This is a genomic window from Geodermatophilus sp. SYSU D01106 (assembly GCF_054049995.1).
Genome location: NZ_JBJGYM010000009.1, coordinates 115343 through 172494, shown reverse-complemented (window position 1 = coordinate 172494; position 57152 = coordinate 115343). Strand labels below are relative to the sequence as shown.

Here is a 57152-nt window from a genome sequence, read left to right as displayed (position 1 = left end):
GCCGCGAACTTGAGCTCGACGACGTCGGTCACGTCGACGGCGTGGTCGGCGCGCGGGCTGGCGCCCAGCCACACCTCCGACACCGTCCACGCCTCCAGCCCCTCCTCGCCCAGCAGCTCGGGGAAGGCGAACGGGTTGCGGGCGTCGGGGTAGACGGCGCGCAGCGTCGACTCGCCCACCGTCATGTGGTCGGGGTGGCTGGCGCCGATCCGCTCGTAGTACCGCTCGGGCGAGCTGGTGAGCACCCGCTGCGGCCGCACCTGCCGGATCACCCGGGAGATGTCGCGGCGCAGGTCGAGGGTCAGCTCGAGCCGGCCGTCGGGGTAGCCGAGGAAGCGGACGTCGGTGACGCCGACCGCCTTGGCCGCCGCCGTCTGCTCCTCGCGGCGCAGCGGGCCCATCCGGTCGCGCGGGGTGTCGTCGAAGCCGCCGGCGTCGCCGTCGGTGACGATCAGGTAGGTCACCTCGGTGCCCGCGGCGGCCCAGGTGGCCACCGTCCCGGCGCTGCCGAAGTCGACGTCGTCGGGGTGGGCGAGCACGCAGAGGGCGCGCTCGACGTGCTCGGCGGGCCTGCGGGGCGGCGGTGCGGTCACCGGCGGAGCCTATGCGGGGGCCGCACCGGCCCCCAGTCCGGACAGCTTGTCGGGGTTGAGCACCACGAGGACCTGCTGCACGAGCCCGTCGGCGACGCCCAGCGACACCGCCACGAACGGCCCGCCGTCGGTCCACGCCGCCACGCCCGGCAGGCCGTTGACGTCGGCCAGCTCCATCCGCAGCCCGGGCAGCGCCGCCCCGCCGGAGGCGACCGCGGCCAGGAAGCGGGCCACCTTGTCCCCGCCGGTGATCGGCCGCAGCGCCGCCTTGGACCGCCCGCCGCCGTCCGTGACCAGCACGGCGCCGGGGGCGAGGGCCGCCAGCAGCGCGCCGACGTCGCCCCCGAGGCACGCGGCGAGGAAGCGCTCGGTCACCTCGCGGTGGGCGCGGCGGTCGGCGTCGAACCGGGGGCGCCGGGCCTCGACGTGCTCGCGTGCCCGGTGGGCGAGCTGCCGGACGGCGGCCTCCGAGCGGCCGAGCGCCGCGGCCACCTCGGCCGCCGGCAGGCCGAACACCTCGCGGAGCACGAAGACGGCCCGCTCGGCGGGGGAGAGCGTCTCCAGGACGACGAGCAGCGCCAGCGACACCTGCTCGCCGAGCGCCACCTCGTCGGCCGGGTCGGGCGCCGTGGCGGACCCCGTGGAGGGAAGCGCCCCGCCGGTGAGCAGCGGCTCGGGCAGCCACGGGCCGACGTAGGTCTCGCGGCGGGCCCGGGCGGAGGTCAGCCGGTCGAGCGCCAGGCGGGTCGTCGTCCGCACCAGCCAGGCGCGCGGGTCGGCGACGTCGCCCCGGTCGGCCGCCGACCAGCGCAGCCAGGCGTCCTGCACGGTGTCCTCGGCGTCGGCGACGCTGCCCAGCATCTGGTAGGCGACGCCGAACAGCAGCCGCCGGGCGGCGTCGAACGGCGGCAGCGGGTCGGTCACGTCCCGGCCGGGACGTCGCAGCGATCGCGGAAGCCCTGGCTGTGCAGCCCCATCGCGGCGTTGAACCGCGACCGGCTGTTCTCCACGGCGACCATCATCGTCAGCTCGACCAGCGCCGCCTCGCCCAGCTCGCGTCGCAGCGCCTCCACCATCCCGTCGGTGACGCCGGGCGGCGTGGTGCTCATCGCCTCGGCGTACTCGACGACCCGCCCTTCGCGGTCGGTGAGCGCGTCGCTCGTGCGCCACGAGGGCACGGCGCGCACCTTGGCCGGGTCGACGCCGTCCTGCGTGCTCACCCAGTACCCGAAGTCCACGCACCACGAGCAGCCGATGGTGACCGCCGACGACATGACGGCCAGCGCCTTGAGCGTCGGGTCGAGCCGGTCCCACCGGGCGAGGGCCTGCTCGTGCCGCAGCTCGGTGAGCAGCAGGCGCGGGTGGTGGCCCATCGCGGCGGCGGGCTGCAGGCGCGCGCCGTACCGGCGGCGCGAGTACAGGTCCACGACGCGGGTGAGCAGCGTGCGCGGCGGGTCGAGCGGGATGCGGGCGGTGCGGGTCCCGGTCACGGCGGCGTCCTCTCGTCGGGGCATGCCCTCCGGACGACGCAGCCGGCCGATCCGTGACACCGGCGCTAGAGGCGGCCGCGCCCCTGGCGGAGCAGCATCATCCCGAGCGCGGCGCCGTCGGCACCCAGGGCGTCCTGGAAGCGGGCGATGACCTGCTGCTCGCGGGCGAGCGAGAGCCGGGTGCCGCCGGAGTCCCGGCGCAGCTGCCCGATCTCCTGCGACACGGCGAGGCGGCGCTGCACGAGCCGGATGAGCTCGGCGTCGCAGGCGTCGATCTCCCCGCGCAGCTCGGCGATGCGCTCGTCGGCGGGGGTGCTGGTGGCGTTCATCTCGGTCTCCTGGCGGGGCGGGAGCCTCCGGGCCCGGGAACGAGAGACGCCCCGGGCTCCTCGGGCCCGGGGCGTTCGTCGCGGCGGCTGCTCAGCCAGCGGCTACGGACACCGGAACCCGGTGCCCGTAGTAAAAGCTGACGGTGGCGAGCAGCACGTCGTCGAGTGTGACACACGCCGGTCCCCGTCCCCAGGGGGTCCGACGGCGGCCGGGACCGTCACCCGGTCGAACTACAGTGGTGTGGCTATGAGCAGCGTGCAGCAGGCCCTCCCCGGAACCGCCGCGCTCCAGCGTTCCGCTCCCGGCTCGGCCGGCCGGGAACTGGACCGCATGCTGGCCGGACTCAACGGTCCCCAGCGCCAGGCCGTCGTCCACGAGGGCGGCCCGCTGCTCATCGTGGCCGGCGCCGGATCGGGCAAGACCCGCGTGCTGGCCCACCGCATCGCCTACCTCCTCGGCGCGCGCGGCGTGCAGCCCGGCGAGGTCCTGGCGATCACGTTCACCAACAAGGCCGCCGGTGAGATGAAGGAGCGGGTGGCCCAGCTCGTCGGGCCGCGCGCCCGCGCCATGTGGGTGTCCACGTTCCACTCGATGTGCGTGCGCATCCTGCGCGCCGAGGCGGCCAAGCTCGGCCTCAAGTCGTCGTTCACGATCTACGACCAGGGCGACTCGGTCCGGCTCATGACGATGGTCGCGCGCGACCTCGACCTCGACGCCAAGCGCTACCCCGGCCGCAGCCTCACCGCCCAGGTGTCGAACCTGAAGAACGAGCTCGTCGACGAGGAGTCGTTCGACCCCCAGACGGCGCCGGAGAAGGTGCTCAAGGAGGCCTACACGCTCTACCAGCGGCGGCTGCGCGAGGCGCACGCGCTGGACTTCGACGACCTGATCATGACGACGGTCAACCTGCTGCAGGCCTTCCCCGACGTCGCCGAGCACTACCGGCGCCGGTTCCGGCACGTCCTGGTCGACGAGTACCAGGACACCAACCACGCCCAGTACGTCCTGGTGCGCGAGCTGGTCGGCACGGGGGAGGGGCCGGTCCCGCCCGGCGAGCTGTGCGTCGTCGGTGACGCCGACCAGTCGATCTACGCCTTCCGCGGCGCCACGATCCGCAACATCGACGAGTTCGAGCGCGACTACCCGCAGGCCACCACGATCCTGCTGGAGCAGAACTACCGCTCCACGCAGCGCATCCTCAAGGCCGCGAACACCGTCATCGCGAAGAACACCGGCCGCCGTCCCAAGAACCTGTGGACCGACGCCGGTGACGGCGAGCTGATCGAGGGCTACGTCGCCGAGAACGAGCACGACGAGGCCGCCTGGGTCGCCGAGCAGATCGACGCGCTGGTCGACGAGGGGAAGGCCCGGCCCGCCGACATCGCCGTCTTCTACCGGACCAACAACGCCTCCCGGGTGTTCGAGGAGGTGTTCATCCGCGTCGGCATGCCCTACAAGGTCGTCGGCGGGGTGCGCTTCTACGAGCGCAAGGAGGTCCGCGACGCGCTGGCCTACTTGAAGGTGGTCGCCAACCCGGCCGACGTCGTCAGCCTGCGCCGCGTGATCAACACGCCCAAGCGCGGCATCGGCGACAAGGCGGAGTCCTGCGTCGAGCAGTTCGCCGACCGGGAGCGGATCGCGTTCGCGACGGCGCTGCGCCGGTGCGGGGAGATCACCACCCTGGCGCCGCGCTCGCTCAAGGCGCTGCAGGAGTTCGTGACGCTGCTGGAGGAGTTCGAGCAGCTCGTGGAGACCGGCTCCGGGCCGGCCGCGTTGCTGGAGAGCATCCTCGACCGCACCGGCTACCTCGCCGAGCTCGAGGCCAGCACCGACCCGCAGGACGAGGGCCGCGTCGACAACCTCAACGAGCTCATCTCGGTGGCCGCCGAGTTCGAGGCCACCAACCCCGGCGGCACGGTCACCGACTTCCTCGAGCAGGTCTCGCTGGTGGCCGACGCCGACCAGGTGCCCGTCACCGGCGACGAGGCCGGCGTCGTCACGCTGATGACGCTGCACACCGCCAAGGGCCTGGAGTTCCCGGTCGTCTTCCTCACCGCGCTGGAGGACGGCGTCTTCCCGCACCTGCGCGCGCTCGGCGACCCCAAGGAGCTGGAGGAGGAGCGCCGGCTGGCCTACGTGGGCATCACGCGGGCGCAGCAGCGGCTGTTCCTCTCCCGCGCCACGGTGCGCATTAGCTGGGGCCAGCCGGCCTACAACCCGCCGTCGCGGTTCCTCGACGAGCTGCCGGGCGACACCGTCCACTGGGCGCGCACCGACCCGACGCCGGCGCCGAGCACCGGGTCCGCGCAGCAGCGGGTGGCTGCCACGGGGCTGTCCACCGGCGGCCTGCGGGGCGGTCGCGGCAATCGTGCGGTGATCTCCGTGGAGGTCGGCGACCGGGTCAGCCACGACGCGTTCGGCCTGGGCACCGTCGTCGAGGTCAACGGCGTGGGGGAGAAGGCGCAGGCCACGGTCGACTTCGGCTCCGGCGGCACCAAGCGCCTCGTCCTGCGCTACGCCCCGCTCGTCAAGCTCTAGCGGCGGGCGTCCGCCGCACCTCCTGGGGTGTCCCTCGTCCTCCCGGGGTCCTGCGGGGCCCCGGGGGCGCGGGCAACGCCCCAGGAGCGGCGCAGTGCCGGCGTTCCTGGGGCGTTGCGGGTGCTGCAGGGCCGGCGATCCGCGAGGAACACCGGCAACGGGTCCCGCGGCCGCACGCCCGCGGGGCTCCTGCGGTCCTGGCCACGCTCGTGCGGTGGTGCGAGGCCGCGAGAGCGGCAACGGCACCGCAGGAGTGCCACGGGCAACGACCCAGGAACAGCGGATTGCCGGTGTTCCCGGGGCGTTGCGGGTGCTGCAGGACCGGCGATCCGCGAGGAACGCCGGCACTCCGGGTCAGATGGCGACGCCGCGGTCGGCGAGCCACTCCTCGGGATCGATCGGGCGGCCGGTCATGCCGCCGCGGTGGATCTCGTAGTGCAGGTGCGGCCCGGTCGACTGGCCCTCGTTGCCGACCTTCGCAATCTGGTCGCCGGCGTGCACGATGTCGCCGGCCGAGACGTCGTAGTAGCGCATGTGCCCGTAGATGTGCACGTTGCCGTCGGCGTCCTGGATGTAGACGGCGTTGCCGTAGCCGGACGCGCGCCCGGCACGCAGCACCACGCCGTCGGTGGCCGAGTAGATCGGCGTGCCCAGCGGGGCGGCGAGGTCGAGGCCCCAGTGCATGGAGCCCCAGCGCTGGCAGAAGCAGGTGGTCATCCGGCCCGACGTCGGCAGCACGGTCTCCGGCTCGCGGGCCGCGCGGGAGGCGGCCAGCTCGGACAGCCGGACGGCGGCCTCGGCCTCGGTGATCCCGCGGCGGGCGCCGGCCTCGTCGAGGCCGCCGGAGAAGCCGATGTCGGCGGCGCCCAGGCCGTAGTCGGCGGCGCTCGCGGTGACCGGCTGCGGCTCGTTGCCGGTGAAGGTCGGGACGGCGGCCACGAGCGCACCGGCGACCAGCGCGCCGAGCCACATGCCGCCGCGGCGGCCGGGAGGACGGCGGACGACGAGGCGAGCGGCCGGCTCGGCGGACCGGGCGGGCCCAGCAGCGGGCTCGGCGGCCGGCGCCGCGGTGGCGGGAGCGGCTGCTGGCGCGGCCGGGGCGGGAACGGCAGGAGCGGAGGCGGTCGCGGGGGACACGGCCGGGACGGACGCCGTCCGCGGCGGCGGCACCGCGGCCACCGGGCGCAGGCCCGGGATGCGGCCGGTCGCCTCCAGCTCGGCCGACGCGCGGCCGGCGGCAGGCTCGAGGAGCGCGGTCACGCAGATCCCCTTCGTCTCCGCTCCCGGGACCACGAGGTGCAGCGGTCCGTCGGGGGAGCGACGGCGGTGGAGGCGCCCGGTGGGCGCCCGCCGGTGGGTACCGGCGCCGTGATCGGACCGTAACGTTCCGTCAGTCCGTACCGCGGTAGGCGACGTTGCGTGTCGCCATGTCTCCCGAGGGTGACCGGTCAGGCGACGGCGGCCGGGACGTCCATCGGCGTCGCGACGGGGCGCAGGCCGGCGAGGGTGGCCGCGACCTCGTCGACGACGACCCGGGAGAACGGCAGCGTCATGTGCCCGAGGCCCCGCACGAGCACGTTGCGCGCCCGCAGGTCGGGGTGGTCGCACCGGCCGTTGCGCGTGGGGATGACCAGCTGGTCGAGGTCGCTGTAGACGGCGGTCATCCGAGTGTCCCAGTGCGGCGCGGGCGCGGCGAGCTCCTCGAGCACCGCCGACCCCGGGCGGAGCTGGCGGACCATCGGCGTCGGCAGCAGGTGGGCCAGCACCGACCCGCCGTGCGGGGTGCCCAGCGTCGTCAGCGACTCCACGCGCCGCCCGCCCCCCTGCAGCTGGACGTAGTGGCGGGCGATGAGGCCGCCCAGGCTGTGCCCGACGACGTGCACCCGGTCGTGCCCGGTCTGCGCACAGATCCGCTCGACGTGCTCGCCGAGGTCACGGGCGCCCTCGGCCACGTCGCCGAGGAGCGGGCTGTAGTTCCAGGTGCACACCTGCGCGAAGCCGCGCCGGCGCAGGCCGCGGCGCATCAGGGTGAAGATCGAGCGGTTGTCGACCAGGCCGTGCACCAGCAGCACCGGGATGCGGGCGGCCAGGGGGTCGGCGGCGAACAGGGCCCGGACCGACGGCGACTGCTCGCCCGGGCGGCAGCGGACGTCGGGACGCAGCGCCTCGGTGCGCGTGCCGAGCGGGTACATGAGCACGTGGGCGCCGACCCAGGCCAGCTCGGCGATGCCGCCGGTCACCGTGGCCGGCGTCGCCAGTGCCCGCAGCACGCCCCGTGGCGTCCCGGAGGAGACCTCGCCCGTGTGCGACTCTGGACCGGGCCCCCGATAGCCGGTCGTGCGCATGGACAGGTCCTCCCGTCTGTCGGCCACCGGCCTGGTCCAGGGACCTGGGTCCCGTCGGCGGCCGGAGCGCCACTGCTGTGCTCCGTTCACCTGACGGTAATGCCCGTGTGTGGCCACGGTCACACGACGAGCGCCGCGTCTCGACGAGATCGAGGCCGGATCGCAACACATCTCGACGAAGACGCGATGACACGACCGCGACGATCACAGGGCGACGATCGGATCGCGACGAAGGGGGAACCGTGGCCGGCCGCGACCGCTCCGCCCGTGACGACCGCACGCGCGGCGCCACCGCCCGGCGCGCCGCCTCCGCCGCCGGCCCCGGACGGCGCGGCACCGGCAACCGGCCCGCCGGGGACCGCCGGACGCCGCGCACCCCCGCCGCCCCCGTCCCCGCCGACGGGCTGGTGGTCGGCGACGTCCCGCCGGTCGCCCGCGCCGCCGGTGTCGCGCTCGTGCTGGCCGGCCTGGCCGGGATCGCCGCGCTGTTCCCGACCTACCTCGTCGTCGGCGGGCAGGAGCTCGTCCTCGGCCGCGGCCTCGGCGCCGTCCTCGTGGGCCTGCTCGTCCCGGTGGCGTCGATCGCCGTCGGTGCGGGCCTCGCTGCGGGCCGCGTGCCGCGCCTGGGGCTGGCCTACGCCGGGGTCGGCGGCGCGCTGGCCCTGGGCTCGCTGCTCATCGAGGTCTACCGCGGCAGCAGCTCCACCGTGCGCCCGGGCATCGAGGTGCTCGCGGGGGAGCGGGTGCTCACCAGCTCCGTGACCACCGGCGCCGGCTGGTGGCTCTCGGTCGCCGCGCTCGCCCTGACCGTGCTCGCCGGCGCCCTCGCCGCCGCGTCGTGGGGCCGCACCGTCATGGAGGACCGCGGCGCGCTCGACCCCGCCCGCCCCGGGCTCGCCGGCGCCGCGGTGCTGCTCGGCGTCCTCACCGTGCTGTGCCTGGCGCTGCCCGCCGCCGACGTCCCCGACCGGCTCGTCGACGACCCCTCCACCGGCCTCGAGGTCGTCGTCGAGCAGCAGGGGCCGCAGGCGCTGCTCGAGCGGCCCGGCCTCGCCCTCCTCGGCGGCCTGCTGCTCGCCGGCGCCGTCGTCCTCGCCTCGGTGCTCGCGCCCTCGCTGCGCCCGCGGCTGGCCGCCGTCGGCGGCCTGCTGGCCGTCGCGGTGACCGTGCTCGCCGCCGCCCTCGCGGGCCTGCGCGACGCCGTCACCTCCGACGACCTCGAGTGGACGGTCCCCGGCGCCGGCCTGCTCGCCGCCGGCCTGGGCTACGCGCTGCTCACCGTGCTGGCCTGGCGGCTGCGCCGCGCCGCCGCGTGACCCCGGCCGAGCGGCTGCGCGTCGTCGTCGCCGGCCCGGACGGGCAGGACGACCCGCGGGCGGTCGCGCTCGCGCGGGCGCTGCGCGACGCCGGGGCCGAGGTCGTCCTCACCGGCGTCCCCGCGTCGCCGGACCGGCTGGCCGCCACCGTCGTCCAGGAGGACGCCGACGCCGTCGGCCTCGCCGGCGCGTCCCCCCGGCTGCTCGCCGGGCTGCTCGGCCGGCTGGCCGGCGACGGCGCCGACGACGTGACCGTCTTCGTCCTCGGCGACGACGGCGAGCCGCCCGCCGGCGTCCTCCGGTTCCCCGACGGCACCCCGCCCGACGACGTCGTCGCAGCGCTGCGGCGCGCCTGACCTGCGGGCCCGGCCGGGAGGCCCACCCGGGAGCGTGTGACCCCGCGCACGGCACCCACCGCCGGTTCGGCGGGCCGGTTTCACGGGGGCTACGGTGCCTGTCCGTGGATCTCTTCGAGTACCAGGCGCGTGACCTGCTGGCCTCGCACGGCGTGCCCGTGCTCCCCGGCGGCGTCGCCGAGACACCCGAGCAGGCCGAGGCGATCGCCCGCGAGATCGGGCAGACCGTCGTCGTCAAGGCGCAGGTCAAGACCGGCGGGCGAGGCAAGGCGGGCGGCGTCAAGCTGGCCGACAACGCGGAGGACGCCAAGGCGCGCGCCCAGGACATCCTCGGGCTGGACATCAAGGGGCACGTCACCCACAAGGTGATGGTGGCCCAGGCCAGCGACATCGCCGAGGAGTACTACTTCTCCTACCTGCTCGACCGGTCCAACCGCACCTTCCTGGCCATGGCCAGCGTCGAGGGCGGCATGGAGATCGAGCAGCTCGCCGTCGAGCGCCCCGAGGCCCTCGCCCGGATCCCGGTCGACGCCGGCAAGGGCGTCGACGAGGCCAAGGCCGCCGAGATCGTCGACGCCGCCGGGTTCGCCCCCGAGGTGCGCGACCAGGTGATCGCCATCGCCGTGCAGCTGTGGGAGGTCTTCAGCAAGGAGGACGCCACGCTCGTCGAGGTCAACCCGCTGGCCAAGGCGCCCGACGGCACCGTCCTCGCGCTCGACGCGAAGGTCACCCTCGACGAGAACGCCGCCTTCCGGCACGCCGAGCACGCCGAGCTCGCGGACACCGCCGCCGCCGACCCGCTCGAGGCGCGCGCCAAGGAGAAGGACCTCAACTACGTCAAGCTCGAGGGCGAGGTCGGGATCATCGGCAACGGTGCCGGCCTGGTCATGAGCACCCTCGACGTCGTCGCCTACGCCGGTGAGGAGTTCGGCGGCGTCAAGCCGGCCAACTTCCTCGACATCGGCGGCGGCGCCTCGGCGGAGGTCATGGCCAACGGCCTGGAGATCATCCTCTCCGACCCGGCCGTGAAGAGCGTTTTCGTCAACGTCTTCGGCGGGATCACCGCCTGCGACGCCGTGGCCAACGGCATCGTCTCCGCCCTCGGCATCCTCGGCGACGAGGCGACCAAGCCGCTGGTCGTCCGGCTCGACGGCAACAACGTCGAGGAGGGCCGCCGGATCCTCGCCGAGGCCAACCACCCGCTGGTGACCGTGGTCGACACGATGGACGGCGCCGCGCGCCGGGCCGCCGAGCTCGCCGCCTGATCGCCGTCCCGACTCCCGACAGGACCTGAAGAGATGTCGATCTTCCTCAACGAGAACAGCAAGGTCATCGTCCAGGGCATGACCGGCTCGGAGGGCAGCAAGCACACGCAGCGCATGCTGGCCTCCGGCACCGCGATCGTCGGCGGCGTGAACCCCCGCAAGGCCGGCACCAGCGTCGACTTCGAGGGCGCCAGCGTGCCGGTGTTCGGCGGCGTCGCCGAGGCGATGAAGGAGACCGGCGCCGACGTCAGCGTCATCTTCGTGCCCCCGCCGTTCGCCAAGGCGGCGGTCATCGAGGCGATCGACGCCCAGATCGGGCTCGCCGTCGTCATCACCGAGGGCATCCCGGTGCACGACTCGACCGCCTTCTGGGCGCACGCCCAGGGCAGCTCGACGCGGATCATCGGCCCGAACTGCCCGGGCCTGATCAGCCCCGGGCGCTCGAACGCCGGCATCATCCCGGCCAACATCACCCAGCAGGGCAAGATCGGGCTGGTCAGCAAGTCCGGCACGCTGACCTACCAGATGATGTACGAGCTCCGGGACATCGGTTTCTCCACCGCCATCGGCATCGGCGGCGACCCGGTCATCGGCACCACGCACATCGACGCGCTGCAGGCCTTCCAGGACGACCCGGAGACCGAGGCCATCGTGATGATCGGCGAGATCGGTGGCGACGCCGAGGAGCGCGCGGCCGACTTCATCAAGGCCAACGTCACCAAGCCCGTCGTCGGCTACGTCGCGGGCTTCACCGCCCCCGAGGGCAAGACGATGGGCCACGCCGGCGCGATCGTGTCCGGCTCGGCCGGCACCGCGCAGGCGAAGAAGGAGGCTCTCGAGGCCGCCGGCGTCGGCGTCGGCAAGACGCCGTCGGAGACCGCCCGCCTCATGCGGGAGCTCGTCGGCGCCTGACCGCCATCCCCGCGAACTGCCCCGGCCCCTGTCCAGGAGCCGGGGCAGTTCCGTTCGTCGGGGCCCCGTCGCGGCCCGGTCACGATCCCGCCCCTTCGTGGGGAGGGGTGGGCGTGGCGGGGTTGCAGCCCCGCGACGGCGGGGGAGAGCATCCGCGACGCCGTACCCAGGAACGAGAGAGAGCCGAACCATGACGTCCAGTCAGCCGCCGCAGCAGCCCGGGGGCCCCGGCCAGCCGGGGCCGGGCGGCCAGCCGGGGTACGGGCAGCAGCCGCCGCCGCCGTACGGCGCCCCCCAGGGGCAGCCCGCGTACGGCCAGCAGCCGTACGGGCAGCAGGCGCCCTACGGCCAGCAGTCCCCCTACGGGCAGCAGCCGCCGTACGGCGCGCCCCAGGGGCAGCCCCCGTACGGCCAGCAGCCCCAGGGCCCGTACGGCCAGCAGCCGCCCTACGGCCAGCCGTGGGGGCAGCCCCCGCGCCCGGCGGGCGCAGGCCTCGACCTCAAGCGCCTGAAGGTGGCCGACTACGTCGTCGCCGCCGGTGCGCTGCTGTTCCTCGTCCTGGCGATCCTGCCGTGGATCGACTTCGACGACAGCTACTTCTCCACCGACTACAACGTGAACGGCTTCTCGTTCAGCGGCCTGGTCACCTTCAGCTTCATCCTGCTGCTGGCGGCGGCCGTCTGGGCGCTGCTGCCGGCGGTCACCGAGCTGCGCCTGGGCTTCCCGCGCAGCTGGGTCACCGTGGGGCTGGCCGGGCTCGCGCTGCTGCTCACGCTGATCGCCTGGATCCAGACCTTCGACTGGGAGTTCAGCCTGGTCGGGCTGCTCGCGCTGCTGGTGACCGCCGCGGTCACCGCCGTCGCCGTCCTGCGGCTGATCCCGGAGCTGCGCAACCGCCCGGCGCTCCCCGGTGCCGTCGCCGGGGCCGCCCAGTGGGCCAACCAGCAGGCGCCGGAGTTCGGCCAGCACGGCTCGTCCACCAACCCCGGCCCGCCCGCGTCCTCCGGGCAGCCCCAGCCCTACGGCCAGTCGCAGCCGTACGGGCAGCCGCAGCCCTACGGGCAGCCGCAGCCCTACGGGCAGCCCCAGCCCTACGGCCAGCCGGGGCAGTACGGCCAGCCGGCCCCCTACGGCCAGCCGGGCCAGCAGTGGGGGCAGCCGCAGCCGGGCCAGCAGCACGGCCAGCACGGCGCCCAGCCCGCCACCCCGTCCCCGGCCACCGACCCGGGCCGGCAGCCCGGCGGCTCGAGCGCCTCGGGCCAGGGCCAGCCCTGAGCTGAGCGCGCACGCGAGCACCGCGTCCCCGGACGCACCCGTCCCGACGAGGGCCGGCGGCACCCGCCGCCGGCCCTCGGCGGCGTCCGGGACCCGATCCCGGCGCGTGCGACCGGCGTCCGGCCGCCGCGCTTGCGACAGTGGGGACGTGGTCTCCCTGCTGGCACGCCTGCCCGTCCCCGGCCGGCAGCAGTCGGCCGCACGCGGAGCCGGGCTGGCGGTCGCGGCCACCGCGGCGGTGACGCTGCTCGGCCTCGTCGGCCTGGGCCTCGCGGTCGTCGTCGTCCAGGCGCTGGACCCCACCGGCGGGCTGCCCGTCGGCGGGTCGGTCCGGGTGGCGGGCCGGCTGTGGCTGCTGGCCACCGGCGGCGGACTCGACCTCGGGTCCGGGCCGGTCGTCCTCGCCCCGCTGCTGCTCACCCTCGCCGTCGCCGTCGGCCTGTCCCGCGCGGGACGCGGGGTCACCCGGGTGACCGGGCCGGCGGGGGCCGGCGGGGCCGGTGTCGTCGTGGTGACCGTGGTGGCGGTGCACGCGCTGATCGCCGTGCTGCTGGCGCTCGCCGTCGACGGGCCCGGCGCGCGCACCGACCTGCTGCGCTGCGCGGCCGGTGCGGCGGTCCTCGCGGTGGTGGCGGGCGGCTGGGGCGTGCTGCGGGAGAGCGGCCTGGCGGACGCCGCCCTCGACCGGCTGCCCGGGCCGGTCCGGCCCCTGCTGCCGGCCGTCCTGGCGGGCCTGCTCGCCGCCGGCGGGCTGTGCTGCGCGGTGGTCGCGGTCGCCATGGGCGCCGACGCCGCCGGGTACGCGGCGGTCGAGGAGTCGCTGGGCGGGTCGGCCGCCGGCGTCCTCGGGCTCCTGGCGCTCGGCGCGCTGCTGCTGCCCAACGCCGCCGCCGCGGCCCTCGGCGTCGCCGCCGGGCCGGGCTTCTCCGTCGGCGCGGCGACCGTCGTCTCCGTGCACGGGGTCAGCCTCGGCCCGGTCCCCGCGCTGCCGCTGCTGGCCGCGCTCCCCGACACCCAGGCCGTGCCCCTGCTGGCCTTCGCCTCGCAGGCGGTGCCCGCGCTGGCCGGCCTCGTGGCCGGCACGGTGCTCGGCCGCCGGATGGGCGACGACGACGGCGGCTCGGTCTCCGCGGGCCTGTGGGGCGTCCTCGCCGGGCTGCTGCTGGGGGTCGCCTCCGGGCTGGCCGTCGCGGTCGCCGGCGGCTCGCTGGGCGACGGCGCGCTGGCCGACGTCGGGGCGCCGCCGGTGGCCACCGCGCTGGCCGTCGCGCTGCAGGCCGGCATCGCCGCGGCCCTCGCGGCGGCCGTGGCCCGCTGGCGGTCGCGGGACTGACGCCCCGTCCGGCGGGCAGGAACGGGCCGCCGTCTAGGGTCGGCGGCGTGCCGGCCGCTCCATCCCCCGCGCGGGCGCGGGTCGTGGTGCTGCTGTCGGGCACCGGGTCGCTGTGCGCGGCGCTCCTCGACGCCGCCGACGCCCCCGGCTACCCCGCGGAGGTCGTCGCCGTCGGCGCCGACCGCGACGCCGCCGGCCTCGGGCACGCCCGCCGCCGCGGCCTGCCCACCTTCACCGTCCCGCTGCGCGCATTCCCCGACCGGGCCGCCTGGGACGCCGCGCTGGCCGACGCGATCGCCGCGCACCGCCCCGACTGGGTGGTCTCCGCGGGGTTCATGAAGATCGTCGGTCCCGCCGTGCTGGCGCGCTACGAGGGCCGGCTGGTGAACACCCACCCCGCGCTGCTGCCGGCGTTCCCGGGCGCGCACGCCGTCCGCGACGCCCTGGCCGCCGGCGCGGAGGTCACCGGCAGCACGGTCCACCTCGTCGACGCCGGCGTGGACACCGGCCCGGTGCTGGCGCAGCGCGAGGTGCCGGTGCTGCCCGGCGACGACGAGGACCGACTGCACGAACGGATCAAGGCCGTGGAGCGCACGCTCCTGGTGGAGACGGTGGCGCGACTCGTCACCGGGACGACGGAGGAGAGCGCGCGATGACCGAGAGCCGGACCCCGGTGCGCCGAGCCCTGCTGGGCGTGTACGACAAGACCGGGATCGAGGAGCTCGCCCGCGGGCTGGCCGACGCCGGCGTCGAGCTGGTGAGCACGGGAGCCACCGCCCGCCGCATCGCCGAGGCCGGCATCGCCGTCACCCCGGTCGAGCAGGTCACCGGCTTCCCCGAGTGCCTCGACGGGCGGGTGAAGACCCTGCACCCGGCGGTGCACGCCGGCATCCTCGCCGACCGCCGGAAGCCCGAGCACACAGCGCAGCTCGACGAGCTCGGCATCGCGCCCTTCGACCTCGTCGTGGTCAACCTCTACCCGTTCACCGAGACCGTCGCCTCGGGCGCGACGCCCGACGAGTGCGTCGAGCAGATCGACATCGGCGGCCCGGCGATGGTGCGCGCCGCGGCGAAGAACCACCCGTCGGTGGCCGTCGTCGTCGACCCGGCGCGCTACGGCGACGTGCTCGCCGCCGTCACCGCGGGCGGGTTCACCCTCCCCGAGCGGCAGCGGCTCGCCGCGGCGGCCTTCCGGCACACCGCGAGCTACGACGTCGCCGTCGCCTCCTGGATGGGCAGCGTGCTCGCACCCGACGACGAGTCGGCGTTCCCCGCGTGGGTCGGCGCCTCGTGGGAGCGCGCCGACGTGCTGCGCTACGGCGAGAACCCGCACCAGCAGGCCGCGCTCTACCGCGGCGGGACGCCGGGCCTCGCGCACGCCGAGCAGCTGCACGGCAAGCAGATGTCCTACAACAACTACGTCGACACCGACGCCGCCTGGCGGGCCGCGCAGGACCACAACGACCCCTGCGTCGCGATCATCAAGCACGCCAACCCGTGCGGCATCGCCGTCGGCGCCGACATCGCCTCCGCGCACCGCAAGGCGCACGCCTGCGACCCGGTCTCGGCGTTCGGCGGGGTCATCGCCGCCAACCGCGAGGTCGACCTCGCCATGGCCGAGCAGGTGGCCGGGGTGTTCACCGAGGTCGTCGTCGCGCCGTCGTTCACCGAGGACGCGGTCGGCGTGCTGACCGCGAAGAAGAACATCCGGCTGCTGCGGCTCGACGGCGCCGCGCGGCCCGCGGTGGAGATGCGGCCGGTCAGCGGCGGGCTGCTGCTGCAGACCGCCGACCGGATCGACGCCGCCGGCGACGACCCGACGACGTGGACGCTGGCCTGCGGGGAGCCGCTGGACGCCGCGGGCCTCGACGACCTGGTGTTCGCCTGGCGCTCGGTGCGCGCGGTGAAGAGCAACGCGATCCTGCTCGCCCACGACAAGGCGACCGTCGGCGTCGGCATGGGCCAGGTGAACCGGGTGGACTCCGCCCGCCTGGCGGTCTCGCGGGCCGGGGAGCGGGCCGCCGGGTCGGTGGCCGCCTCCGACGCGTTCTTCCCCTTCGCCGACGGCCTGCAGGTGCTCCTCGACGCGGGCGTGCGCGCGGTGGTGCAGCCGGGCGGGTCGGTGCGGGACGAGGAGGTCGTCGCCGCCGCGAGCGCGGCCGGCGTGCCGCTCTACCTCACCGGGACCCGCCACTTCGCCCACTGATGCCGGGGTCGCGGCCGCACGTCCGGCCCCCGGAGGACGGCGCCGAGGTCACCGACGCCGACCTCTCCTCCGTGGACTGGTGGGGCGCCGAGCTCGAGGGCGTCACGTTCACCCGCTGCCGGTTCCACGACGCCGACCTGACCGAGCTGGTCACCCGGCGCTGCGTGTTCGACTCCTGCGTGCTCACCGGGGTGCGGATGAGCGGCTCGCGGCACCGCGGGTCGGCGTTCCTGTCCTGCCGCTTCGACCGCGCGCGGCTCATCGACGTCACGTGGGACGGCTGCAAGCTCACCGGCTCGCACTTCCCGGGCGCGACGCTGCGGCCGCTGACCAGCACCGACTGCGACTGGAGCTGGACGTCGCTGCGCGGGGCGGACCTGTCGGGCACCGACCTGTCGGGCCAGCGGTTCCGCGAGGCCGACCTGACCGACGCCGACCTGCGCGAGTGCGACCTCACCGGCGCCGACCTCGACCGGGCGCGGATGCAGGGCGCGAAGCTGCGCGGGGCCGACCTGCGCGGCGCGGCCACCGAGGCGTGGCCGTGGCGCGGCCTGGAGCTCACCGGCGTCCGGCTCGACCTGCCTCAGGCCGTCCAGGTGACGCAGTCCCTCGGCGCCAGAGTGGAATAGGGGACCCGCCGTGACACCTGGTCGGCCTACCGGCCGCGGGGCCGGAGGCTCCCGGGCGGGACGTCGTGGCAGGGCTCAGCGCAGGCGGGGGACGGCACCTGGCCGCGGTGTCGGCCGGTAGGCCGACGATGTCACCGGTACTTGGGGCCCTTGAGCATCGCCCAGAGGGCGCCGAGCAGGCCGAGGACGCCGACGGCGCAGCCGAACCAGAAGCCGAGGGCGAACCGGCCGGCGTCCCACTCCTCGCGGGCCAGCGGGACGAGCACCGCCGCGATCGCCAGGGCGCTGACGAACAGCGCCAGCACGCCGAGCGTGCGGTGGGTGCGGGCCGGCAGCCACAGCAGGATGCCCAGCACGAACAGCACCGCGCCGCCGAGCACCACGGCCAGCGGCTGCCAGAAGCCCGACGACGTCAGCTGCGAGAGACCGTCGCCGAGCTCGGTGAACCCGCGCCCGACGAGGTCCCAGCCGCGGTCGGGGGTGTCAGCCAGCCAGCGCAGCAGCACGCTGATGCCGGCGGCGATCCCGGCGAGGATGCACAGCAGCCCGGCGAGCGACGCCGGCCGGCGCACCGCCACCGGCCGGGTCGAGTAGTTGGGCGAGGTGTAGTAGTTCTCGCCCGTCCCGGCGTAGCCGTGCGCCCCGGAGCCGCCGGCCCCCGGCGCCGTCTGCTCCCGCCACCCACCGGCCTGCGCGGCGGGCATCTGCCGGGTCGACGGGTCGGGCTCGCTCATCGGCACTCCTCGCGGGGCGGGCGGGACGGCGCCGGGGAGGCGCCGCCGCGAGCGTAGGGCCGGGAGGGCCCCGCCGGGGACGACTCCGGCACACTGTCGGGGTGCCCGCGACGATCCTCGACGGCAAGGCCACCGCCGCCACGATCCGCCAGGAGCTCACCGCGCGGGTCGAGGCCCTCACCGCGGCCGGGCGCCGGCCGGGCCTGGGCACCCTGCTCGTCGGCGACGACCCGGGCAGCCGCTGGTACGTGAACGCCAAGCACTCGGACTGCGCGCAGGTCGGCATCGCCAGCATCCAGCGCGAGCTGCCGGCCACCGCCACGCTCACCGACGTCCTCGGCGTCGTCGAGGAGCTCAACGCCGACCCGGCCTGCACCGGCTACATCGTGCAGCTCCCGCTGCCCCGCCAGGTCGACGAGTACGCCGTCCTCGAGGCGATGGACCCGGCCAAGGACGCCGACGGGCTGCACCCCACCAACCTCGGCCGCCTGGTGCTCGGCGTCGACGGGCCGCTGCCGTGCACGCCGGTCGGCATCGTCGAGCTGCTCCGCCGGTACGACGTCCCCGTCGCCGGCGCCGAGGTGGTCGTCGTCGGGCGCGGGATCACCGTCGGCCGGCCGCTCGGGCTGCTGCTCACCCGGCGCACCGAGAACGCCACGGTGACCCTCTGCCACACCGGCACCCGCGACCTCGCCGCCCACCTGCGCAGCGCCGACGTCGTCGTCGCCGCGGCCGGCGTGCCCGGGCTGGTCACGGCCGACGTCGTCAAGCCGGGCGCCGCGGTGCTCGACGTCGGGGTCAGCCGGGTCGACGGGAAGATCGCCGGCGACGTGGCGGCGGACGTCGCCGGGGTGGCCGGCCACGTGGCGCCCAACCCCGGCGGCGTCGGCCCGATGACGCGGGCGATGCTGCTGCAGAACGTGGTGCTCGCCGCCGAGCGCGCCGTCGCGGCCGAGGTGCTCACCGCCTGATGAGCCGGCCGCCCCTCTACACGCGCCGGCCGTTCCTGGCCGGGCTGCTGCGCCAGCTGCCGCTGTTCGCGGTCCTGGTCGCGGTCGCGGTGGGGCTGGGCATGGTCGCGCTGGAGCACTGGCGGCGCGGCCTGCTGGTGGTCGGGCTGGCGCTGGTGGGGGCCGCGGTGCTGCGGCTGGTGCTGCCGGTGCGGCGGGTCGGCTTCCTCGCCGTCCGCAGCCGCCCGGTCGACGTCGTCCTCATGGCCGGGGCCGGGGTGGCGGTCACGGTGCTGTCCGTCCTGGTGCCGGGCAGTTGAGCGGACCGGCCCGCGGGCGCGGCCACGGGGGTCCCGGGTCTAGGTTGACGCCCATGGCAGAGCAGCCCAGGAACGGCAAGGTCACCGTCGTCGGTGCCGGCTTCTACGGCTCCACCACCGCCCTTCGACTGGCGGAGTACGACGTCTTCGAGACGGTCGTGCTCACCGACATCGTCGAGGGCAAGCCCGAGGGCCTGGCCCTCGACATCAACCAGTCACGCCCGATCGAGGGCTTCGAGACGCGCGTCGTCGGCGTCGGCGGGGGCTCCTACGAGGGCACCGAGGGCTCCGACGTCGTGGTGGTCACCGCGGGCCTGCCCCGCAAGCCCGGCATGAGCCGCATGGACCTCATCGAGACCAACGCCGGCATCGTCCGCTCGGTCGCCGAGAACATCGCGCGGACCTCGCCGGACGCCGTCGTCATCGTGGTGAGCAACCCGCTCGACGAGATGACCGCCCTCGCCCAGCTCGCCACCGGCTTCCCGAAGGAGCGGGTCATGGGCCAGGCCGGGATGCTCGACACCGCCCGGTTCACCAACAACGTCGCCGAGGAGCTCGGCGTCCCGGTCTCCTCGGTGCGCACCCTGACCCTCGGCTCGCACGGCGACACGATGGTGCCGGTGCCCTCGCGCTGCACCGTCGACGGCAAGCCGCTCGCCGACGTGATGGCCCCCGACCGCGTCGAGCACCTCGTGCAGCGCACCCGCAACGGCGGCGCCGAGGTCGTGGCGCTGCTCAAGACCGGCTCGGCGTACTACGCGCCCTCGGCGGCCGCGGCCCGCATGGCCCGCGCCGTCATCGAGGACTCGGGCGCGGTCATGCCGGTGTGCGCGTGGGTCGACGGCGAGTACGGGATCTCCGGCGTGTACCTCGGCGTCGAGGCGGAGATCGGCCGCGGGGGTGTGCGCCGGGTGGTCGAGGGGGACCTGACCGACAGCGAGCTGGCCGGGCTGCGCGAGGCCGCCGAGGCGGTGCGTGCCAAGCAGGCCGACGTCGCGGACATGTGAGAGCGGCCGCGACCTGACCGACTCCCGGCCCGACGGGCCGGGGCTGCAGAGAGGGAATGTCTGACGTGAGCAAGATCAAGGTCGAGGGCACCGTCGTCGAACTCGACGGCGACGAGATGACCCGGATCATCTGGCAGTTCATCAAGGACCAGCTGATCCTGCCGTACCTCGACGTGAACCTGGAGTACTACGACCTGGGCATCGAGCACCGCGACGCCACCGACGACCAGGTCACGATCGACTCCGCCAACGCGATCAAGAAGCACGGCGTGGGCGTCAAGTGCGCCACCATCACGCCGGACGAGGCGCGGGTCGAGGAGTTCGGCCTCAAGAAGATGTGGCGCTCCCCGAACGGGACGATCCGCAACATCCTCGGCGGCGTGATCTTCCGCGAGCCGATCATCATGCAGAACGTGCCGCGGCTCGTGCCGGGCTGGACCAAGCCGATCATCGTCGGCCGCCACGCCTACGGCGACCAGTACCGCGCCACCGACTTCAAGTTCCCCACCTCGGGGAAGCTGACCGTCACCTTCACCCCGGACGACGGCTCGCAGCCGATCGAGCACGAGGTCTTCCAGGCGCCCGGCGCCGGCGTCTCGCTGTCGATGTACAACCTCGACGACTCGATCCGCGACTTCGCCCGCGCCTCGCTGAACTACGGCCTCTCGCGTGGCTACCCGGTCTACCTGTCCACGAAGAACACGATCCTCAAGGCCTACGACGGCCGGTTCAAGGACATCTTCGAGGAGACCTTCGAGGCCGAGTTCAAGGACCAGTTCCAGGCGGCCGGCATCACCTACGAGCACCGGCTCATCGACGACATGGTCGCCGCGTCGCTCAAGTGGGAGGGCGGCTACGTCTGGGCCTGCAAGAACTACGACGGCGACGTCCAGTCCGACACGGTCGCGCAGGGCTTCGGCTCGCTCGGCCTCATGACCTCGGTGCTGGCCACCCCGGACGGGCGCACGGTCGAGGCCGAGGCCGCCCACGGCACGGTGACCCGCCACTACCGGCAGCACCAGCAGGGCAAGGAGACGTCGACCAACCCGATCGCGTCGATCTTCGCCTGGACCCGGGGCCTCGCCCACCGCGGCAAGCTGGACGGCACCCCCGAGGTCACCCGGTTCGCCGAGACCCTCGAGAAGGTCTGCATCGACACCGTCGAGGGCGGTCAGATGACCAAGGACCTCGCGCTGCTGATCAGCAAGGACCAGCCGTGGCTGACCACCCAGGACTTCCTGGCGGCCATCGACAGCAACCTGCAGAAGGCCATGGCCTGACCCAGCACCCGCGTCCGTCGCCCCCGCGGTGACGGACACACGTCAGTGGCCCTCTCGGCGCGTCCGAGGGGGCCACTGCCGTGTCGTCGTCCTGTGGACGACGGTCGCGCGGACGCCCGGTGGCGGCAGGCTCGCCGGCGTGCCCGTGCCGCCCTCACGCCCGGTCCCGCTGGAGGGACGCGTGTTCCGCGGCTCCACGGCGGTCGACCGCGGCTGGCTCACGCGCAAGCAGCTGCGCAGCAGCGCCTGGCGGCGGCTCCGGCAGGACGTCTACGCCGACGCCCGGCTCCCGGTCACCCACGGGCTGCACGTCGCCGGGGTGGGCCTCGTCCTGCCGCCGGGAGCGGGCTTCGCCCGGCGCAGCGCCGCGCTGCTCTGGGGCGTGCCCGGACTCTCCGGCGCCGACGACCCGGTGGAGGTCGTCGTCCCTCCCGGCACGCGGTGGAACGCGGGCGACGGCGTCCGCGTCCGCGCGCTGCGCTCCGGGCAGGCGCTGGCCGTCCGCCGCGGGCGGCCCTGCACCGGCCGCGTCGACACGGCCGTCGACCTCGTGCGGGACGGGGACCCGGACGAGTGCGTCGTCCTGCTCGACCGGCTGGTCCGCGCGGGGCTCGCCGACCTGCCCGCCGTGCGCGCCGCGGTCGCCGGGCTGCCCCGGTGCCGGGGCAGCGCGCAGGCCCGGGCCGTGGCCGCGCTCGCCGACGGGCTCGCGGAGTCCCCGCAGGAGACGCGGCTGCGCCTGCTGCTGGCCCGTGCGGGGCTCCCGCCGCCCGTGGCCCAGTACGTCGTCCGGGACGCGCAGGGGTTCGTCGCCCGGGTGGACCTCGCCTACCCGGAGCTGCGCCTGGCCATCGAGTACGACGGGCTGTGGCACGGCGGCCGGGCCGCCTTCCTCGCCGACCGGCGGCGGGCCAACCGGATGACGGCGGCCGGCTGGGTGACCCTCTCGGTCACCACCGAGGACATGCGCCACGCCGAGCGCCTCGTCGCGCGGATCCTGGCGCTGCGGGCCCGCCAGGCCGCCGCCGTGGCGCGCTGAGGGGTCAGGCGAGCAGGAGGGTCCAGAACGGGCCGCCGGGGCCGCCGACGACGGCCGCGCCCGCGCTGGTCAGCGAGCAGTCGAGCAGGTCCCCGGCGGCGGAGCCGGCGAGCCAGCCGGCGACGACCGTGCCGCCGTCACGGGTCCCGGCCGCCACCGCGCCGCTGCCCACCGGCACCTCGCCGCCCGCGCGCCGCATCTCCTCGCCGTGCGCCTCGGCCTGCGCGGCCAGGCCGGCGTCGCGGGTCAGCGGGTCGCAGCCGGCGGCCACCCGGGCGACGTCGACCGCCGCCAGCACCGCGGCCGCCCCGCCGGGCACCGCGGCCGCGGTCGCGCCGGGCGCCGGGAGGGCCGCCGGGCCGGGGGAGGGAGCCGGCGCGCTGCTCCGCGACGGCGTCGGCGAGGGAGCCGGCGCCGGCGACGTGGTGCCCGGCGCGGGCACGGCCGGCGCGGCGGGGGCCGCCTGCGGCGCAGGCGCGGCCGCCGACGCGGAGGACGAGCCGGCCGCGGAGGGCGACCCGGCCGGAGGCGCCCCCGCCGACGCGGACGGGGTCCCCGCGGGGGACGACGACGGCTGGTCCGCGGGGGAGTGCGGCGCCTCCGCCGCGGACGACGCGGCGGACGACGGGACGCCTGCCGGAGCGGAGGACGAGGCGGTGCCCGGGGCCGCGGCGGTCCCGGACCGGGACCCGGCCGGCGAGGACGCCGACGCGGACGACGCCGAGCCCGACGAGGACGTAGCCGACGACGAGGACGGGCCCGACGACGCCGAGCCGGCCCCCGCGGACCCCGGCGCGGGCTCGCCGTCGACGCCCATCGTCACCACACCGGTCCGCTGCCCGGCGTCCTCGGCGGTGGTCATGACGGCCGACTCCGACGTCGACAGCGCACCGCGGCCGGCCATCACCAGCGGGACCACCAGCGCGATGCCGGCGACGACCACCGTCACGGCCAGGACGGACAGCGCGCGCCGGCCGAGCAGGACGCGGAACAGCGACGGGAGCAGCCGACGGCCCGCGGCGGCGAGGCGGGCGGACAGCGGGGAAGACCGGCGGTGGCGCACGAGGAGGACGTCCTCACGGGACTCGACAGAAACGGACCGTGACTTCGTCGAGACTAGCCGTAGCGGCCGTTCACCCGGGAGAGGGACGTGACCGAGGTCACACACCTGCCCCCGGGGAGCCCCAGGCGCCGCCCGAGCGGGCCGGGCGGGCAGCATGGACGGCTCACCCCGCCCCCATCTCCGAGGAGCACGCCGCCGTGAGCGACGTCTGGCTCGACATCGTCCTGGTCGTCGTCTTCGTGCTGGTGGGGGGCTTCTTCGCCGGCGCGGAGATCGCCCTGGTGTCGCTGCGGGAGGCCCAGGTCCGCGTGCTGTCCGAGCGGGGCGGCCGCGGCCGTGCGCTGGCCCGCCTGCTCGCCGACCCCAACAGGTTCCTCGCCGCCGTCCAGGTGGGCGTCACCCTCGCGGGCTTCCTGTCCGCCGCCTTCGGCGCGAGCACCCTCGCCGAGCCGTTCAGCGACTGGCTGGTCACCCGCGGCGTAGGGGAGGGCGTGGCCGACCCGCTGGCCCTCGTCCTGGTCACCGTGGCGATCAGCTACCTGTCGCTGGTGGTCGGCGAGCTGACACCCAAGCGCCTGGCGCTGCAGCGCGCCGAGGGCTTCTCGCTGATGGTCGCGCGCCCGCTGAACACCATCGCGCGGCTGTCGCGGCCGGTCATCTGGCTGCTGTCGGCCTCCACGAACGTCCTGGTGCGGCTCCTCGGCGGCGACCCGAGGGCCAGTGGCGAGGCGATCAGCCAGGAGGAGCTGCGCGACCTCGTCGCCGCGCACGAGTCGCTGTCCAGCGACGAACGCCGGCTCATCGACGAGGTGTTCCGCGCCGGCGACCGCGAGGTCCGCGAGGTGATGACCCCGCGCACCGAGGTCGAGTTCCTCGAGGCCTCGACGACGGTCAGCCGCGCCGCGCGCCAGGTGGCCGAGTCCGGCTGGTCGCGATACCCGGTGACCGGCCGCGACCAGGACGACGTCGTCGGCTTCGTGCACGTCCGCGACCTGCTGCTGCCCACCCACCCGGCCGGGCGCGCGGCCACCGTCGGCGACCTGGCCCGCGAGGTGAAGCGGCTGCCCGGCACCGCCGGCGTGCTCACCGCCCTGTCGGAGATGCGCCGGGAGAACCAGCACCTGGCGATCGTGGTGGACGAGTACGGCGGCACCGACGGGATCGTCAGCCTCGAGGACCTCATCGAGGAGGTCATCGGCGAGATCTACGACGAGTACGACGAGGAGGTCGTCGCCGACGCCGACGAGCGTCCCGGCGGACCGCACGAGGTCGACGGCCTGCTCAACCTCGACGACTTCGCGGAGGTCACCGGCCTGCGGCTGCCCGAGGGCCCCTACGAGACGGTGGCCGGCTTCGTCCTCGCCGAGCTCGGCCGCATCCCCGGCGTCGGCGACTCGGTCGAGGTGGAGGGCCGCACCCTCGGCGTCCTGGAGCTCGACGGACGGCGGATCGCCCGGCTGTCGGTCACCGGCGCGCCGGACGCCGAGCCGGCCGGGGAGGACGCCCCGGCCGGCTGAGCCCGGCCGGGGAGCCCGGGTCCGTCAGCTCCGCCCCCGCGAGACCTCCCACGCGTCGCGCACGATCCCGGTCAGGTCGGTGTGCCGCGGGCTCCAGCCGAGGTCGGCCCGGATGCGGTCGCTGGCGGCCACCAGCTGCGCCGGGTCGCCCGCCCGCCGCTCGCCCACCTGCACCGGCACCGGGTGCCCGGTGACCTCGCGGACGGCGTCGACCACCTGCTGCACCGAGAAGCCCGTGCCGTTGCCCAGGTTGTAGACCCGGTGCTCGCCCGGCTGCGGCGCGGTCAGCGCCAGCAGGTGCGCGTCGGCGAGGTCGGAGACGTGGATGTAGTCGCGGATGCAGGTGCCGTCCGGCGTCGGGTAGTCCTCGCCGTAGACGGTCATCGCCTCCCGCGTCCCGGCCGCGACCTGCAGCGCGATCGGGATGAGGTGCGTCTCGGTGGTGTGCCGCTCGCCCCGGCCGTACGCCGCGCCGGCCACGTTGAAGTAGCGCAGGCTCACCGCGGCGAAGTCGTACGCGGTGGCGTAGGAGGTCAGCATCGCGTCGACGGCGAGCTTCGTGGCGCCGTAGGTGTTGGTGGGCCGGGTCTGCGCGTCCTCGCGGATCGGCACCTGGTCGGGCTCCCCGTAGGTGGCCGCCGTGGAGGAGAACACGATCCGCCGGCAGTCGACCGCGCGCATCGCCTCGAGCAGCGCCAGCGACCCGCCGACGTTGTGCTCCCAGTAGATCTCCGGCTTGACCTGCGACTCGCCGACCAGGCTCTTGGCCGCGAAGTGCAGCACCGCCTCGGGCCGCACCTCGGCCAGCACCGGCGCCGACTCCTGCAGCCTGGCCTGCACGAACCGGGCGCCCTCCGGGACGGCGTCGGCGTGCCCGGTCGAGAGGTCGTCGAGCACGGTGACCTCGTGGCCGCCCTCGAGCAGGGCGGCGGTGACTACGCTGCCGATGTAGCCGGCCCCACCGGCGACGAGTACGCGCATGGGGCCACCCTAGGAGCCGTCGCCCGGGAGGACCTGTCCGTGGTGAGCGCACGTCCGGCGGTGCAGGCGCTGCCGGCCTACAAGCCCGGCCGCAACCCGGCCGACCTCGCCCGCGAGCTCGGCGTCGACCGCGCCGTCAAGCTGGCCAGCAACGAGGTGCCGTTCCCGCCGCTGCCGGCGGTCGTCCAGGCGCTGTCGGCGACGGCGGGGGAGACCTACCGCTACCCCGACAACGGGGCCGCCGTCCTCACCCGGGCGCTGGCCGAGCACTACGACGTCGACCCGGTGCAGGTCGTGCCCGGCTGCGGCGCGGTGATGCTCTGCCAGCAGCTCGCGCAGTCGTTCAACGACCCCGGGACGGCGATCGCCTTCGCCTGGCGCTCGTTCGAGATGTACCCGCTGCTGGCCCAGGTGGCCGGGGCGCGCAGCCTGCAGGTGCCGCTGGTGCCCTCCCGCCCCGGCGGGTCGCCCGACACCCACGACCTGGATGCGCTGGCCGCCGTGGTCGACGACGACACGCGCCTGCTGTTCGTCTGCAACCCCAACAACCCGACGTCGACGGCGGTGCGCCGGGCCGAGCTCGAGCGGTTCCTCGACCGGGTGCCCGAGTCCGTGCTGGTCGTCCTCGACGAGGCGTACCGGGAGTTCGTCACCGACGCCGACGTCCCGGACGGGCTCGAGCTCATGCGCGGCCGGCCGAACGTCGCGGTGCTGCGCACGTTCTCCAAGGCGTGGGGGCTGGCCGGCCTGCGGGTGGGCTACCTGGTCGCCGAGGACCCGGCCGTCGCCGACGCCGTCCGCCGCACGCACGTGCCCTTCAGCGTCTCCAGCCTCGCGCAGGCCGCCGCGGTCGCCGCGCTGGCCAGCGCCGACGAGGTGGGCCGGCGGGTGGCCGCCGTCGTCGCCGAGCGGGACCGGCTCACCGCGGCCCTGCGCGAGCGCGGTCACGAGGTGCCCGACAGCCAGGCCAACTTCGTGTGGCTGCCGCTGGGGGAGCCGACGGCGGAGGTCGCGGCGGCGCTCGAGGGCCGCGGCGTCATCACCCGTCCCTTCGCCGGCGAGGGCATCCGGGTGACGGTCGGCACGCCCGAGGAGGACGACGTCTTCCTCGCGGCGCTCGACGAGGTCACCACCGGCGCGTCGGGTGCGGCGGGCGACGACGTGCGCACCGGCGCGCCTGTCGGCTGAGCCGCGGCTGGTTTGATGGCCGCCGTGCCTCTTCCCCGTGTCCTCTCCGGCATCCAGCCGACGGCGGGCTCCTTCCACCTCGGCAACTACCTGGGTGCGCTCCGCCAGTGGGTCGCGCTGCAGGACACCGCCGAGGCGTTCTACTGCGTCGTCGACCAGCACGCGATCACGATGGACTGGGACCCGGCGCAGCTCCGGCAGAACACCCTCGTCTCCGCCGCCCAGCTGGTCGCCCTCGGCGTCGACCCCGCCCGCAGCTCGCTGTTCGTGCAGAGCCACGTGCCGGAGCACGTCCAGCTGTCGTGGGTGCTCGAGTGCCTCGCCCGCTTCGGCGAGGCCAGCCGGATGACGCAGTTCAAGGACAAGAGCCAGCGCGAGGGCGCCGCGGGCTCCTCGGTCGGGCTGTTCACCTACCCGGTGCTGCAGGCCGCCGACATCCTCGTCTACCAGGCCGACGAGGTGCCCGTGGGCGAGGACCAGCGCCAGCACCTCGAGCTGACCCGCGACCTCGCCACCCGCTTCAACGGCCGGTTCGGCGACACGTTCACGCTGCCCGCCGCCCGGATCCCGCAGGGCGCGGCGAAGATCCTCGACCTGCAGTCGCCGGAGAAGAAGATGAGCAAGAGCCTGCCGCCGGCCGGCTGTGTGTTCCTCCTCGACGACCCGAAGACGTCGGCGAAGAAGATCCGCTCGGCGGTCACCGACACCGGCCGCGAGGTGGTGGCCGACGCGGAGAACAAGCCCGGCGTCACCAACCTGCTGACGATCCACAGCGCCCTGTCGGGCATCCCGGTGCCCGAGCTGGAGGAGCGGTTCGCCGGCCGCGGCTACGGCGACCTCAAGAAGGAGCTCGCCGAGGTGGTCACCGACTTCGTCGCCCCGGTGCGCGCCCGCACGCAGGAGCTGCTCGACGACCGCGCCGAGCTCGAGCGGCTGCTCGCCGGCGGGGCGGCCCGCGCCCGCGAGGTCGCCGCGGCCACCGTCGCCACGGTCTACGACCGCGTCGGCTTCCTCCGGCCCGCGGGGGCGGTGTCGTGAACGACGACACGTTCGTCCCGCGCAGCCGGACGGCGCCGCCGCAGACCTCCGTCGTCGGCGTCCTCGTGCCGGTCCCCGAGCCGTGGGCGCAGGTGCTCGTCGACTGGCGCGCCAAGGTCGGCGACCCGCAGGCCACCGTCGTCCCGCCGCACGTCACGCTGCTGCCGCCCACCGAGGTGCCGTGCGCCGACCGCGCCGCGATCGGCGAGCACCTGGCGCGCGTCGCCCGCGCCCACCCGCCGTTCGAGATGCACCTGTCAGGCACCGGCACCTTCACGCCGGTCTCCGACGTCGTCTTCGTGACCGTCGCCAAGGGCATCGGCAACTGCGAGCTGCTGGCCTCCGACGTGCGCACCGGGCCGCTGGCGCGCGACCTGTCGTTCCCGTACCACCCGCACGTGACCGTGGCCCACGACGTCGCGCCGGACATGCTCGACCTCGCCTACAGCGGCCTGGCCGACCTGTCGGCGGAGTTCGCCGTCACCTCGTTCACCGAGTTCGAGCAGAGCCCCACCGGCACCTGGGTGGTCGCCCGCGAGTACCCGCTGACCGGGCCGCCGCACCGCCGCTGACCTGCGCCGCGGCCCCCGAGGCAGCAGACTGGACGGGGTGGGCACCCCTCCGGACGACCGGCCCCCCGCCGACGCCGGACGCGGCCCCTGGGCCCGCGTCACCGGTGCCGGCGCCCGGGTCGCGGGCTCCGTGGACTCCCTCGTCCGCACCCAGCGCCGCCGGCGCCCGTGGTTCGACCACCTCGCCCGGGCCGGCGGCCGCTACCAGCGCAGCCAGGGCGACCTGCTCGCCGCCGGGGTCACCTACTTCGTGTTCCTCGGCCTGTTCCCGGTGCTGCTGCTGGTCGCCTCGGTCATCGCCCTGGTCCTGTCCGGCGACGCGATCCTGCAGCGGGAGCTCTACACCGCCATCCGGGAGTCCTTCCCCGGCGGCGCGGGGCGGCAGATCGTCGACGAGCTGCGCTCGGCGGTGGGCGCGGCCGGCCTGACCGGGATCATCGGCGCGGCCGGCTTCCTCTACGCCGGGCTGCGCGCCATGGACAAGCTGCGCATCGGCATGGAGCAGATCTGGAAGGGCTCCGTCGACGAGCCGGAGTTCTGGCGCGACAACCTCGCCGACGTCGTCGCGCTCGTCGCCCTCGGCGGCGCCGGCCTGCTCAGCATCGGCCTGACCGGCTTCGCCACCCAGGCCACCTCCGTGGTGCTCGACGTCCTGGGGCTGCAGGACGCGCCGGGGCTGGCCGTGGGCACCAGCCTGCTCGGCATCGCGCTGGCGTTCGTCGGGGACGTCGTCGTCTTCCTGTGGCTGCTGCGGGTGGTGCCCTCGACGTCGCACCCGCTGCGGCTTCTGCTGCCCGGCGCGCTGTTCGGCGCCGCCGGGTTCGAGCTGATGAAGCTGGCCGGCAGCCTCTACCTGTCGCTGATCTCCGGCAGCGTGACCTCGTCGGCCTTCGGCGGCGCGGTCGGCGTCCTGGTGTGGATCAACCTGGTGGTCCGGTTCGCGTTCTTCACGGCGGCGTGGACGGCGACCCTCCCGCGCCTGACCCCGGAGGTGCCGGCCGTCCCGGAGACGCGGCCCCCGGTGGTGGCGGCGTCCGGCGCACCGCCCGCCGCCGGCCGATGACCGTGGCGGCGACGACCGCGGCCGCAGCTGCACCGAGCGCCAGCAGGCCGAGCGCGGGCGGGCCGCCGTCGCCGGCCGCCGGCGCCGCCGCGGGCGGGCCCGCCGCCACCTGCGCGGGGCCGGCCGGCGTCGGCGTCGCCGTCCGGGTCGGGGGAGGAGCGGGGACCTCGTCGGCCGAGGCGACCAGGCGGCCGACGCCGGCCAGCGACGCCGGGACGGCGAAGCCCCAGTCGAGCAGGCGCGCGGCCTGGTCGGCGGCGCGCAGCGGCACGTTCTCGGTGCCCATCACGCTGACGACCAGCCGCCGGCCGTCCCGCTCGGCGGCGGTCACGTAGGTGTGCCGGGCGGCGTCGGTGAACCCGGTCTTGCCGCCCAGCGTCCCCGGGTAGCCGGCCAGCGGGTTCTGGTTCTGGATCTGGAAGCCGGGCGAGCGGCCCTCGACGCCGGGCATCTGCGCCGTCGGCGTCAGGAGGAGCCCCGCGGTGACCGGGTCCGCGACCAGCTCCCGGAAGAACAGGGCGAGGTCGTAGGGGGAGGAGGACTGCCCGGCGACGTCGAGGCCCGACACCGAGCCCGCGACCGTGTCGAAGGCGCCCAGCTGCAGCGCCCGGGCGTTCATCGCGGCGATCGTGGGCGCGGTGCCCCCGGCCGCCCGGGCCAGCGCGTTGGCCGCGTCGTTGCCCGACTGCATCACCAGCGCCTGGAACAGCAGCCCGACCGGGTAGCGGCCGCCGGCCACGATGCCGACCTTGCTGCCCTCCATCTGCTCGTCCTCGACGGTGCCCTCCACCACCAGCGCGGGGTCCAGCCGGTGGGCGAGGGTCAGCAGGGTCAGCGTCTTGAGCGTGCTCGCCGGGTAGTGGCGGCCGTGCGGGTCACGGGCGGCCAGCACCTCGCCGGTGCCCGCGTCGGCGACGAGCCAGCCGGCCGCCACGACGCCGTCGGGCAGCGGCGGCGCCCCGTCGGCCACCACGGTGCCGCGGGTGTCGAGGCCGTCCCCGCCGACGGTGACCCCGCCCGGCGCCGAACCCTGCGGCGGCCCGCCGGCCGGTGGCGCGGTGGGCGTGGGGGCGGCCGGGTCGGCCGTGGGGCGCGGGGTGTCGTCGGCCGGTGCCGCCGCGGCGGGAGCGGCGCCCAGGAGCACCGCCAGCGCGGCCAGCACGGCCACCAGCGCACCCCACCGTCGCCGCACGGGGAGGACGCTAGCCGCGGGCCGGCGGGGCCGGGTCGCCGGGCGCGGGCGGCCGTGGCCGGGGCTCCGCGCGGGCGGGGCGTTCACAACGATCCCGTCTCGGTCCGTCGCACGGATGGCGGCGGGGGGCCGGAGCGCGGTTAGCGTGCCGGGGTCGTCGCGTCCGGCGTCCCGGCCGTGCCGGGGTGTGCCCGGGCGTGACGGACCAGGACCCACGGGAGCTCCCCCGTCTGTGCCGGGAGCTCCCCCCAGAGAGGAGTGCGTCTTGCGCCGAGCGCGGAAGATGAAGGTCGCGGCCCTGCTGCTGGCCGGCAGCATGGCCCTGGCCGCCTGTGCCAGCGACGAGACCGGCGGCGGCAGCAGCGGGAGCGGCGCCGGCGAGGGTGGCGGCAGCGAGGAGCCCCGCATCGGCCTCGCCTTCGACACCGGCGGCCGTGGCGACCGCTCGTTCAACGACGCGGCGGTCGCGGGCCTCGAGGCCGCCGTCGAGGAGCACGGCGGCGAGTTCCAGGACCTCAGCCCCAACGCCGACGGCTCCAACCGCGCCGACCTGCTGACCCAGCTGGCCGACGAGGGCTACAACCCGATCATCGCGGTCGGCTTCGCCTACGGCGAGGTCATCGGCGACGTCGTCGAGCAGTACCCGGACACGACGTTCGCGATCATCGACTCCTCCGCGGCGGAGGTCGGGGCGGACAACCTCACCGGCCTGCTGTTCAGCGAGGAGGAGGGCTCCTTCCTCGCCGGTGTCGCCGCGGCGCTCAAGTCCGAGACGGGCCACGTCGGCTTCGTCGGCGGCGTCGAGACCCCGCTGATCCAGAAGTTCGAGGCCGGCTACGTGGCCGGCGCCCAGGCGGTCAACCCGCAGATCATCATCGACCGGCAGTACATCTCGCCGGCCGGTGACTTCTCCGGCTTCAACGCCCCCGACCGCGGCCTGCTGGTCGCCCAGGGCATGTACGAGGGCGGCGCCGACATCGTCTACCACGCGGCGGGCGGCTCGGGCCTCGGCGTCTTCCAGGCGGCCGCGGCGGCCGGCGCGCGCGCCATCGGCGTCGACTCCGACCAGTACCAGACGGTCGACGACCCGGCGCTGCAGGCGGTCATCCTGACCTCGATGCTCAAGCGCGTGGACACCGCGGTGTCCTCGTTCATCGACTCCTTCGTCGACGGCAGCGTCCAGGGCGGCGAGGACATCGTCTACAACCTGGAGCAGGACGGCGTCGGCCTGTCCACCTCGGGTGGCTTCATCGACGACATCCAGGACCAGATCGAGGAGTACCGCACGCAGATCGTCGACGGCGAGATCACGGTCCCGTCGACCCCGTGACGGCGGCCGGCCGCAGGGCCGGCTGACCCCACGCACGACCGGAGGGCCCGGGGGCGCACACGCACCCCCGGGCCCTCCGCCATGAGGGGGATCCCCGGTCGTCACACTGATCGGGGAGGATGCCCAGCCGACGCACCCGCCGCTTCCTGGCGCGGTGCGCACGCCGGAGACCGCGGTCGATCCCGCGCCGCCGGTGCAGCAGAGTGGACGCGTGCCCGCGCACCCGCGGGCCGCAGGAACGCAGGAGGGGCCCACCATGGCCACACCAGGCTCCCCGGCAGGCGGCTCGGCGGGAACGCCGACCGACCTGGGCAAGGGCGCGACCGGGGCGCACGGCGAGGACGGCGGCGCTGCCGCGGGGGCGCCGCTCGCCGTCGAGCTGCGCGGCATCACCAAGCGCTTCCCCGGCGTCGTCGCCAACAAGGACATCGAGCTGCGCGTCCGGCGCGGCGAGGTGCACGCGATCGTGGGGGAGAACGGCGCCGGCAAGTCGACGCTGATGAAGACCCTCTACGGGATGCACCGCCCCGACGAGGGCTCGATCCTGCTGCACGGGCGCGAGGTGCACTTCAAGAGCCCCGCCGACGCGATCGCCGCGGGGATCGGCATGGTGCACCAGCACTTCATGCTGGCCGACTACCTGACCGTGCTGGAGAACGTGGTGCTGGGCGCGGAGAAGGCGCACGGCATCGGCGCGGAGGCCCGCCGGCGGATCCGCGAGATCTCCGACGCCTACGCCCTCGGCCTCGACCCCGACGTCCTCGTCGAGGACCTCGGCGTCGGCGACCGGCAGCGGGTCGAGATCGCCAAGGTGCTCTACCGCGGTGCCACGACGCTGATCCTCGACGAGCCGACCGCGGTCCTCGTGCCGCAGGAGGTCGACGAGCTGTTCGGCAACCTCGCCGAGCTCAAGCGCGAGGGCCTGACGGTCATCTTCATCTCGCACAAGCTCGACGAGGTCCGCAAGGTCGCCGACTCGATCACCGTCATCCGCCGCGGCACCACCGTCGGCACCGCCGACCCGAAGACGACGACGGCGCGCCAGCTCGCCGAGCTCATGGTCGGCACCGAGCTGCCCTCGCCGGAGATCCGCACCTCCACCGTGCGCGAGACGCCGGTGCTCCAGCTGCGCGACGTCACCGTCGCCGCGCCCACCGGCCGCCCGCCGGTCGACGACGTCACGCTGACCGTCCGCGAGGGCGAGGTCGTGGGCATCGCCGGCGTCGAGGGCAACGGCCAGGCCGAGCTCGTCGACGCCGTCATGGGCCTGCGCGCCCTCGCCGCCGGCACCGTGCTGCTCGGCCCCGACGACATCACCGCGTGGAGCACCCGCGCCCGCCGCGACGCCGGACTCGGGTTCATCCCCGAGGACCGCCACCGCCAGGGCATGCTGCTCGAGGCGCCGCTGTGGGAGAACCGCATCCTCGGACACCAGACCCGGCCGCCGGCGGTCAAGGGACCCTTCATCGACCGCCGCGGCGCGCGCACCGACACCGCGCGGATCATGCGCGACTACGACGTCCGCGCCCCGGGCCCGGACACCCTGGCCGTCGCGCTGTCCGGTGGCAACCAGCAGAAGCTGATCGTCGGCCGCGAGATGAGCGCCGCCCCGCGGCTGCTGCTCGCCGCCCACCCGACCCGCGGTGTCGACGTCGGCGCGCAGGGGGCGATCTGGCGGCTGCTCGAGGAGGCCCGCGCCGAGGGGATGGGCATCCTGCTCATCTCGGCCGACCTCGACGAGCTGATCGGCCTGTCCGACACGCTGCACGTCATGCTGCGCGGCCGGCTGGTGGCCACCCTCGACCCGTCCGCGGTCACCCCCGAGGAGCTCGGCGGGTACATGACCGGGGCCCGGACGGCGGCGGGTGCGGCGTGAACGTCCTCCGCAAGATCGGGCTGGCGCTCTTCGCGCCGGTCCTCGCCGTCGTCGTCGCCGTCGTCATCTCCTCGGCCGTCATGGCCGCGCTGCAGGTGGACCCGTTCGAGGTCTTCGCCGTCATGGTCGACTTCGGCGACACCCCGTCCCAGCAGGTCACCGCCCTCGTGGTGATCCTCAACCGGGCGGTGCCGCTGTTCCTGGCCGGCCTCGCGGTGGCCATCGCCTTCCGCATGGGCCTGTTCAACATCGGCGTCGAGGGCCAGTACCGGCTGGCCACGATCCTCGCCGCGGGCGTCGGTGCCGCCGTCGCGCTGCCGGGCCCGCTGCACGTGCTGCTCATCGTGGTCGTGGCGATGGCCGTGGCCGCCATCTGGGCCGGCATCGTCGCGGTGCTCAAGGTGACCCGCGGCGTCAGCGAGGTCATCAGCTCGATCATGCTCAACGTCATCGCGCTGGGCATCGCCTCGTTCCTGCTCACCGGCCCGCTGCGGGGCAGCCCCGAGGGCGCCTCGATCATCGCCACCGCCGAGATCCCCGAGTCCGGCTGGATGCCGAGCCTCAACGGCGTCTTCGGGGTGCTCGGCCTGGCCACCCCGCCGCGGCAGCTCTACGGCTTCCTGCTCGTCGCGGTCGTGGTGGGCGCGGTCATCGCCGTGCTGCTCAACCGCACCCGCTTCGGGTTCGACCTGCGCGCGGCGGGCCTGTCGCCGTCGGCGGCCAGCGCCAGCGGCGTCGACTCCCGCGGCATGGTCGTCAAGACGATGCTGCTGTCGGGCGCCGTCGCCGGGCTGATCGGCATGCCCGACCTGCTCGGCTCCACCCACGCCTACACCACCGACTTCACCTCGGGGCTGGGCTTCCTCGGCATCGCGGTGGCGCTGCTCGGCCGCAACAAGCCCGTCGGCATCGCCCTCGGCGCGCTGCTGTTCGCCTTCCTCGACCGGTCGCTGGTGCCGCTGCAGATCCAGGACTTCCCGGCCTCGGTCGTCACGATCATCCAGGGCACGATCGTGCTCGCCGTCGTCGTGGCCAACGAGATCGCCCGCCGGGTGGCCCGCCGCTCCGCGGAGCGCGGCTCGGCGGCCCCGGCCGTCGTCGCCGGCGACGGCAGCACCGGCCCGGGGCAGGCCGCCTCGGGCGCCGCGTCCGACGGCGGCGCCGCCGACGGCGGGGTGGGCACCGGGGCCGGCGTCAGCCGGTCGGCCGGGGCAGGCCAGCGTTCCGACGAGCGTCAGGAGTCCGAGCTGTGAGCACCGTGGCCACCCCACCCAGCGGGACCCGGCCGAGCCGCGGGCCGCTGACCGACCTGTTCACCGGCGGCGGGCGGTCCCGCCGCCTGATGTGGCTGCTGCTGGGCGTCGTGCTGCTCGTCTCGCTGGTCCGGGTGATCAGCGGCGAGGCGCAGCTCACCAGCTCCTCGACGATCGCCGCGGCCCTGCTGCTGGCGGTGCCGATCGGCCTGGCCGCGCTGGGCGGCCTGTTCGCCGAGCGCGCCGGCGTCGTCAACATCGGCCTCGACGGGATGATGACGCTCGGCACCTGGGGCGCCGGGTTCGCCGGCTACCAGTGGGGCTGGGGCGCCGCCGTCGTCGGCGGGCTGCTGTTCGGCGCGGTCGGCGGCCTGCTGCACGCGCTGGCCACCGTCACCTTCGGCGTCGACCACGTGGTCTCCGGCGTGGCGATCAACATCCTGGCCGGCGGCGTCGTGCGGTTCCTCTCCGAGCTGCTCTACACCGACAACCCGGCCGGCGGTGGTGTCACGCAGTCCCCGCCGGTCGACGGCAACCCGCCGTCGTTCTCGGTACCTGTGTTGTCCTCCGGGCCGGACCTGCTCGGCTCACTGGAGCGCCAGCGCTGGTTCCTCGTCAGCGACGTGGCGGGCATCCTGCGCGGGCTCACCAGCGGCATCGGCCTGCTGACGCTCATCGCGGTGCTGCTCGTCCCGGCGAGCTACCTGCTGCTGTGGCGCACCTCCTTCGGGCTGCGCCTGCGCTCGTGCGGGGAGAACCCGGCCGCCGCCGACTCGCTCGGCGTGCCGGTCTACCGCCTCAAGTACATCGCGGTGGTCATCTCCGGCGCGCTGGCCGGCCTGGGGGGCGTCTTCCTCGTCTTCATCGCCGGGATCTACCGCGAGGGCCAGGTCAACGGGCGCGGGTTCATCGGCCTCGCCGCGCTGATCTTCGGCAACTGGCGCCCCGGCGGGCTTGCGGCCGGCGCCGGCCTGTTCGGGTTCACCGACGCGCTGCAGCTGCGCAGCCGCTCCGCCGTCGTCGCGCTGTTCCTGCTGGTGGCGATCCTGCTCGCGGTCATCGCGGTCGTGCAGGCCCGGCGCGGCAAGCTGCTGCCCGCCGGTATCGCCGCCGTCGTGGCCGCGGCCGCGCTGGTCGGCTTCCTCACCGTCGACGAGCTGCCGCCGGGCCTGGTGTCGTTCACGCCGCACCTGACCACGCTGCTGGTCCTGTCGCTGGCGTCCCAGCGGCTGCGGATGCCCAAGGCCGACGGTCTGGTCTACCGACGAGGAGAGCACTAGATGGCGGACGTCGACTGGGAGGCGCTGCGCAGCGCGGCGCGGGAGGCCATGACGCACGCCTACGCGCCGTACTCGCGGTTCCCCGTGGGCGTGGCCGGGCTGGTCGACGACGGCCGGCTGGTCACCGGCTGCAACGTCGAGAACGCCAGCTACGGCCTGGGGCTGTGCGCCGAGTGCGGGATGGTCAGCGACCTCGCCCGCACCGGCGGCGGCCGGCTGGTCGCGGTGGCGTGCGTCGGCGGCGACGGGCAGCCGCTCATGCCCTGTGGGCGCTGCCGCCAGCTGCTGTGGGAGCACGGCGGCGCCGACATGCTCATCGAGACGGTGTCGCTGGGCATCGTGCCCATGCGCGAGGTGCTGCCCGACGCCTTCGGCCCCGAGGACCTGGTGGCCGCGGCCGCCCGGGACGGCGGCGCGGGCGCGGGCGAGGGGGGACGGGGCTGATGGACGCCATCGACGTGCTGCGCGCCAAGCGCGACGGCGGGGAGCTCACGCCCGATCAGATCCGCTGGGTCATCGGCGCCTACACCGACGGCACCGTCCCCGACGAGCAGATGAGCGCGCTGCTCATGGCGGTGTTCTTCCGGGGCATGTCGCCGGGCGAGCTGTCGGTCTGGACGCAGGCGATGATCGACTCCGGCGAGCGCAAGGACCTGTCCTCGCTGGGCCGCCCGACCGCCGACAAGCACTCCACCGGCGGGGTGGGCGACAAGATCACGCTGCCGCTGGCGCCGCTGGTCGCCGCGTGCGGGGTCGCCGTGCCGCAGCTGTCGGGGCGCGGCCTCGGGCACACCGGCGGCACGCTGGACAAGCTCGAGTCGATCCCCGGCTGGCGCGCCGACGTGCACGAGGACGCCTACCTGCGGCAGCTCGCCGACGTGGGCGCGGTGATCTGCGCGGCCGGGCACGACCTCGCGCCCGCGGACAAGAAGCTCTACGCGCTGCGAGACGTGACGGCGACTGTCGAGTCGATCCCGCTGATCGCCAGCTCGATCATGAGCAAGAAGATCGCCGAGGGCGCCGACGCGCTCGTGCTCGACGTCAAGACCGGGTCCGGGGCGTTCATGAAGGACCCGGAGGCCTCCCGCGAGCTGGCCCGCACGATGGTCGGCCTGGGCGAGGCGGCCGGGGTGAACACCGTGGCGCTGGTGACCGCGATGGACCGGCCGCTCGGCCGCGCCGCGGGCAACGCCGTCGAGGTGGCCGAGTCGGTGGAGGTGCTCGCCGGCGGCGGCCCGGCCGACGTCGTCGAGCTGACCCTCGCCCTGGCGCGCGAGATGCTCACCGGCGCCGGGCGGCCCGACGTCGACCCCGCCGACGCGCTGCGCGACGGCCGGGCCATGGACGTGTGGCGGCGGATGGTCGCCGCGCAGGGCGGGGACCCCGACGCTCCGCTGCCGCAGCCGGCGGAGCGGCACGTCGTGACCGCCCCCGCCACCGGGACGCTGACCCGGCTGGACGCCTACGCCCTCGGTGTCGCCGCGTGGCGGCTCGGGGCCGGGCGGGCGCGCAAGGAGGACCCGGTGTCGGCCGCGGCCGGCGTCACCTGGACGGCGACGGTGGGGGAGCAGGTGACCGAGGGCCAGCCGCTGCTGGAGCTGCACACCGACGACCCCGCGCGCATCGAGCGGGCGCTGGAGGCGCTGGAGGGTGCGGTCGGCGTGGACACCGGCGACGAGCCGCTGCCGCTGCTGCTGGACCGCATCTCGGCTTGACGAGCGGGCCCTCCGTGCGCACGTCCGCGGACATGCGCACGGAGGGCGGTCGGCGCAGGGCCGGAACCGAGGAGCAGACTGGGTCCTCGTGACCAGCACGTCCGCGGCGCCGACCTCCGCCGCCGCCCCGCAGGCCGGGGCGCCCCTCGACCCGGACGCGGCGATCTCGGTCCGCGGGCTGGTGAAGCGCTACGGCGCCGCCACCGCCGTCGACGGCCTCGACCTCGACATCCGCCGGGGGGAGATCTTCGCGCTGCTCGGCCCCAACGGCGCCGGCAAGACGACGACGGTCGAGATCTGCGAGGGCTTCCGCGACCGCGACGGCGGCGAGGTGCGGGTGCTCGGCATCGACCCGGCCTCGGGCGGGCGCCGGTGGAAGGCGCAGCTGGGCATCGTGCTGCAGTCCGGCGCGGGCGACAGCCAGCTCACCTGCCGCGAGCTGCTGCGGGCGCAGGCGTCCTACTTCCCCGACCCGCGGGATCCCGACGAGGTGCTCGAGCTGGTCGGCCTGACGGAGAAGGCGGGCTCGCGTGGCCGGTCGCTGTCGGGCGGGCAGCGCCGCCGGCTCGACGTCGCGCTCGGCATCGTCGGCCGGCCCACCCTGCTGTTCCTCGACGAGCCGACCACCGGCTTCGACCCCGAGGCCCGCCGGCAGTTCTGGTCGCTGATCCGGTCGCTGCGCGACCTGGGCACCACCATGCTCCTGACCACCCACTACCTCGACGAGGCCGAGGCGCTCGCCGACCGGGTCGGCGTGATCGCCCGCGGCCGGCTGGCGGAGGTCGCCGTCCCCTCGGAGCTGGGCGGGCGGGGCCGGGCGCCGGCCGTGGTGACCTGGACCGAGGACGGCGTGCGGCGGACCGAGGCCACCGGCGCCCCCACCGCGCTGGTCCGCGACCTGGCCGCGCGCTTCGGCGGCGAGGTGCCCGACCTGGCCGTGGCCCGGCCGACCCTCGAGGACGTCTACCTGCAGATGATCGGGGAGGAGCGCGCGTGAGCGCCGCGACGACCGACCGCACCACCCCAGCGCTTCCCTCGCTGGGCGCCGTCTACCGCTCCCGCGCCGGCGTGGAGCTCAAGGAGTTCTTCCGGCAGCGCGAGTCGGTGGTCTTCACCCTCGTGTTCCCCGTGCTGCTGCTCGTCGTCTTCGGCGCGGTGCTGGACTACGACCTCGGCAGCGGGGTCAGCTTCACCCAGTACTTCGTGGCCGGCGTGATCGCCGCGGGCATCCTCGGGGCGAGCCTGCAGAACATGGCGATCTCCATCGCGACCGAGCGGGCTGACGGCACGCTCAAGTCGCTCTACGGCACCCCGATGCCGCGCAGCGCCTACTTCGTCGGCAAGGTCGTGCAGGTCCTCGCCGTCACGGTCCTCATCATCGCGATCCTGCTGCTCGTCGGCGTCGTCTTCTACGACGTCGACCTGCCCACCGGCGCGGACTGGCTGACCTTCGCCTGGGTGACCGCGCTGGGCGCCGCCGCGTGCACGCTGCTCGGCATCGCGGTGTCCTCGCTGGCGCGCAACGGCCGGTCGGCGTCGGCCACCGTCACGCCGATCGCGCTGGTGCTGCAGTTCATCTCCGGCGTCTTCTTCCAGTTCAGCCAGGTGCCCACCTGGATGCAGACGGTTGCGTCCTTCTTCCCGCTCAAGTGGATGGCCCAGGGCCTGCGCTCGGTGTTCCTGCCCGACGCGCTCGCCGCATCCGAGCCGGCCGGCACCTGGGAGCTCGGGCGGGTCGCCCTGGTGCTCGGTGCCTGGTGCCTGGCCGGGCTGGTGCTGTGCGTCCTGACCTTCCGCTGGCAGGAGCGCGGCACGCGGTGACATCGTCGGCCCCCGGCCGACACCGCGGCCAGGTGCCGTCCCCGGCGGCCGCTGAGCCCATCCCCGTGTCCCGGTCGGGAGGCCCTCCGGGCCCCCGCGACCGGTCCACTCCCGGCCGGGCGGCCGTCCCCGGCTCCCGAGCGGCGGCTGTATACGGTGCCGGGGTGCCCGCACCGCTCGACGCCGACTCGATCCGCCGCGCCCCCAAGGTCCTGCTGCACGACCACCTCGACGGCGGTCTGCGGCCGCAGACGGTGCTCGAGCTCGCCGACGAGGCGGGCTACCGCGACCTGCCGGCCGGTGACGCCGAGGCACTGGGCCGCTGGTTCCGGGAGGCCGCCGACTCCGGGTCGCTCGTGCGCTACCTGGAGACGTTCGCGCACACCGTCGGCGTGATGCAGCGGCCCGAGGCCGTGCGCCGGGTGGCCCGCGAGTGCGCGCTGGACCTCGCCGCCGACGGCGTCGTCTACGCCGAGGTGCGCATGGCGCCGGAGCTCGTGACCGCCGGCGGCACGCCGATCGAGGAGGCGGTCGAGGCGATCCTGGACGGCTTCGCGCAGGGCAGCGCCGAGGCCGCCGCCGCGGGCACCCCGATCACCGTCGGCGCGCTGCTGTGCGCGATGCGCCAGGCCGACCGGTGGGAGGAGGTCGCGGGCCTCGTCGTCCGCTACCGCGACGCCGGCGTCGTCGGGTTCGACCTGGCCGGCCCGGAGATCGGCTTCCCGCCGGACCGGCACCCCGAGGCCATCGCGCTGCTCGACCGGGCCGGCGCGCACCGCACCATCCACGCCGGGGAGGCCGCCGGCATCGACAGCATCCGCGCCGCCCTCGACGGCGCCCGCGCGGAGCGGCTCGGCCACGGCGTGCGCATCGCCGACGAGGTCCCCGCGGACGGCCCGCTCGGCCCCGTCGCGCAGCGCGTGCTCGACGCGCAGGTCCCGCTGGAGGTCGCGCCGTCGTCGAACGTCCAGACCGGCGCCTACCCCTCGATCGCCGCGCACCCGGTCGACCGGCTGCACCGGCTCGGGTTCGCCGTCACGGTCAACACCGACAACCGGCTGATGAGCGGGGTGTCGGTGACCAGCGAGCTGGCCGACGTCGCCGCCGCGCACGGCTGGGGCTGGGACGACGTCCAGGCGGTCACCGAGCGCGCGCTGGGCGCGGCCTTCGCCGACGACGCCGTCCGCGCCCGGCTGCTCATCGACGTCGTCCGGCCGGGGTACGCCGCGCTGCGCGGGTGACCACCCCCACCGCCCGCGCCGGAATGGACGGGTGATCTCCGCTGCTACCGTGGGTGTGCCGGCACTCGCCGGACATCCTCCCGGACGGTCCGTCCGGGCATGAGCGCATCCGTGCAGGTCCGCCGCGTCCCGCGACGCCGCGACCGCCAGTGAGGACGCCGGACCCCGACGCCGGGGGTGGCGCCCGCGCAACAACCACGGGACGCGCCCGAGCTGTATCGGAGTCCCACACCCGCATGACCTCGTTCGACCCCGTCGACGCCGTCGACACCCCGCTCGACACCCTGCTCGACACCTCGCTCGACACCGAGACCACCCCCGCGCCGGCGCCCGAGCCGGCCGGGCCCTCCTTCGCCGCGCTGGGCCTGCCCCAGCAGCTGGTGACGGCGCTCGAGCGGCGCGACATCCGCGCGCCGTTCGCCATCCAGGCCACCGTCCTGCCCGATGCCCTCGCCGGGCGCGACGTGCTGGGCAAGGCCGCCACCGGTTCGGGCAAGACGCTGGCCTTCGGCCTGCCGATGCTCGCCCGCATGGGCCTCACCGCCCGCCGCGGCCCCCGGGCGCCCCGCGCCCTCGTGCTGGTGCCCACGCGCGAGCTGGCCCAGCAGGTCGCCGACAACCTCGCCCCGCTGGGCCAGGCCATCGGCGCCCAGTTCGTCACCGTCTACGGCGGCGCCCCGATGCACCGCCAGATCACCCAGCTGCGCCGCGGCGTCGACGTCGTCGTCGCCACCCCCGGCCGGCTGCAGGACCTCATCGCCCAGGGCGAGGCCACCCTCGCCGAGGTGGAGGTCAGCGTGGTCGACGAGGCCGACTTCATGTCCGACCTCGGCTTCCTGCCGGTCGTGCAGGAGCTGCTCGACCAGACCCGCCCCGACGCCCAGCGGCTGCTGTTCTCGGCCACGCTGGACGGCGAGGTCGACACCCTGGTCCGCCGCTACCTCAAGGACCCGGCCCGGCACGAGGTCAAGCGCCCCGGTGACGACGCCCCGCCGGCCGAGCACCTGGCCTACAGCCTCGCGTTCCGCGACAAGGTGCCCGTGACGCAGGAGCTGGCCGCCCGCCCGGGCCGCACCATCGTCTTCGCGCGCACCCAGCTCGGCGTCGACCGGCTGACGGAGAACCTCAAGGCCGTCGGCATCAAGGCCGAGGCGATCCACGGCGGGCTGCCCCAGTCGGCGCGCCGCCGGGCCCTGGAGGCGTTCATGGACGCCCGCAGCCCGGTCCTGGTGGCCACCGACGTCGCCGCGCGCGGCATCCACGTCGACGACGTCTCGCTGGTGCTGCACTACGACCCGCCGGCCGACCACAAGACCTACCTGCACCGCTCGGGCCGCACCGCCCGCGCCGGTGCCGCCGGTGTCGTGGTCTCGCTGCTGCTGCCCGACCAGGTCGGCCAGGCCAAGCGCCGGTTCCGGCAGGCGAAGGTCGACCCGCGCGTCGACCGCATCCGGCCGGGCGACGCCCCGATCGCCGAGCTCGTCGCCAGCGGCGTGCCGGTGGAGCCGATCGAGCGTCCGGCGCGGGAGTCCCGCCGTCCGCACGGCGGCCCCGGCGGCCGGCGTCCGCGCCGTGACGGCGACCGTCCCCGCCGCTCGTACGGCGAGGGAGACCGCGGCCGCCGCGACGGCGACCGGCCCCGCCGGCCCGCCGGTGAGGGCGACCGTCCCCGCCGTCCGTTCGGCGAGGGCGAGCGCCCGCGCCGTCCGTACGGCGAGCGCGACCGGTCCCGCGGGCCGGGGGAGCGCGGCGGTCGTCCCGACCGTCCGGCGCCCGCCCGCGACTGACGCACACAGCGGCCGGTCCCCGTCCCGGGGGCCGGCCGCTGTGCTGTCCGGAGCCGGGTCGTGCTCTGCCCACGGGGGCGGGGCAGAGCACGAGGGTCCCGACGAGCCGCCTCGTGCTCTGCCCACCGGGCCGGGGCAGAGCACGACCGCTCCAGGGAGAACTGTCGTGCTCCGGGTCCGGGCCGGACACGGAGCACGGGTGTCAGCGGCGGAAGACCAGCGCCCCGCCGACCTCGGTGACGACCTCGTCCCACGCGGTCCGCAGCGCCGCGGCGTCCTCCGCCCGCAGCGGGGTGCCCGGCTCGCGCTCGCCGATCGCCACCGCCCGGCCGAGCGGCGTCCCCGGCGCCAGCAGCTCCTCGACCCGGGACAGCCCGGCGTACTCGGCGACGTCGCGCACGCCCTCCACCGGCTGCGCCAGCGTGCCGTGGTCGACCAGCCCGGCCGCGCCGCCGGCGACCTCGGCCAGCACCTCCGAGAGCTCGGTCAGGTCGTAGCGGTCCTGCTCGGCCGGCAGCGGGAGGGTGTCGGTGTCGGCGACCTCCGGCCACGAGGCGATCTCGGTGAGGTCGTGGTCCTCGTCGCCGGCGATGAACCGGGCGAGCTGGGCCGGGGTGTCGAAGAGCCAGATCTCGCCGTCGCGGCCGAGGAAGCGGGCGACGTCGTCGACGTAGCAGCGCAGCGTCACGCCGGCGCCGTCGGGGACCACCAGCTCGACCGGCAGGATCCCCACCGCCTCCCAGAACTCCGCGGCCGCGGCGACGGCGGCCGGGGTGGCGGTGATCCGGCTGCCGCCGCGGATGGTGCTCATCCCGGCGGTCGCGGCCTCCGCGGGCGCGGCCGCGGTGGACTCGGCGGCCGGGCGGTTGCCGCTGCCGTCGGAGCCGAGCGCGACCGTGCGCTCCGCCGGGGCGTCGTCCTCGTCGTCGTCGTCCCCGCCCAGGTCGTCGTCGAGGTCCTCGTCGTCGGCCGTGGGGTAGGCGTCGACCGTGGTGGTGCCGGAGCCGGTCCAGTCCAGGTGACCGGACAGCTCCTCGATCACGTCCTCCCACAGCTCGTCGAGCGCCCCGCCGACACCGACCCAGGCGTCCTCGCCGGAGCGGCCCACGAAGGCGTCGACGCCCAGGCCCAGGGAGCCGATCTCCGGGCGGGCGACCAGCTCGGCCAGCGCCGGGAACTCGGTCTCCTCGTCCTCGAGGTCCTCGTCGTCGTCGGCGTCCCCGTCGGTGCGGGCGGGCGGGGCGTCCTCGTCGTCGGCGCCGGCGGTGTCCAGGCACTCGGCCAGCCGGCTGACGATGTCGATGGTGGCCGCCAGCTCCTCGACCGCCCACCGGTCGGGGCTCTCCGCGGCGGTGTCGTAGACGCCGTCGAGGTCGTAGCGGTGGTCGTCGTCGGGCGTCAGGTCCTCCGCGCCCAGCCCGGTGACGACCGGCCAGACCGGGTGGTCGGCGAGGTCGTGGTCGGTGCGCGTGCGGCAGAACGCGGCCAGCGCCGACGGGGTCGGGAACAGGTGCACCGTGGCGGTCTCGCCCTCGGACGTGCCGAGGAACGCCTGCCACTCCTCGCCGTCCTCCTCCCACGGCGGCGCCCACAGCGTGTAACCGGTTCGGTCGTCGACGGTGAGCGCGATGGGGACGATGCTGGGCCTGGCCACGGAGCCCATCCTGCCGGGTCCGACCGGGAGCCCGCTGCGCGTGGTCCCGGCCGGACCTCCCGGCTCAGTCCCGGAAGCCCTCCATGGTCGCCACCCGGGCGAAGACCTCGCGGGTGTCGGGCTTCTCAAGCGTCGGGTCGAGCTCGAGGTACACCGCCATCACGTTCTGCGCGATGCGCCCGGACTCCGCCCACTCGCCGAACCGGCCCAGCGCGATGTCGTGCATCGCCTCCACCGGGTCCATCCCCGCCTCGAACCGCTTCGTCGCCTCCTCCTCGACGAACAGGAGGTACTCGCGGACCTGCCGGATGCCGGCGCCGTCGGTGACCGGCCCGTGCCCGGGGACGACGTGGGCCGGCTCCAGGGCGAGCATGGTGTCGCAGGCCCGGACCCAGTTGCGCAGCGGGCCGGCCCAGATGATCGGCGTCCCGCCGATGAACAGCAGGTCGCCGGTGAAGAGCACCCCGGCGGAGGGCACCCACGCGACGCTGTCGCCGGCCGTGTGCGCCGGCCCGAGCTCCAGCAGCTGGACCTCGACGCCGCCGACGTCGAGGTCGCGCCGCCCCGTGAAGGTGTCGGTGGGGCGGAGCGGGTCGCAGTCGGTCCAGTCGAACGGCGCGAAGATCTCGCGCGCGAACCGGCCCGGCCCTCCCGGGGAGTCGCGCAGGCCCATGATCAGCTCGGGCCCGGAGTGCCGCATCTCCTCCGCGGTGGCCGCCGAGGTGAGGATGCGGGCGTCGGGGAAGAGCTGGTTGCCGAACCAGTGGTCGCCGTTGGAGTGGCTGTTCACCACCGTCCGGATCGGCGCGGAGCCGGTCAGCCCGGCCATCCCGTCGAGCATGGCGCGCGTCATCGGGACGTCGAAGAGGGTGTCGAACAGCAGCGACTCCCCGTCGCCGACGACCAGGCCGGCGTTGCTCCAGCCCCAGCTCCCGTCGGGCTCCAGCCAGGCGTGGCACCCGCCGCCGAGGTCGTGCAGGCCGCGGCTGTACTCGAGGTCGGCCACGGCTCAGAACCCGGTCCGCAGGAGGTGCACGGCGGGGCCCGGCACGACCTCGTTCTCGATCTCGCCGATCCCCTCGACGCGCATGCGCACGCGGTCGCCCGGCTTGAGCCAGCCGCGGAAGCCGTCGCCGGCGTCGCCGCCGCTGAGGGAGAAGTGCTCGAACAGGCACCCGGTCGGGACCGTGCCGGAGCCGAGGACGTCGCCGGGCCGCAGCGTGGTGCCGCGCGAGGCGTAGGCGGCGATCTCCCCCCACGACCAGTCCATCTGGTCCATCGACCCGCCGCCGACCTCCTCGTCGTTGACCCAGACCCGCATGTCCAGGGCGAAGGAGTTGCCGCTGGCGTGCGGCGCGAGCTCGTCGGCGGTGACGAAGACCGGGCCCAGCGTCGTCGAGCTGTCCTTGCCCTTCGCCGGGCCGAGGCCCAGGCGCATCTCGCGGGCCTGCAGGTCGCGCGCGCTCCAGTCGTTGAAGATCGTGTAGCCGGCGATGTGATCGGCGGCGGTCGCCGGGTCGAGGTCGGACCCGGCCCGCCCGACCACGGCGGCCACCTCGAGCTCGAAGTCGAAGCGCTCGCAGCCCGGCGGGACCGGCACGGGGTCGTGCGGCCCGATCACCGCAACCGGGTTGGTGAAGTAGAACGCCGGGATCTGCTCCCACTCCGGGTCCAGCTGCGCGGACGCGCCGAGCCCGGCCCGGCAGTTGCGCATGTGCTGCAGGAAGCACAGGAAGTCGCGCATCGCCGGCGGCTGCAGCGGCGCCCGCAGCGTCGCCCCGGCGAACGGGCGGACGTCGTCGGGGTCCGACGTCGCGCGCTCACCGGCCTCGCGCAGCCGGGTCCCGTCGTCGCCGAGCAGGTCGAGCAGCGCCGTCCCCGGCGGCAGGCCGTGGACCCGGTCGTCGAGCAGCAGGCCGACGCGGTCGGTCCCGTCGGCGTCGTAGGTCACCCATCTCATGGCTGTGCCTCCTGGTGGCCGGGCTCAGGCCGGCGGTCGGCCGTGAGCAGGAACTTGCGGATCTTGCCGACGGAGGTCCGGGGGAGCTCCGGGACGACGTGGACCTCGTGCGGTCGCTTGGCGGGGGACAGGTGCTCGGCGCACCAGGCCAACACCGACGCGGCCAGGTCGGCCGCGGCCGGGCCCGCCGGCACCACGTGGGCCACGGGGACCTCGGTGCGCAGCGGGTCGGGCCGGCCGGTGACGGCGACCTCGAAGACGCCGGGATGGCGGGCGATGACCTGCTCGATCTCGACGGCCGACACGTTCTCGCCGGCGACCTTGAGCTGCTCGCTGCCGCGGCCGGCGAACGACCAGGTGCCGTCGGGTCCGACCGCGGCCCGGTCGCCGGTGCGGAACCACACCTCGCCGTCGGGCCCGGTGCCTGCCAGCACGGCCTGCAGGGCGTGCGGGTCGTCGAGGTAGCCGGTGAACACGGTGCGGCCCGGGACGCCGCCCACCTGGATCTCGCCGTGCGCGGGCGGGACGAGCGGGGTGCCCGTGGCCAGGTCGCCGAGGCGGACGGCGCAGCCGGGGGTGACGCCGCCGAGCCCGGCGGGGCCCGCACCACCGACGGTCTGGCTCAGCACCGCCGGGCCGGTCTCGGTCATGCCGTAGAGCTGCCGCGGCGCGCAGCCGACCAGCCGGGACACCGCCGCGTACTCGTCGGCGGTCAGGTCCTGGGCGAACCACATGTGCTCCAGCGGGCGCCGCAGCGGGCGGTCGCCGCCGCGGGCCAGGACCATCCGCAGCGGCGCGGCGAACAGCGACGCGTGCGTGGCCCCTAGTCGCTCGAGCTGGGCCAGGTACCGGGTGGCGGAGAACGCGGGCACCAGCGCGACGGAGGCGCCGACGGCGACGGCGGCGGCGAAGCAGTAGTACTGGGCGTTGGCGTGGAAGAGGGGGAGCGCGACGAGGAACCGCGACTCCGCACCGAGGCCCGCGGCCTCCGCCATGACCCGTCCGGTGTGCGCGTAGACGCCCTGGCTGACGACGACGCCCTTCGGGGCCGACGTGGTGCCGGACGTGAACAGGACGCTCAGGTCGTCCTCCGCGGCGGGCGGGGCTGCCGGCGCGCCGTCCAGGGAGCCGCCGGCCGCCAGCCCGCCGACGGCCCCGTCGGGCCCGGTCGGCACCACCAGGGTGGCGTCGCCGGCCGGGACCTGCGCGGCCTGGTCGGGGCCGCAGACGACCAGCCGGGGGCGCAGCCGCCCGTGCTGGTGGGCGATCTCCGGGGCGCGGGCGCGCGGGTCGCTGCTGCTGAAGGTCGCGCCGAGCACCGCGCAGGCGAGCCAGACGGCGACGAACGCGACGCAGTTGGGCAGCACCAGCAACACCCGGTCGCCGCGGCCCACCCCGCGGGCGGCCAGCCCCGCCGCCGTGCGCGTGACCAGCGCGTCGAACTCCGCGTAGGTCCACGTGGTGGCACGGCCGTCCTCGTCCTCGAACACCAGGAACGGCCGGCCGGCGTGCTCGCGCACGGCCCCTGCCCACAGGGCGGCGAAGGTCGGCCGGCTGGGGTCTGGGCGCTCCACGATGCGGACTCCCCACGGGAAGGGCCGGGCGGCGAGGGCGGGAGGGGGCTCGGACGAGAAGGGTCTTGCCACAACAATCAATTGAATATAAACATGGCCTGGATCACACCTGTCAAGGGAGACGAGATGCGCATCCGGATGCTCGCCGTGGTGGTGGCGGCCGCCCTCGTGACCGCCTGTGGCTCGGACGGGGGGTCGACGGCCGGCAGCGGCGGCGACTCGGGGTCCTCGGCCGGTCCGGCCGACGAGAACGCGGTCCTCCGCTTCTCGTTCGGGACCCCGGCAGGGAGCAACTACGACCCCGCGACCACGACCAACCAGTTCGTGAACGTCTACCTGTACCCGGTGTACGACCGGCTGGTCGACGTGACGCCCGACGGCGAGCTGCAGCCGATGCTGGCGGAGTCCTGGGAGTTCACCGACGGCGACCAGACGCTGCGCCTGACCCTGCGCGAGGGCGTCGTCTTCCACGACGGCACGCCGTTCGACGCCGAGGCGGTCAAGGCCAACATCGACCGCGCGAAGAGCCTGCCGAACTCCTCGCTCAAGGCCGACCTCGCCGCGGTCACCGAGGCCGTCGTCGTCGACCCGCGCACCGTCGACCTGCGTCTCGGCGCCCCCGCCGGCTCGCTGCCGGCCCTGCTCGCCGACCGCGCCGGGATGATGGTCAGCCCCGCCGCCTTCGCCAACCCCGACCTCGACCTCCGCCCGGTGGGCACCGGCCCGTACCGCGTCACCGAGCACCAGCCCGGCGTCACCATCCGCTACGAGCGCACCGAGGACTACTGGGCCCCCGACGTGCAGACCCTCGGCGGGCTCGAGATCCAGATGCAGCTCGACCCCGAGGTGCGGCTGCGGGCGGTGAGCGGCGGCCAGGCCGACGCGACGCAGCTCAACCCCGATCAGGTGGAGGCGGCCGAGGGCCCCGGCGTCACCGTGGAGTCCGAGGCGTCGCTGGGCTCGTTCACCCTCTTCCTCAACAAGAGCGGGCCGGCGCTGTCCGACCAGCGGGTGCGCGAGGCCATCAGCCTGGCCATCGACCGGCAGGGCATCAGCGACGCGCTGCAGGCCGGCCGCTGCACGCCCAGCGCGCAGCTGTTCCCCGAGGACTACTGGGCCCACAACCCCGACGTCGAGGCCCCGGAGTACAACCCCGAGCGGGCGCGGGAGCTGCTGGCCGAGGCCGGTCAGGAGGACCTGTCCCTCGACGCCGTCGTGATCAACGTGCCGTTCTACACGGCGCAGCTGGAGGCGATCCAGGCGCAGCTGTCCGAGGTCGGCATCGACCTGACCGTCACCTCGCTGGAGCCCACCGAGCTGCTGTCGCGCTTCGTCGGAGGCGAGGCCGACATGTACTTCAGCAACTGGCCCGGCGCGACCGACCCCGCCAAGACCGTCGCCACGCTGTTGTCGGCGCAGGGCACGCTCAACCCCGGCGGCTACACCAACCCCGACATCGACCGGCTGGCGCTCGAGGGCCTGTCCGCGACGACGCAGGAGGACCGGGCGCCGGCCTACCAGGAGCTCTCGGCGGTGATGGCCGAGGACGCCACGCAGATCGTCGTCTGCAACGCGACCAACACCTTCGTCCACACCGAGCAGGTGTCGGGTCTCGAGTCGACGCTGACCGGCCTGTTCGACTTCCGCGGGGTGACGGTCAGCGCATGATCCGCATGGTGGCGAGGAGGCTCCTCGCGCTCGTCCCGCTGGTCTTCCTCGTGACCCTGGTGGTGTGGGGGCTCATCCTCATCATCCCGGGCGACCAGGCCCTGGCGATCGCGGGTGACTCCGCGACGCCCGAGCAGGTCGAGGCCATCCGCGAGGACCTCGGGCTCGACGACCCGATCCCGGTGCGGTACGGGCGCTGGCTGGCCGCGGCGGTGCAGGGGGACCTGGGCACCTCCCTCTACACCAGCTACTCGGTCGCCGACGCCCTGGCCGACCGGCTGCCGGTCACCCTGTCCCTGGTGTTCGTGGCCTTCCTGCTGGCCTCGGTCGTCGGCACGGCGATCGGCGTCCTGGCCGCCAACCGCCGGGGCCGGCTGGCCGACCGGGTCCTCACCGTCACGACGTCGGTGGGGCTCGCGGTGCCGAACTTCTGGCTCGGCCTGCTGCTGGTCACCTTCTTCGCGCTGAAGCTCGAGTGGTTCCCCTCGGGGGGCTACGTCCCGTTCTCCGAGGACCCGGTCGGCTGGCTGCGCAGCATCACGCTGCCGGCCGTCACGCTGGCGACGGCGGTGGCCGCGGAGCTGGCGCGGCAGATGCGGGCGAGCATGTCCGACGTCCTGGAGCGGGACTTCATCCGCACCCACCGGGCCAAGGGCCTGCGGCCGGGGACGATCGTGCGGCGCTACGCCCTCAAGAACGCCGCCATGCCGGTCATCACGGTGGCGGGGCTGCAGGTCGCCCGCCTGTTCGGCCTGGCCACCGTCGTCGAGATCATCTTCAACCTCAACGGCGTCGGCTCGCTGGCGGTCGACGCGGTCTTCGACCGGGACATCCCGGTGATCCAGGGCTGCGTCCTGCTGATCACCGTCATCGTCCTCCTCGTCAACCTGGTCGTGGACGTGAGCTACGGCCTGGTCAACCCGAAGGTGCGCACCTCGTGACCACCATCCGCCGACCGGCCGCGCCCGGTGCCGGCGAGCAGCCGCTCACCGACCGGCCGGAGTCCCCGCGCCAGCGCTTCGTGCGCCGGTTCCGCCGCGAGCGGCCCGCCGTCGTCGCGCTCGTCGTCGTGCTGCTCGTCGCCCTCGCGGCGCTGCTGGCCCCGCTCCTGGCCACCCACGACCCCGACACCCAGGTGCTCACCGACCGGCTGCAGGCGCCCAACGGGGAGCACTGGTTCGGCACCGACGACCTCGGCCGCGACGTGTACTCCCGGATGCTCTACGCCGGCCGCATCTCGCTGCTCGCGGCCGTCCAGGCCACCGCGATCGGGATCCTGCTCGGCGTCCCGATCGGGCTGGCCGCCGGCTACCTGCGCGGCTGGGTCGACGTCGTGTTCAGCCGGTTCGCCGACGCGATCATGAGCATCCCCGCGCTGCTGCTGGCGCTGGCGATCGTGGGCTTCCTCGAGCCCGACCTCACCAGCGCGATGATCGCGATCGGCGTCGTATACGCGCCGCAGTTCTTCCGGCTCACCCGGGCCAGCACGCTCGCCGTCCGCGAGGAGACGTTCATCGAGGCGGCGCGCAGCGTCGGCGGGTCGTCCCGGTCGATCATCACCGGCCACGTCCTGCCCAACGCGCTCTCACCGCTGGTCGTGCAGATCTCGCTGGCGATGGGCTTCGCGATCCTGTTCGAGGCGAGCATCAGCTTCCTCGGCCTGGGCGTGCAGCCGCCGGACTCCTCGTGGGGCTCGATGCTCGGCCGCTCCACGCGCTTCTTCGAGCAGAGCCCGCACCTGGTGCTCATCCCCGGCCTGGCGATCCTCGTGACCGTCCTCGCCTTCAACGTCATCGGCGACGGCGTCCGGGACTCCCTCGGGCGCGAGGTCAGGAGGCCCACCCAGTGACCGACGTGCTGCTGGAGGTGGAGGGTCTCGCCGTCGAGTTCGCGACGGCGCAGGGCTGGGCGCGCGTCGTCGACGACGTGTCGTTCACCATCGGGCGTGGGGAGACCCTCGGCCTGCTCGGCGAGTCCGGCTGTGGCAAGTCGGTGACCTCGCTGGCGGTCATGGGGCTGCTGCCGCCGCGGTCCTCGCGGATCGCCGCCGGCTCCATCCGGCTCGACGGGCGCGAGTTGCGCGGCCTGCCGGAGTCGCGGCTCAGCGACGTCCGCGGCAACGCGGTGTCGATGATCTTCCAGGAGCCGATGACCAGCCTCGACCCGGCGTTCCGCGTCGGCGAGCAGATCGCCGCGGTGCTGCGCCGGCACCGCGGCCTGTCCCGCGGCGCGGCCCGGAGGCGGGCCGTGGAGCTGCTCGAGCTGGTGGGCATCCCCGACGCCCCGAAGCGGGTGGAGGACTACCCGCACACCTTCTCCGGCGGCATGCGCCAGCGGGTGATGATCGCCATCGCGCTGGCCTGCGAGCCGGACCTGCTGATCGCCGACGAGCCGACGACGGCGCTCGACGTCACCGTGCAGAAGCAGATCCTCGAACTGCTCGCCGGCCTGCAGGAGCGCCTCGGCATGGGCGTCCTGTTCGTCACCCACGACATGGGCGTCATCTCCCAGATCAGCGACCGCGTCGTCGTCATGTACGCCGGCCAGGTCGTGGAGCAGGCACCCACCGAGGAGCTCTTCTGGCGGCCGCAGCACCCCTACACCGAGGGACTGCTGGCGTGCCTGCCGGCCGAGCACGGCCGCGAGCGGCTGCGGGGCATCCCCGGCCTGGTGCCCGGCCCGCTCGACCTCCCCGGCGGCTGCCGGTTCCACCCCCGGTGCCCGCACGCCCGCGAGGGCCTGTGCGACGTCACCCCGCCCGTCCTGGACGAGGTGCTGTCCGGGCACCGCGCCCGCTGCCTGCTGGCGCGCGACATCGAGCTGCAGGGGATCGCCTGATGCCGGAGACGCTGCAGACGCCCCCCACGACGGCGCCGGCCCCGCCGCTGCTGGTCGTCCGCGAGCTGACGAAGACCTTCGTCACCCGCCGCGACCTGCTCGGCCGGCCCCGGGAGCGGCTGACCGCCGTCGACGCGGTGTCCTTCGAGCTCGAGGCGGGGCGCACGCTCGGCCTGGTCGGCGAGTCCGGCTCCGGCAAGAGCACCACCGGCCGGCTCGTCGCCCGGCTCATCGACCCCGACTCCGGCACGGTGCACCTCGGCGGACAGGACGTGACGGCCGCCGACCGGGCCGGCCTGCGCGGACTGCGACGCGACGTGCAGATGGTCTTCCAGGACCCCTACTCGTCGCTGGACCCGTCCTGGATCGTCGCCGACATCATCACCGAGCCGCTGAAGTACGCCGGCGGCCTCGGCCGGCGGGACCGGCACCGCCGGGCCGCCGAGCTGCTCGACCAGGTGGGCCTCGACCGGCGGGCGGCCATGCGCTACCCGTACGAGTTCTCCGGCGGGCAGCGCCAGCGGCTGGCCATCGCCCGCGCGCTGGCCCTGGGCCCGCGGCTGATCATCTGCGACGAGGCGGTGTCGGCCCTCGACGTGTCCACCCAGGCCTCGATCATCACGCTGCTGGAGGACCTGCAGCGCGAGCTCGGGGTCAGCTACCTGTTCATCTCCCACGACCTGGCCGTCGTCCGCCACGTCAGCCACCGCGTCGCCGTGATGCGCCGCGGGGCCGTCGTGGAGACCGGCGACGCCGACCGGGTGTGGTCCGCCCCGCAGGAGGACTACACCCGCGCACTGCTCGACGCGGTCCCGAGAGTCGCGAGGCGGGTGTGAACGATGTCACGAACGGTGAGGGCGCAGTCTGGTGTCCGTGAACGACGTACCACTGACACGGATCGACTGGGTCGAGGCCCAGATCAGGCAGGCCATCCTCGACGGCGAACTGGCCCCCGGCGAGCGCCTGATCACAGCGGCCCTCTCCGAGCGCTTCGCGGTCAGCCCGACGCCGCTGCGGGAGGCCCTGCAGCGGCTGGCGGGGGAGGGGCTGGTCGAGTTCGCGGCGCAGCGGGGCGCGCGGGTGACGCCGCTGTCGGCCCGGGACCGCGGCGAGCTGGCCGAGCTGCGGACCCTGCTGGAGCCGGAGACGGCGGCCCAGGCGGCGCAGCACGGCGGCCCCGAGTGGCGGGCGCTGGTCGAGTCGGCCTCCGCCCGGCTCCTGGCGACCCTCGACCAGGACGACGCCACGGCGGTGGCCCGCGAGCTCGCGTACCGCGCCTTCTACGAGGCGGTGGCCAGCGCCTGCCCCTCGGCGCGGCTGCGCACCATGTCCCGGGTCGTCCGGGACCAGTCCGCGCGCTACCGGCTCGCGGTGGGCGAGGGGCTGGACCGGGAGGAGTCGGCGGCGCTGCACCGGTCGCTGGTCGAGGCACTGCTCACCGGGCGGGTCCCCGACGTGCGGACGGCCATCGAGAAGGAGCTCGCGATCTCCGAGTCGGTCGCCCTGGGCGCGGAGCAGGAGGCGGTGCCGGCGGGGGGCGGGGGGTGACGCCCGCGGGCCGGTCGGGGTCGCTGGGCGACCGGCTCACCTGGCAGGCCGGCGTCGACCCGCGGCGGCCGTTCCTCGTGCGGGTCGGGCCGGGCGGGCAGCAGACCGTGCTGTCCTACCGCGACGTGCTGCTGGAGTCCCGGGCGATGGCCCGGCTGCTCACCCAGGCCGGCGTCGGTCCCGGCGACCGGGTGCACGCCCAGCTGGGCAACGTCCCGGAGCTGCTGGTGTGCCTCTTCGCCGCGGCCCACCTCGGGGCGGTCCTCGTGCCGACCCACCCGTCCTCGACCGTCGACGACGTCGCCTACGTCCTGTCCCACGCCGGGTGCCGGGTCAGCGTGACCGCGATCGACCGGGTGGCCGTGGTCGCCGCGGCCGCCGAGATGGTCCCGGAGGTGGGCCTGGTGGTCACCGTCGGCGGCGCGGCCGACGGCGCCGTCTGCTGGGAGGCCGCGCGCGCCGGCTTCGCCGAGGGCGACCTCCCCGACGTGCGCACCGGCCCGGGTGACCTGCTCGCCGTCCTCTACACCTCCGGAAGCAGCGGCTGGCCCAAGGGCGTCATGCTCACCCACGGCAACCTGCTGTTCGCCGGCGAGGCGGTCGCGCAGCTGACCCGGCTGCGCGCCGACGACCGGTGGCTGGTCACGCTGCCGCTCTCGCACGCCAACGCGCTGCTCTACTCCGTCATGTCGGCGTTCGTCACCGGCGCCTCCGCGGCGCTGGTGCCGACCTTCGACCCGGCCCGCTGGGCCGAGCAGACCCGGGACGTCTCGGCGACGGTCGCGAGCCTGTTCGCCGTCCACGCGCGGGCCGTCCTCGGCGCGACCCCCGGCGGTGTCGACCGGACCGGCCTGCGGCTCACCCTGTTCGCCCAGCACCTCACCGAGCGCGAGCGCAGCGCGTTCGAGGAGCGGTTCACCACCCGGCTGGTGCAGGTCTACGGGCTCACCGAGACGCTCGCGCCGACGCTGTCGGACCCCGTGCACGGGCCGGCGGTGCCGGGCACCGTCGGCCGCCCGACGCCGTGGGTGCGCACCCGCCTGGTGGACGACGACGGCGCCGAGGTGGCGCCGGGCGAGGCGGGGGAGCTGCTCGTGCACGGCGTCCCCGGGCACTCGCTGATGGCCGGCTACCTCGGCCGCGAGGAGGACACCCGGCGGATCCTGCGCGACGGCTGGTTCGCCACCGGCGACCACCTGCGCGCCCTGCCCGACGGATCGTTGGAGTTCCTCGGCCGCGCGGAGGACGTGCTCAAGCCCGGCGTGGACAACGTCTCGGCGGCCGAGGTCGAGCGCGTCCTGCTGGAGCACGTCTCGGTGCGCGACGCGGCGGTCGTCGGCGTCAGCACGCCCGAACGCGAGGAGCACATCGTCGGCTACGTCGTCCTGCGCCCCGAGGACGACGCCACCGAGGCCGAGGTGCTGGCCTGGGCCCGCGACCGGCTCGCCGCGCACAAGGTCCCCGAGCGGGTCGTGGCCGTGCCGGCCCTCCCGCGCAACGCGGTGGGCAAGGTGCTCAAGCGCCAGCTGGGCGACCTCACCTCGCTCGCATCCCCTGTGCCCCCTGCCCGCTGAGGGGGACGGCCGGGTCCCCGGCCCCGACCGGCGCGACGACGCGCCCTGACCGGAGAGGCACCAGATGAGCTCGTCGCACGGCGACCACGCCCTCCCACCGTCGCGGCTGGAGGAGGTGAACGACGGCGTCTTCGCCTACATCCAGCCCGACGGCAGCTGGTGGATCAACAACACCGGCCTGCTGGTCGGCGACCAGGGGGCGGTCAGCATCGACACCTGCGCCACCGAGAAGCGCACCCGCGACTTCCTCGACGCCGTCCGCACCGTCACCGACCGCCCGGTGCGCACGCTGGTGAACACCCACCACCACGGCGACCACACGCACGGCAACTACCTGCTCGGCACCGCCACGATCGTCGGGCACGAGCTGACCCGCGAGGCCGTCATCGAGACCGGGGTGCCCGGGCCCGAGGGCCCGCTGCCGTTCTGGACCCACTTCGACACCGGCGCCCTCGAGCTCGCGCCGCCGTTCCTCACCTACACCGAGGGCGTCACCCTCTGGTCGGGGGACCTGCGCTGCGAGGTCCGCTACGTCGGCACGCCCGCGCACACCACGAACGACTCGATCGTCTGGATCCCCGAGCGCTCCACGCTCTTCGCCGGCGACCTGCTGTTCAACGGCGGCACCCCGTTCCTGCTCATGGGGTCGCTGTCGGGGTCGCTCGAGGTGCTGGAGAAGGTCATCGCGCCGCTGGAGGCCACGACGGTCGTGCCCGGGCACGGGCCGGTCACCGACGGCTCGCTGGTCGCCGACATCCTGGGCTACCTGCGCTTCCTCGAGCGGACGGCGCGGGAGGGCCGCGACGCCGGGCTCTCGCCGCTGGACGCGGCCCGGCAGGCCGACCTCGGCGAGTACGCGGACTGGTCCGACAGCGAGCGGATCGTGGGCAACCTGCACCGCGCCTACGCCGAGCTCGACGGCGGGGAGCGGGGCGTGCCGATCGACCTGATGGCGGCCCTCGGCGACATGGTCACCTACAACGGCGGCCGGCCGCTGACCTGCCTGGCCTGAGCGCCGGGGGGTGCGGCACCGCGGTGGCGCACCCCCCGGCGCTCACACCCCCTTCGGGTGCCAGACGGTCTTCGTCTCGAGGAACGGCGTCATCCGGGAGGTGCCGGGGTCGGCGGTCCAGTCCGGCTCCTCGGCGGGCGGGCGCACGACCCGCTTGATGCTCCCGGCGGCCAGCCGCTCGAGCTCCAGCGCCCGGTCGGCCGGGGCGCCGGTGAGGTCGATGGCGTCGACGTCGTCGTGCTCGGCCAGCCACGGGCCGATCTCCCCGGCGTCACCGGTGAGCAGGTTGACCACCCCGCCCGGGACGTCGCTGGTGGCCAGCACCTCGCCGAGCGTCACCGCCGGCAGCGGCCGCCGGTGGGAGGTCACGACGACGGCGGTGTTGCCGCCGGCCAGCACCGGCGCGAGCACGCTGACCAGGCCGAGCAGCGAGGACCGCTGCGGCGCCAGCACCGCGACGACGCCGGTGGGCTCGGGCAACGAGAAGT

Annotated in this window: 53 protein-coding genes (2 of these 53 running past the window's edge); 38 read left to right on the top strand and 15 right to left on the bottom strand. The window is 75.2% G+C overall.

Going from position 1 to position 57152, the window contains the following annotated elements; translation table 11 throughout:
• The 4 genes from ACI78R_RS12155 to ACI78R_RS12140 form a co-directional block, all read right to left on the bottom strand.
• On the bottom strand, positions 1-593 hold the 5' portion of the coding sequence (locus tag ACI78R_RS12155; RefSeq protein ID WP_073421442.1) for a PIG-L deacetylase family protein. Its footprint begins 142 nt before the window's first position; the window shows 593 of its 735 coding nt (coding positions 1-593); it begins with the start codon at positions 591-593; its stop codon lies off the left edge, out of view.
• Between the two features lie 9 nt (positions 594-602).
• Positions 603-1517 carry an RNA polymerase sigma factor SigJ gene (sigJ, locus tag ACI78R_RS12150; RefSeq protein ID WP_457040912.1) on the bottom strand — a complete coding sequence of 305 codons (915 nt, stop codon included), beginning with the start codon at positions 1515-1517 and terminating at the stop codon, positions 603-605.
• A complete protein-coding gene (locus ACI78R_RS12145) occupies positions 1514-2083 on the bottom strand; it encodes a carboxymuconolactone decarboxylase family protein (RefSeq protein ID WP_457040911.1) in 570 nt (189 codons plus the stop codon). The genes sigJ and ACI78R_RS12145 overlap by 4 nt, the downstream gene beginning before the upstream one ends.
• A gap of 65 nt (positions 2084-2148) precedes the next feature.
• Positions 2149-2412 (bottom strand): chorismate mutase, encoded by a 264-nt coding sequence (locus ACI78R_RS12140; protein WP_073421445.1) that lies wholly within the window; start codon positions 2410-2412, stop codon positions 2149-2151.
• A 247-nt stretch (positions 2413-2659) separates the two neighbouring features.
• Between ACI78R_RS12140 and pcrA the strand changes: the two genes are divergently transcribed.
• Positions 2660-4951: a DNA helicase PcrA gene (pcrA, locus tag ACI78R_RS12135; RefSeq protein ID WP_457040910.1), complete on the top strand. Its 2292-nt coding sequence runs from the start codon at positions 2660-2662 to the stop codon at positions 4949-4951.
• A 354-nt stretch (positions 4952-5305) separates the two neighbouring features.
• Here pcrA and ACI78R_RS12130 read toward each other — a convergent pair whose 3' ends face one another.
• Together ACI78R_RS12130 and ACI78R_RS12125 are read right to left on the bottom strand one after the other, a co-directional pair.
• Complete coding sequence (locus tag ACI78R_RS12130; protein ID WP_457040909.1) at positions 5306-6211, bottom strand: M23 family metallopeptidase; 906 nt, start codon at positions 6209-6211, stop codon at positions 5306-5308.
• Positions 6212-6399: 188 nt separating this feature from the next.
• Complete coding sequence (locus ACI78R_RS12125) at positions 6400-7221, bottom strand: lipase family alpha/beta hydrolase (RefSeq protein WP_457040908.1); 822 nt, start codon at positions 7219-7221, stop codon at positions 6400-6402.
• A gap of 317 nt (positions 7222-7538) precedes the next feature.
• Here ACI78R_RS12125 and ACI78R_RS12120 point away from each other — a divergent pair, with 317 nt between their 5' ends.
• The 9 genes from ACI78R_RS12120 to ACI78R_RS12080 all read left to right on the top strand — a co-directional run bounded on the left by ACI78R_RS12120 (position 7539) and on the right by ACI78R_RS12080 (position 16589).
• Positions 7539-8612, top strand: coding sequence for a hypothetical protein (locus ACI78R_RS12120; RefSeq protein ID WP_457040907.1), 1074 nt, complete (start codon positions 7539-7541; stop codon positions 8610-8612).
• Positions 8609-8968: a cobalamin B12-binding domain-containing protein gene (locus tag ACI78R_RS12115; protein WP_457040906.1), complete on the top strand. Its 360-nt coding sequence runs from the start codon at positions 8609-8611 to the stop codon at positions 8966-8968. The genes ACI78R_RS12120 and ACI78R_RS12115 overlap by 4 nt, the downstream gene beginning before the upstream one ends.
• 104 nt (positions 8969-9072) lie before the next feature.
• Entirely contained in the window at positions 9073-10233 is a 1161-nt protein-coding gene (gene sucC, locus ACI78R_RS12110) for an ADP-forming succinate--CoA ligase subunit beta (RefSeq protein ID WP_073421450.1), read from the top strand.
• Between the two features lie 33 nt (positions 10234-10266).
• Entirely contained in the window at positions 10267-11145 is an 879-nt protein-coding gene (sucD, locus tag ACI78R_RS12105; RefSeq protein ID WP_073421452.1) for a succinate--CoA ligase subunit alpha, read from the top strand.
• A gap of 190 nt (positions 11146-11335) precedes the next feature.
• Complete coding sequence (locus ACI78R_RS12100) at positions 11336-12421, top strand: hypothetical protein (protein WP_457040905.1); 1086 nt, start codon at positions 11336-11338, stop codon at positions 12419-12421.
• A 148-nt stretch (positions 12422-12569) separates the two neighbouring features.
• Positions 12570-13754: a cell division protein PerM gene (locus tag ACI78R_RS12095; protein ID WP_457040904.1), complete on the top strand. Its 1185-nt coding sequence runs from the start codon at positions 12570-12572 to the stop codon at positions 13752-13754.
• Between the two features lie 47 nt (positions 13755-13801).
• Positions 13802-14410 carry a phosphoribosylglycinamide formyltransferase gene (gene purN / locus ACI78R_RS12090; RefSeq protein ID WP_073421457.1) on the top strand — a complete coding sequence of 203 codons (609 nt, stop codon included), beginning with the start codon at positions 13802-13804 and terminating at the stop codon, positions 14408-14410.
• Positions 14407-15960, top strand: a complete 1554-nt coding sequence (gene purH, locus ACI78R_RS12085) for a bifunctional phosphoribosylaminoimidazolecarboxamide formyltransferase/IMP cyclohydrolase (protein ID WP_073421459.1) — start codon at positions 14407-14409, stop codon at positions 15958-15960. Before purN ends, purH begins: the two co-directional genes overlap by 4 nt.
• On the top strand, positions 15960-16589 hold the full coding sequence (locus ACI78R_RS12080; RefSeq protein WP_457040903.1) for a pentapeptide repeat-containing protein: 630 nt from the start codon (positions 15960-15962) through the stop codon (positions 16587-16589). Before purH ends, ACI78R_RS12080 begins: the two co-directional genes overlap by 1 nt.
• Before the next feature lie 131 nt (positions 16590-16720).
• Here the strand turns inward: ACI78R_RS12080 and ACI78R_RS12075 are convergent, their stop codons facing one another.
• Positions 16721-17323, bottom strand: a complete 603-nt coding sequence (locus ACI78R_RS12075; protein ID WP_245794676.1) for a hypothetical protein — start codon at positions 17321-17323, stop codon at positions 16721-16723.
• Between the two features lie 101 nt (positions 17324-17424).
• Between ACI78R_RS12075 and ACI78R_RS12070 the strand changes: the two genes are divergently transcribed.
• The 5 genes from ACI78R_RS12070 (at position 17425) to ACI78R_RS12050 (ending at position 21919) form a co-directional block, all read left to right on the top strand.
• Positions 17425-18294, top strand: a complete 870-nt coding sequence (locus ACI78R_RS12070; RefSeq protein WP_073421461.1) for a bifunctional methylenetetrahydrofolate dehydrogenase/methenyltetrahydrofolate cyclohydrolase — start codon at positions 17425-17427, stop codon at positions 18292-18294.
• Entirely contained in the window at positions 18294-18593 is a 300-nt protein-coding gene (locus ACI78R_RS12065; RefSeq protein WP_073421463.1) for a DUF3017 domain-containing protein, read from the top strand. Before ACI78R_RS12070 ends, ACI78R_RS12065 begins: the two co-directional genes overlap by 1 nt.
• Before the next feature lie 53 nt (positions 18594-18646).
• Positions 18647-19600: a malate dehydrogenase gene (gene mdh, locus ACI78R_RS12060; RefSeq protein ID WP_457040902.1), complete on the top strand. Its 954-nt coding sequence runs from the start codon at positions 18647-18649 to the stop codon at positions 19598-19600.
• A 65-nt stretch (positions 19601-19665) separates the two neighbouring features.
• Positions 19666-20880 carry an NADP-dependent isocitrate dehydrogenase gene (locus ACI78R_RS12055; RefSeq protein WP_073421467.1) on the top strand — a complete coding sequence of 405 codons (1215 nt, stop codon included), beginning with the start codon at positions 19666-19668 and terminating at the stop codon, positions 20878-20880.
• A gap of 181 nt (positions 20881-21061) precedes the next feature.
• Entirely contained in the window at positions 21062-21919 is an 858-nt protein-coding gene (locus tag ACI78R_RS12050; RefSeq protein ID WP_457040901.1) for an endonuclease domain-containing protein, read from the top strand.
• 4 nt (positions 21920-21923) lie between these two features.
• Here the strand turns inward: ACI78R_RS12050 and ACI78R_RS12045 are convergent, their stop codons facing one another.
• Entirely contained in the window at positions 21924-22982 is a 1059-nt protein-coding gene (locus ACI78R_RS12045) for a hypothetical protein (protein ID WP_457040900.1), read from the bottom strand.
• Between the two features lie 197 nt (positions 22983-23179).
• On the opposite strand from ACI78R_RS12045, the gene ACI78R_RS12040 reads away from it, so the two are divergent.
• Positions 23180-24499 (top strand): hemolysin family protein, encoded by a 1320-nt coding sequence (locus ACI78R_RS12040; RefSeq protein WP_073421471.1) that lies wholly within the window; start codon positions 23180-23182, stop codon positions 24497-24499.
• A gap of 24 nt (positions 24500-24523) precedes the next feature.
• Here ACI78R_RS12040 and galE read toward each other — a convergent pair whose 3' ends face one another.
• Entirely contained in the window at positions 24524-25480 is a 957-nt protein-coding gene (gene galE, locus ACI78R_RS12035; RefSeq protein WP_073421473.1) for a UDP-glucose 4-epimerase GalE, read from the bottom strand.
• Between the two features lie 42 nt (positions 25481-25522).
• Here galE and hisC point away from each other — a divergent pair, with 42 nt between their 5' ends.
• From hisC to ACI78R_RS12015, 4 genes are read left to right on the top strand one after another with little or no spacing between them, the layout of a single operon-like run.
• Entirely contained in the window at positions 25523-26668 is a 1146-nt protein-coding gene (gene hisC / locus ACI78R_RS12030) for a histidinol-phosphate transaminase (RefSeq protein ID WP_457040899.1), read from the top strand.
• Between the two features lie 15 nt (positions 26669-26683).
• Positions 26684-27706: a tryptophan--tRNA ligase gene (trpS, locus tag ACI78R_RS12025; protein WP_073421475.1), complete on the top strand. Its 1023-nt coding sequence runs from the start codon at positions 26684-26686 to the stop codon at positions 27704-27706.
• Positions 27703-28278: a 2'-5' RNA ligase family protein gene (locus ACI78R_RS12020; protein WP_457040898.1), complete on the top strand. Its 576-nt coding sequence runs from the start codon at positions 27703-27705 to the stop codon at positions 28276-28278. The genes trpS and ACI78R_RS12020 overlap by 4 nt, the downstream gene beginning before the upstream one ends.
• Before the next feature lie 37 nt (positions 28279-28315).
• Positions 28316-29341 (top strand): YihY/virulence factor BrkB family protein, encoded by a 1026-nt coding sequence (locus ACI78R_RS12015; RefSeq protein WP_457040897.1) that lies wholly within the window; start codon positions 28316-28318, stop codon positions 29339-29341.
• Here the strand turns inward: ACI78R_RS12015 and ACI78R_RS12010 are convergent.
• Positions 29226-30533 (bottom strand): D-alanyl-D-alanine carboxypeptidase family protein, encoded by a 1308-nt coding sequence (locus ACI78R_RS12010; protein WP_457040896.1) that lies wholly within the window; start codon positions 30531-30533, stop codon positions 29226-29228. The genes ACI78R_RS12015 and ACI78R_RS12010 overlap by 116 nt on opposite strands.
• A 265-nt stretch (positions 30534-30798) precedes the next feature.
• Between ACI78R_RS12010 and ACI78R_RS12005 the strand changes: the two genes are divergently transcribed.
• The 10 genes from ACI78R_RS12005 (at position 30799) to ACI78R_RS11960 (ending at position 42836) form a co-directional block, all read left to right on the top strand.
• Positions 30799-31863, top strand: coding sequence for a BMP family lipoprotein (locus tag ACI78R_RS12005; RefSeq protein WP_457040895.1), 1065 nt, complete (start codon positions 30799-30801; stop codon positions 31861-31863).
• Positions 31864-32119: 256 nt separating this feature from the next.
• Positions 32120-33739 (top strand): ABC transporter ATP-binding protein, encoded by a 1620-nt coding sequence (locus tag ACI78R_RS12000; RefSeq protein WP_457040894.1) that lies wholly within the window; start codon positions 32120-32122, stop codon positions 33737-33739.
• Positions 33736-34992 (top strand): ABC transporter permease, encoded by a 1257-nt coding sequence (locus tag ACI78R_RS11995; protein WP_457040893.1) that lies wholly within the window; start codon positions 33736-33738, stop codon positions 34990-34992. The genes ACI78R_RS12000 and ACI78R_RS11995 overlap by 4 nt, the downstream gene beginning before the upstream one ends.
• Positions 34989-36272 carry an ABC transporter permease gene (locus ACI78R_RS11990; RefSeq protein ID WP_139253015.1) on the top strand — a complete coding sequence of 428 codons (1284 nt, stop codon included), beginning with the start codon at positions 34989-34991 and terminating at the stop codon, positions 36270-36272. Before ACI78R_RS11995 ends, ACI78R_RS11990 begins: the two co-directional genes overlap by 4 nt.
• The gene (locus ACI78R_RS11985) at positions 36273-36716 is read left to right on the top strand and encodes a cytidine deaminase (protein ID WP_457040892.1); all 444 of its coding nucleotides are present in this window, start codon (positions 36273-36275) and stop codon (positions 36714-36716) included. It begins immediately after the preceding gene.
• The gene (locus ACI78R_RS11980; protein ID WP_457040891.1) at positions 36716-37987 is read left to right on the top strand and encodes a thymidine phosphorylase; all 1272 of its coding nucleotides are present in this window, start codon (positions 36716-36718) and stop codon (positions 37985-37987) included. The genes ACI78R_RS11985 and ACI78R_RS11980 overlap by 1 nt, the downstream gene beginning before the upstream one ends.
• Before the next feature lie 88 nt (positions 37988-38075).
• Positions 38076-38984, top strand: coding sequence for an ABC transporter ATP-binding protein (locus ACI78R_RS11975; RefSeq protein ID WP_457040890.1), 909 nt, complete (start codon positions 38076-38078; stop codon positions 38982-38984).
• Complete coding sequence (locus ACI78R_RS11970; RefSeq protein ID WP_073421481.1) at positions 38981-39808, top strand: ABC transporter permease; 828 nt, start codon at positions 38981-38983, stop codon at positions 39806-39808. Before ACI78R_RS11975 ends, ACI78R_RS11970 begins: the two co-directional genes overlap by 4 nt.
• A 164-nt stretch (positions 39809-39972) precedes the next feature.
• Positions 39973-41049 carry an adenosine deaminase gene (locus tag ACI78R_RS11965; protein WP_457040889.1) on the top strand — a complete coding sequence of 359 codons (1077 nt, stop codon included), beginning with the start codon at positions 39973-39975 and terminating at the stop codon, positions 41047-41049.
• 236 nt (positions 41050-41285) lie between these two features.
• Positions 41286-42836, top strand: coding sequence for a DEAD/DEAH box helicase (locus ACI78R_RS11960; protein ID WP_457040888.1), 1551 nt, complete (start codon positions 41286-41288; stop codon positions 42834-42836).
• A gap of 202 nt (positions 42837-43038) precedes the next feature.
• On the opposite strand, the gene ACI78R_RS11955 is transcribed toward ACI78R_RS11960, so the two are convergent.
• The 4 genes from ACI78R_RS11955 to ACI78R_RS11940 form a co-directional block, all read right to left on the bottom strand.
• A complete protein-coding gene (locus ACI78R_RS11955) occupies positions 43039-44490 on the bottom strand; it encodes a hypothetical protein (RefSeq protein WP_457040887.1) in 1452 nt (483 codons plus the stop codon).
• A 64-nt stretch (positions 44491-44554) separates the two neighbouring features.
• Positions 44555-45496: an MBL fold metallo-hydrolase gene (locus ACI78R_RS11950; RefSeq protein ID WP_457040886.1), complete on the bottom strand. Its 942-nt coding sequence runs from the start codon at positions 45494-45496 to the stop codon at positions 44555-44557.
• 3 nt (positions 45497-45499) lie between these two features.
• Positions 45500-46450 (bottom strand): fumarylacetoacetate hydrolase family protein, encoded by a 951-nt coding sequence (locus ACI78R_RS11945; protein WP_457040885.1) that lies wholly within the window; start codon positions 46448-46450, stop codon positions 45500-45502.
• Positions 46447-48024 (bottom strand): class I adenylate-forming enzyme family protein, encoded by a 1578-nt coding sequence (locus ACI78R_RS11940; protein WP_457040884.1) that lies wholly within the window; start codon positions 48022-48024, stop codon positions 46447-46449. The genes ACI78R_RS11945 and ACI78R_RS11940 overlap by 4 nt, the downstream gene beginning before the upstream one ends.
• A 126-nt stretch (positions 48025-48150) precedes the next feature.
• Here ACI78R_RS11940 and ACI78R_RS11935 point away from each other — a divergent pair, with 126 nt between their 5' ends.
• From ACI78R_RS11935 to ACI78R_RS11900, 8 genes are all read left to right on the top strand, one after another.
• Positions 48151-49692, top strand: a complete 1542-nt coding sequence (locus tag ACI78R_RS11935) for an ABC transporter substrate-binding protein (protein ID WP_457040883.1) — start codon at positions 48151-48153, stop codon at positions 49690-49692.
• Positions 49689-50633 carry an ABC transporter permease gene (locus tag ACI78R_RS11930; RefSeq protein WP_457040882.1) on the top strand — a complete coding sequence of 315 codons (945 nt, stop codon included), beginning with the start codon at positions 49689-49691 and terminating at the stop codon, positions 50631-50633. Before ACI78R_RS11935 ends, ACI78R_RS11930 begins: the two co-directional genes overlap by 4 nt.
• Entirely contained in the window at positions 50630-51541 is a 912-nt protein-coding gene (locus tag ACI78R_RS11925; protein ID WP_457040881.1) for an ABC transporter permease, read from the top strand. The genes ACI78R_RS11930 and ACI78R_RS11925 overlap by 4 nt, the downstream gene beginning before the upstream one ends.
• Positions 51538-52530: an ABC transporter ATP-binding protein gene (locus tag ACI78R_RS11920; protein ID WP_457040880.1), complete on the top strand. Its 993-nt coding sequence runs from the start codon at positions 51538-51540 to the stop codon at positions 52528-52530. Before ACI78R_RS11925 ends, ACI78R_RS11920 begins: the two co-directional genes overlap by 4 nt.
• Positions 52530-53366, top strand: coding sequence for an ATP-binding cassette domain-containing protein (locus tag ACI78R_RS11915; protein WP_336028013.1), 837 nt, complete (start codon positions 52530-52532; stop codon positions 53364-53366). The genes ACI78R_RS11920 and ACI78R_RS11915 overlap by 1 nt, the downstream gene beginning before the upstream one ends.
• 37 nt (positions 53367-53403) lie before the next feature.
• Complete coding sequence (locus ACI78R_RS11910; protein ID WP_336028012.1) at positions 53404-54078, top strand: GntR family transcriptional regulator; 675 nt, start codon at positions 53404-53406, stop codon at positions 54076-54078.
• A complete protein-coding gene (locus ACI78R_RS11905) occupies positions 54075-55652 on the top strand; it encodes a class I adenylate-forming enzyme family protein (RefSeq protein ID WP_454553711.1) in 1578 nt (525 codons plus the stop codon). The genes ACI78R_RS11910 and ACI78R_RS11905 overlap by 4 nt, the downstream gene beginning before the upstream one ends.
• A gap of 64 nt (positions 55653-55716) precedes the next feature.
• Positions 55717-56664 carry an MBL fold metallo-hydrolase gene (locus ACI78R_RS11900; RefSeq protein ID WP_457040879.1) on the top strand — a complete coding sequence of 316 codons (948 nt, stop codon included), beginning with the start codon at positions 55717-55719 and terminating at the stop codon, positions 56662-56664.
• A gap of 42 nt (positions 56665-56706) precedes the next feature.
• Here ACI78R_RS11900 and ACI78R_RS11895 read toward each other — a convergent pair whose 3' ends face one another.
• Positions 56707-57152: the 3' portion of an aldehyde dehydrogenase family protein gene (locus ACI78R_RS11895; protein ID WP_457040878.1), read on the bottom strand. Its footprint extends 421 nt past the window's final position; the window shows 446 of its 867 coding nt (coding positions 422-867); the start codon falls outside the window, past its right edge; the stop codon is at positions 56707-56709.

What these genes read in the sequence shown, in the direction of transcription:
- ACI78R_RS12140 (WP_073421445.1), bottom strand. Translation starts at nt 2,412, where the DNA reads ATGAACGCCACCAGCACCCCCGCCGACGAGCGCATCGCCGAGCTGCGC.
- pcrA (WP_457040910.1), top strand. Translation starts at nt 2,660, where the DNA reads ATGAGCAGCGTGCAGCAGGCCCTCCCCGGAACCGCCGCGCTCCAGCGT.
- sucD (WP_073421452.1), top strand. Translation starts at nt 10,267, where the DNA reads ATGTCGATCTTCCTCAACGAGAACAGCAAGGTCATCGTCCAGGGCATG.
- ACI78R_RS12100 (WP_457040905.1), top strand. Translation starts at nt 11,336, where the DNA reads ATGACGTCCAGTCAGCCGCCGCAGCAGCCCGGGGGCCCCGGCCAGCCG.
- purH (WP_073421459.1), top strand. Translation starts at nt 14,407, where the DNA reads ATGACCGAGAGCCGGACCCCGGTGCGCCGAGCCCTGCTGGGCGTGTAC.
- ACI78R_RS12080 (WP_457040903.1), top strand. Translation starts at nt 15,960, where the DNA reads ATGCCGGGGTCGCGGCCGCACGTCCGGCCCCCGGAGGACGGCGCCGAG.
- ACI78R_RS12075 (WP_245794676.1), bottom strand. Translation starts at nt 17,323, where the DNA reads ATGAGCGAGCCCGACCCGTCGACCCGGCAGATGCCCGCCGCGCAGGCC.
- ACI78R_RS12065 (WP_073421463.1), top strand. Translation starts at nt 18,294, where the DNA reads ATGAGCCGGCCGCCCCTCTACACGCGCCGGCCGTTCCTGGCCGGGCTG.
- mdh (WP_457040902.1), top strand. Translation starts at nt 18,647, where the DNA reads ATGGCAGAGCAGCCCAGGAACGGCAAGGTCACCGTCGTCGGTGCCGGC.
- galE (WP_073421473.1), bottom strand. Translation starts at nt 25,480, where the DNA reads ATGCGCGTACTCGTCGCCGGTGGGGCCGGCTACATCGGCAGCGTAGTC.
- trpS (WP_073421475.1), top strand. Translation starts at nt 26,684, where the DNA reads ATGGCCGCCGTGCCTCTTCCCCGTGTCCTCTCCGGCATCCAGCCGACG.
- ACI78R_RS12000 (WP_457040894.1), top strand. Translation starts at nt 32,120, where the DNA reads ATGGCCACACCAGGCTCCCCGGCAGGCGGCTCGGCGGGAACGCCGACC.
- ACI78R_RS11985 (WP_457040892.1), top strand. Translation starts at nt 36,273, where the DNA reads ATGGCGGACGTCGACTGGGAGGCGCTGCGCAGCGCGGCGCGGGAGGCC.
- ACI78R_RS11980 (WP_457040891.1), top strand. Translation starts at nt 36,716, where the DNA reads ATGGACGCCATCGACGTGCTGCGCGCCAAGCGCGACGGCGGGGAGCTC.
- ACI78R_RS11960 (WP_457040888.1), top strand. Translation starts at nt 41,286, where the DNA reads ATGACCTCGTTCGACCCCGTCGACGCCGTCGACACCCCGCTCGACACC.
- ACI78R_RS11945 (WP_457040885.1), bottom strand. Translation starts at nt 46,450, where the DNA reads ATGAGATGGGTGACCTACGACGCCGACGGGACCGACCGCGTCGGCCTG.
- ACI78R_RS11935 (WP_457040883.1), top strand. Translation starts at nt 48,151, where the DNA reads ATGCGCATCCGGATGCTCGCCGTGGTGGTGGCGGCCGCCCTCGTGACC.
- ACI78R_RS11930 (WP_457040882.1), top strand. Translation starts at nt 49,689, where the DNA reads ATGATCCGCATGGTGGCGAGGAGGCTCCTCGCGCTCGTCCCGCTGGTC.
- ACI78R_RS11915 (WP_336028013.1), top strand. Translation starts at nt 52,530, where the DNA reads ATGCCGGAGACGCTGCAGACGCCCCCCACGACGGCGCCGGCCCCGCCG.
- ACI78R_RS11900 (WP_457040879.1), top strand. Translation starts at nt 55,717, where the DNA reads ATGAGCTCGTCGCACGGCGACCACGCCCTCCCACCGTCGCGGCTGGAG.